At 63.5% G+C, this 57671-nt stretch carries 52 protein-coding genes and 3 pseudogenes (2 of these 55 cut by a window edge); 35 read left to right on the top strand and 20 right to left on the bottom strand.

The features are described 5' to 3' along the window. The 4 genes from rplS to V1278_RS03995 form a co-directional block, all read left to right on the top strand. On the top strand, positions 1 to 64 hold the 3' portion of the coding sequence (gene rplS / locus V1278_RS04010; RefSeq protein WP_028348467.1) for a 50S ribosomal protein L19. Its footprint begins 317 nt before the window's first position; 64 of the gene's 381 nt are visible here — the last part of the coding sequence; its start codon lies off the left edge, out of view; it ends in the stop codon at positions 62 to 64. A 233-nt stretch (positions 65 to 297) separates the two neighbouring features. Continuing rightward, positions 298 to 432 carry a hypothetical protein gene (locus V1278_RS04005; RefSeq protein WP_256470161.1) on the top strand — a complete coding sequence of 45 codons (135 nt, stop codon included), beginning with the start codon at positions 298 to 300 and terminating at the stop codon, positions 430 to 432. A gap of 75 nt (positions 433 to 507) precedes the next feature. Beyond that, entirely contained in the window at positions 508 to 1914 is a 1407-nt protein-coding gene (gene leuC, locus V1278_RS04000) for a 3-isopropylmalate dehydratase large subunit (RefSeq protein ID WP_334379772.1), read from the top strand. A gap of 103 nt (positions 1915 to 2017) precedes the next feature. Beyond that, complete coding sequence (locus tag V1278_RS03995) at positions 2018 to 2230, top strand: hypothetical protein (protein ID WP_334379771.1); 213 nt, start codon at positions 2018 to 2020, stop codon at positions 2228 to 2230. A gap of 79 nt (positions 2231 to 2309) precedes the next feature. Here the strand turns inward: V1278_RS03995 and V1278_RS03990 are convergent, their stop codons facing one another. Both V1278_RS03990 and V1278_RS03985 read right to left on the bottom strand, forming a co-directional pair. Beyond that, positions 2310 to 2939: a hypothetical protein gene (locus V1278_RS03990; protein ID WP_334379770.1), complete on the bottom strand. Its 630-nt coding sequence runs from the start codon at positions 2937 to 2939 to the stop codon at positions 2310 to 2312. Between the two features lie 189 nt (positions 2940 to 3128). Then, the gene (locus tag V1278_RS03985) at positions 3129 to 3437 is read right to left on the bottom strand and encodes a hypothetical protein (protein ID WP_334379769.1); all 309 of its coding nucleotides are present in this window, start codon (positions 3435 to 3437) and stop codon (positions 3129 to 3131) included. Positions 3438 to 3584: 147 nt separating this feature from the next. Here V1278_RS03985 and V1278_RS03980 point away from each other — a divergent pair, with 147 nt between their 5' ends. Next, positions 3585 to 3794 (top strand): hypothetical protein, encoded by a 210-nt coding sequence (locus V1278_RS03980; protein WP_334379768.1) that lies wholly within the window; start codon positions 3585 to 3587, stop codon positions 3792 to 3794. Positions 3795 to 4131: 337 nt separating this feature from the next. On the opposite strand, the gene V1278_RS03975 is transcribed toward V1278_RS03980, so the two are convergent. Beyond that, on the bottom strand, positions 4132 to 4461 hold the full coding sequence (locus V1278_RS03975) for a hypothetical protein (protein WP_334365627.1): 330 nt from the start codon (positions 4459 to 4461) through the stop codon (positions 4132 to 4134). Between the two features lie 107 nt (positions 4462 to 4568). Here V1278_RS03975 and V1278_RS03970 point away from each other — a divergent pair, with 107 nt between their 5' ends. From V1278_RS03970 to V1278_RS03960, 3 genes are all read left to right on the top strand, one after another. Next, the gene (locus V1278_RS03970; protein ID WP_334384090.1) at positions 4569 to 4967 is read left to right on the top strand and encodes a metallopeptidase family protein; all 399 of its coding nucleotides are present in this window, start codon (positions 4569 to 4571) and stop codon (positions 4965 to 4967) included. A gap of 110 nt (positions 4968 to 5077) precedes the next feature. Further along, positions 5078 to 5683, top strand: coding sequence for a 3-isopropylmalate dehydratase small subunit (gene leuD / locus V1278_RS03965; RefSeq protein ID WP_057842551.1), 606 nt, complete (start codon positions 5078 to 5080; stop codon positions 5681 to 5683). Positions 5684 to 5741: 58 nt separating this feature from the next. Next, positions 5742 to 6569 carry a hypothetical protein gene (locus tag V1278_RS03960; RefSeq protein WP_334379767.1) on the top strand — a complete coding sequence of 276 codons (828 nt, stop codon included), beginning with the start codon at positions 5742 to 5744 and terminating at the stop codon, positions 6567 to 6569. Between the two features lie 127 nt (positions 6570 to 6696). On the opposite strand, the gene V1278_RS03955 is transcribed toward V1278_RS03960, so the two are convergent. Beyond that, complete coding sequence (locus V1278_RS03955; RefSeq protein WP_334379766.1) at positions 6697 to 7575, bottom strand: HpcH/HpaI aldolase/citrate lyase family protein; 879 nt, start codon at positions 7573 to 7575, stop codon at positions 6697 to 6699. 101 nt (positions 7576 to 7676) lie between these two features. Between V1278_RS03955 and V1278_RS03950 the strand changes: the two genes are divergently transcribed. Then, the gene (locus V1278_RS03950) at positions 7677 to 8321 is read left to right on the top strand and encodes a carbonic anhydrase (RefSeq protein ID WP_334379765.1); all 645 of its coding nucleotides are present in this window, start codon (positions 7677 to 7679) and stop codon (positions 8319 to 8321) included. 63 nt (positions 8322 to 8384) lie between these two features. Here the strand turns inward: V1278_RS03950 and V1278_RS03945 are convergent, their stop codons facing one another. Next, on the bottom strand, positions 8385 to 9419 hold the full coding sequence (locus tag V1278_RS03945) for an aspartate-semialdehyde dehydrogenase (RefSeq protein WP_334369078.1): 1035 nt from the start codon (positions 9417 to 9419) through the stop codon (positions 8385 to 8387). A gap of 189 nt (positions 9420 to 9608) precedes the next feature. Here V1278_RS03945 and V1278_RS03940 point away from each other — a divergent pair, with 189 nt between their 5' ends. Together V1278_RS03940 and V1278_RS03935 are read left to right on the top strand one after the other, a co-directional pair. Then, on the top strand, positions 9609 to 10340 hold the full coding sequence (locus V1278_RS03940) for a hypothetical protein (protein WP_334379764.1): 732 nt from the start codon (positions 9609 to 9611) through the stop codon (positions 10338 to 10340). A gap of 219 nt (positions 10341 to 10559) precedes the next feature. Then, positions 10560 to 10940, top strand: a complete 381-nt coding sequence (locus V1278_RS03935) for a hypothetical protein (protein ID WP_334379763.1) — start codon at positions 10560 to 10562, stop codon at positions 10938 to 10940. 186 nt (positions 10941 to 11126) lie between these two features. Here the strand turns inward: V1278_RS03935 and leuB are convergent, their stop codons facing one another. Continuing rightward, positions 11127 to 12239: a 3-isopropylmalate dehydrogenase gene (leuB, locus tag V1278_RS03930; protein WP_334365634.1), complete on the bottom strand. Its 1113-nt coding sequence runs from the start codon at positions 12237 to 12239 to the stop codon at positions 11127 to 11129. Positions 12240 to 12469: 230 nt separating this feature from the next. On the opposite strand from leuB, the gene V1278_RS03925 reads away from it, so the two are divergent. From V1278_RS03925 to V1278_RS03900, 6 genes are all read left to right on the top strand, one after another. Further along, positions 12470 to 13666 (top strand): YbfB/YjiJ family MFS transporter, encoded by a 1197-nt coding sequence (locus V1278_RS03925; protein ID WP_334379762.1) that lies wholly within the window; start codon positions 12470 to 12472, stop codon positions 13664 to 13666. Positions 13667 to 13901: 235 nt separating this feature from the next. Continuing rightward, complete coding sequence (locus V1278_RS03920) at positions 13902 to 15071, top strand: saccharopine dehydrogenase family protein (RefSeq protein WP_334379761.1); 1170 nt, start codon at positions 13902 to 13904, stop codon at positions 15069 to 15071. Positions 15072 to 15162: 91 nt separating this feature from the next. Next, positions 15163 to 17001 carry a Rieske (2Fe-2S) protein gene (locus tag V1278_RS03915; RefSeq protein WP_334379760.1) on the top strand — a complete coding sequence of 613 codons (1839 nt, stop codon included), beginning with the start codon at positions 15163 to 15165 and terminating at the stop codon, positions 16999 to 17001. Positions 17002 to 17638: 637 nt separating this feature from the next. Next, positions 17639 to 18712, top strand: a complete 1074-nt coding sequence (locus V1278_RS03910) for a TRAP transporter substrate-binding protein (RefSeq protein ID WP_334365638.1) — start codon at positions 17639 to 17641, stop codon at positions 18710 to 18712. Positions 18713 to 18845: 133 nt separating this feature from the next. Beyond that, entirely contained in the window at positions 18846 to 19406 is a 561-nt protein-coding gene (locus V1278_RS03905) for a TRAP transporter small permease subunit (RefSeq protein WP_334365639.1), read from the top strand. Between the two features lie 19 nt (positions 19407 to 19425). Then, positions 19426 to 20808, top strand: coding sequence for a TRAP transporter large permease (locus V1278_RS03900; RefSeq protein WP_334379759.1), 1383 nt, complete (start codon positions 19426 to 19428; stop codon positions 20806 to 20808). Between the two features lie 109 nt (positions 20809 to 20917). On the opposite strand, the gene V1278_RS03895 is transcribed toward V1278_RS03900, so the two are convergent. From V1278_RS03895 to V1278_RS03880, 4 genes are all read right to left on the bottom strand, one after another. Next, entirely contained in the window at positions 20918 to 21703 is a 786-nt protein-coding gene (locus tag V1278_RS03895; protein WP_334365641.1) for a molybdopterin-dependent oxidoreductase, read from the bottom strand. 17 nt (positions 21704 to 21720) lie between these two features. Then, the gene (locus V1278_RS03890; RefSeq protein WP_334365642.1) at positions 21721 to 22350 is read right to left on the bottom strand and encodes a cytochrome b/b6 domain-containing protein; all 630 of its coding nucleotides are present in this window, start codon (positions 22348 to 22350) and stop codon (positions 21721 to 21723) included. A gap of 180 nt (positions 22351 to 22530) precedes the next feature. After that, complete coding sequence (locus V1278_RS03885) at positions 22531 to 23085, bottom strand: fasciclin domain-containing protein (protein WP_334379758.1); 555 nt, start codon at positions 23083 to 23085, stop codon at positions 22531 to 22533. A gap of 330 nt (positions 23086 to 23415) precedes the next feature. Then, positions 23416 to 24180: an SDR family oxidoreductase gene (locus V1278_RS03880; RefSeq protein WP_334379757.1), complete on the bottom strand. Its 765-nt coding sequence runs from the start codon at positions 24178 to 24180 to the stop codon at positions 23416 to 23418. An 89-nt stretch (positions 24181 to 24269) separates the two neighbouring features. Here V1278_RS03880 and V1278_RS03875 point away from each other — a divergent pair, with 89 nt between their 5' ends. The 11 genes and pseudogenes from V1278_RS03875 (at position 24270) to V1278_RS03825 (ending at position 38323) form a co-directional block, all read left to right on the top strand. Further along, positions 24270 to 25796 carry a malonate--CoA ligase gene (locus V1278_RS03875; RefSeq protein ID WP_334379756.1) on the top strand — a complete coding sequence of 509 codons (1527 nt, stop codon included), beginning with the start codon at positions 24270 to 24272 and terminating at the stop codon, positions 25794 to 25796. A 543-nt stretch (positions 25797 to 26339) separates the two neighbouring features. Beyond that, positions 26340 to 26738: a succinate dehydrogenase, cytochrome b556 subunit gene (gene sdhC / locus V1278_RS03870; RefSeq protein WP_334379755.1), complete on the top strand. Its 399-nt coding sequence runs from the start codon at positions 26340 to 26342 to the stop codon at positions 26736 to 26738. A 14-nt stretch (positions 26739 to 26752) separates the two neighbouring features. Continuing rightward, on the top strand, positions 26753 to 27127 hold the full coding sequence (sdhD, locus tag V1278_RS03865; protein ID WP_334369080.1) for a succinate dehydrogenase, hydrophobic membrane anchor protein: 375 nt from the start codon (positions 26753 to 26755) through the stop codon (positions 27125 to 27127). Between the two features lie 3 nt (positions 27128 to 27130). Next, positions 27131 to 28987 carry a succinate dehydrogenase flavoprotein subunit gene (sdhA, locus tag V1278_RS03860; RefSeq protein ID WP_334365648.1) on the top strand — a complete coding sequence of 619 codons (1857 nt, stop codon included), beginning with the start codon at positions 27131 to 27133 and terminating at the stop codon, positions 28985 to 28987. Between the two features lie 24 nt (positions 28988 to 29011). Then, a complete protein-coding gene (locus tag V1278_RS03855) occupies positions 29012 to 29797 on the top strand; it encodes a succinate dehydrogenase iron-sulfur subunit (protein WP_334379754.1) in 786 nt (261 codons plus the stop codon). Between the two features lie 154 nt (positions 29798 to 29951). Continuing rightward, a pseudogene (locus V1278_RS03850) lies at positions 29952 to 32104 on the top strand (ATP-binding protein). 118 nt (positions 32105 to 32222) lie between these two features. Next, positions 32223 to 34217 carry an ABC transporter ATP-binding protein/permease gene (locus V1278_RS03845; protein ID WP_334379753.1) on the top strand — a complete coding sequence of 665 codons (1995 nt, stop codon included), beginning with the start codon at positions 32223 to 32225 and terminating at the stop codon, positions 34215 to 34217. Positions 34218 to 34469: 252 nt separating this feature from the next. Continuing rightward, positions 34470 to 35297, top strand: coding sequence for an FkbM family methyltransferase (locus tag V1278_RS03840; protein WP_334379752.1), 828 nt, complete (start codon positions 34470 to 34472; stop codon positions 35295 to 35297). A 42-nt stretch (positions 35298 to 35339) separates the two neighbouring features. Beyond that, on the top strand, positions 35340 to 35726 hold the full coding sequence (locus V1278_RS03835; RefSeq protein WP_334365653.1) for a VOC family protein: 387 nt from the start codon (positions 35340 to 35342) through the stop codon (positions 35724 to 35726). Between the two features lie 83 nt (positions 35727 to 35809). After that, entirely contained in the window at positions 35810 to 36040 is a 231-nt protein-coding gene (locus tag V1278_RS03830; protein ID WP_083754615.1) for a hypothetical protein, read from the top strand. Positions 36041 to 36265: 225 nt separating this feature from the next. Further along, positions 36266 to 38323 carry an OmpA family protein gene (locus V1278_RS03825; RefSeq protein ID WP_334379751.1) on the top strand — a complete coding sequence of 686 codons (2058 nt, stop codon included), beginning with the start codon at positions 36266 to 36268 and terminating at the stop codon, positions 38321 to 38323. A gap of 56 nt (positions 38324 to 38379) precedes the next feature. On the opposite strand, the gene V1278_RS03820 is transcribed toward V1278_RS03825, so the two are convergent. Further along, complete coding sequence (locus V1278_RS03820) at positions 38380 to 39336, bottom strand: homocysteine S-methyltransferase family protein (RefSeq protein WP_334379750.1); 957 nt, start codon at positions 39334 to 39336, stop codon at positions 38380 to 38382. Between the two features lie 199 nt (positions 39337 to 39535). Here V1278_RS03820 and V1278_RS03815 point away from each other — a divergent pair, with 199 nt between their 5' ends. After that, a complete protein-coding gene (locus tag V1278_RS03815; RefSeq protein WP_334379749.1) occupies positions 39536 to 40171 on the top strand; it encodes a TetR/AcrR family transcriptional regulator in 636 nt (211 codons plus the stop codon). A gap of 176 nt (positions 40172 to 40347) precedes the next feature. Next, entirely contained in the window at positions 40348 to 41775 is a 1428-nt protein-coding gene (locus V1278_RS03810) for an IS1182 family transposase (RefSeq protein WP_334379748.1), read from the top strand. A gap of 76 nt (positions 41776 to 41851) precedes the next feature. On the opposite strand, the gene V1278_RS03805 is transcribed toward V1278_RS03810, so the two are convergent. The 7 genes and pseudogenes from V1278_RS03805 to V1278_RS03775 all read right to left on the bottom strand — a co-directional run bounded on the left by V1278_RS03805 (position 41852) and on the right by V1278_RS03775 (position 50042). Continuing rightward, positions 41852 to 43606 (bottom strand): alkaline phosphatase, encoded by a 1755-nt coding sequence (locus tag V1278_RS03805; RefSeq protein ID WP_334379747.1) that lies wholly within the window; start codon positions 43604 to 43606, stop codon positions 41852 to 41854. 267 nt (positions 43607 to 43873) lie between these two features. Beyond that, positions 43874 to 45211, bottom strand: a complete 1338-nt coding sequence (argG, locus tag V1278_RS03800; RefSeq protein WP_334379746.1) for an argininosuccinate synthase — start codon at positions 45209 to 45211, stop codon at positions 43874 to 43876. A gap of 211 nt (positions 45212 to 45422) precedes the next feature. Next, positions 45423 to 46184, bottom strand: a complete 762-nt coding sequence (locus tag V1278_RS03795; protein WP_334379745.1) for a phosphatase PAP2 family protein — start codon at positions 46182 to 46184, stop codon at positions 45423 to 45425. Between the two features lie 271 nt (positions 46185 to 46455). After that, positions 46456 to 46947 carry a hypothetical protein gene (locus V1278_RS03790; RefSeq protein ID WP_334379744.1) on the bottom strand — a complete coding sequence of 164 codons (492 nt, stop codon included), beginning with the start codon at positions 46945 to 46947 and terminating at the stop codon, positions 46456 to 46458. Positions 46948 to 46976: 29 nt separating this feature from the next. Next, positions 46977 to 48204 (bottom strand): annotated as a pseudogene (gene rlmN, locus V1278_RS03785) (23S rRNA (adenine(2503)-C(2))-methyltransferase RlmN). Positions 48205 to 48389: 185 nt separating this feature from the next. Further along, the gene (locus tag V1278_RS03780) at positions 48390 to 49037 is read right to left on the bottom strand and encodes an invasion associated locus B family protein (RefSeq protein ID WP_334379743.1); all 648 of its coding nucleotides are present in this window, start codon (positions 49035 to 49037) and stop codon (positions 48390 to 48392) included. 165 nt (positions 49038 to 49202) lie between these two features. Beyond that, on the bottom strand, positions 49203 to 50042 hold the full coding sequence (locus V1278_RS03775; RefSeq protein WP_334379742.1) for an SDR family oxidoreductase: 840 nt from the start codon (positions 50040 to 50042) through the stop codon (positions 49203 to 49205). 112 nt (positions 50043 to 50154) lie between these two features. On the opposite strand from V1278_RS03775, the gene V1278_RS03770 reads away from it, so the two are divergent. The 3 genes from V1278_RS03770 (at position 50155) to V1278_RS03760 (ending at position 53895) form a co-directional block, all read left to right on the top strand. Continuing rightward, complete coding sequence (locus V1278_RS03770) at positions 50155 to 51129, top strand: NADPH:quinone oxidoreductase family protein (protein WP_334379741.1); 975 nt, start codon at positions 50155 to 50157, stop codon at positions 51127 to 51129. 155 nt (positions 51130 to 51284) lie between these two features. Continuing rightward, positions 51285 to 52586 (top strand): hypothetical protein, encoded by a 1302-nt coding sequence (locus V1278_RS03765; RefSeq protein WP_334379740.1) that lies wholly within the window; start codon positions 51285 to 51287, stop codon positions 52584 to 52586. 145 nt (positions 52587 to 52731) lie between these two features. After that, on the top strand, positions 52732 to 53895 hold the full coding sequence (locus V1278_RS03760; RefSeq protein WP_334365665.1) for a TAXI family TRAP transporter solute-binding subunit: 1164 nt from the start codon (positions 52732 to 52734) through the stop codon (positions 53893 to 53895). A 211-nt stretch (positions 53896 to 54106) separates the two neighbouring features. Here V1278_RS03760 and V1278_RS03755 read toward each other — a convergent pair whose 3' ends face one another. Beyond that, positions 54107 to 54493: a YkvA family protein gene (locus V1278_RS03755; protein ID WP_334379739.1), complete on the bottom strand. Its 387-nt coding sequence runs from the start codon at positions 54491 to 54493 to the stop codon at positions 54107 to 54109. Positions 54494 to 54598: 105 nt separating this feature from the next. Next, a pseudogene (locus tag V1278_RS03750) lies at positions 54599 to 54903 on the bottom strand (4a-hydroxytetrahydrobiopterin dehydratase). Between the two features lie 245 nt (positions 54904 to 55148). On the opposite strand from V1278_RS03750, the gene V1278_RS03745 reads away from it, so the two are divergent. Both V1278_RS03745 and V1278_RS03740 read left to right on the top strand, forming a co-directional pair. Then, positions 55149 to 56579 (top strand): TAXI family TRAP transporter solute-binding subunit, encoded by a 1431-nt coding sequence (locus V1278_RS03745; RefSeq protein ID WP_334365667.1) that lies wholly within the window; start codon positions 55149 to 55151, stop codon positions 56577 to 56579. A gap of 89 nt (positions 56580 to 56668) precedes the next feature. Further along, positions 56669 to 57671, top strand: the 5' portion of a protein-coding gene (locus tag V1278_RS03740) for an alkaline phosphatase D family protein (protein ID WP_334379738.1). Its footprint extends 572 nt past the window's final position; 1003 of the gene's 1575 nt are visible here — the first part of the coding sequence; its start codon is at positions 56669 to 56671; its stop codon lies off the right edge, out of view.

Here is a 57671-nt window from a genome sequence, read left to right as displayed (position 1 = left end):
CCTGCGCGGCAAGTCGGCCCGCATCGTCGAGAAGCAGGACCGCGCCGCCGCCGTCGGCGAGTAACTTTTCCCGAACGGGATGCGACAAAAGCGCGGGGTTTTGCCCCGCGCTTTTTTGTTGCGCCTCCACGTCATTGCGAGCGCAGCGAAGCAATCCATCTATCCCCGTTCCGAGAAATGGATTGCTTCGCTCCGCTCGCAATGACGGGGAGAGACCAAGGCCGGACCCAATCCTCGCAATGACGGTGGCAACAAACGCATATCGCACTTAGATGTGCCATGTGATATGAAGCTGGAATGGTTCTAGATCGCACCAGCGCCGCCTTCGGCACCGCTCAACTCGTCGTCATCGACGACCGCTCGCGGCTGCCTGGCCGCTTCTTCGGGCGGTTCGCGACGTCGGCCACGTCCGAGCTTACGCGCGCAGCCTGATGCTGCGCTGACGTCTGTTGCTTGCGCCTTTCGCGCTTAACCGCTCACACAGAATTTCCTTTGGAGCTTACGCTCATGTCCAAACCGACCACGCTGTACGACAAGATCTGGAATGACCATCTGGTGCACGAAGCCGAAGACGGCACCTGTCTGCTCTATATCGACCGCCATCTGGTGCATGAAGTGACTTCGCCGCAGGCGTTCGAAGGCCTGCGCGCGACGGGGCGCAAGGTTCGCGCGCCGGAGAAGACGCTCGCCGTGGTCGACCACAACGTGCCGACGACCGATCGCACAAAGCCCAATCCCGACCCTGAGAGCGCCGAGCAGATCAAGGCGCTGGCGGAGAACGCCAAGGAATTCGGCATCGAATATTACAACGAGTTCGACAAGCGCCAGGGCATCGTGCACGTGATCGGACCCGAGCAGGGCTTTACCCTGCCCGGCACTACCATCGTCTGCGGTGACAGCCACACCTCCACCCACGGCGCGTTCGGCGCGCTGGCGCATGGCATCGGTACGTCCGAAGTCGAGCACGTGCTGGCGACGCAGACGCTGATCCAGAAGAAGGCGAAGAACATGCGCGCGGTGGTCGACGGCAAGTTGCCCGACGGCGTCACCGGCAAGGACATCATCCTCGCGATCATCGGCGAGATCGGCACCGCGGGCGGCACCGGCTACGTGCTGGAATATGCCGGCGATGCGATCCGTGCGCTGACGATGGAAGGCCGCATGACGGTCTGCAACATGTCGATCGAAGGCGGCGCCCGCGCCGGCCTGGTCGCGCCGGACGAAAAGGCGTTCGAATTCCTGAAAGGCCGCGCGAAATCGCCGAAGGGCGCCGATTGGGACGCCGCGATGCGCTATTGGGAAAAGCTGCGCTCCGACGAGGGCGCCCATTTCGATCACGAGATCCGGCTGGATGCGGCAAAGCTGCCGCCGATCGTGACCTGGGGCACCTCACCCGAGGACGTAGTGTCGATCTCGGGCTTCGTGCCCGACCCCGACAAGATCGAGGACGAGGCCAAGCGGCTCTCAAAGCACCGCGCGCTGAAGTATATGGGCCTGACGGCGGGAACGAAGATCACCGACATCAAGCTCGATCGCGTCTTCATCGGCTCCTGCACCAACGGCCGCATCGAGGATCTGCGCGCCGCCGCAAAGATCGCCGAGGGCAAGACCGTCAGCGCCAACGTCAATGCGATGATCGTGCCGGGCTCAGGCATCGTGAAGGAGCAGGCGGAAGCCGAAGGCCTCGACAAGATCTTCATCAAGGCCGGCTTCGAGTGGCGCGAGCCGGGCTGCTCGATGTGCCTTGCGATGAACCCGGACAAGCTGAGGCCGGAAGAGCGCTGCGCCTCGACCTCGAACCGCAATTTCGAGGGCCGCCAGGGTTTCAAGGGCCGCACCCACCTGGTGTCGCCCGCGATGGCTGCGGCGGCGGCGATCGCCGGACACTTCGTCGACGTGCGGGACTGGCGCTAACGCTTTCCTTTGTCTCGATAGCGAGACATTCCGGAAACGGCCCGTTAACAGGCAAAGCGCACACTGGTCCCTTGCGGAGCGCTTTCGCGAGGGACTTTTGGCCGTGACCGACAAGTCTGAGTTTGTCGATATGATCAGCGAGGCGACGCGGCAGGTGCGGCGGCGCACGACGCCGCGCATCGTCGACTTGCAGCCTGTCGCGACCAAGGAAGCCTCGCGCCTCAGCCACTGGCCACCGGAGCACTGGCAGCAATGGCGGATGGGGACGCTGACGCCTTGGAAGCTCAAGCCGTGGCGGGGCAAGGATTGGGATTGAGCCAGTAGTGTTACCTGAAAACAGGAGCGTTACCTGAAAACAGGCGCCCTTTCGGGCGCCTGTTTCATTTCAACCTGTCTCACCAATAGGCGTAGTAGCGGTGGCGCCACCACCAGGGCGGCCTGCAGATCCTGCGCGGCCCATAATAGGTCCAGATCACGCGGCAGCGCCGCGGATAATAGTAGGCCGGGTACGCATAATAGGCCGGCGCGAAGTAGAAGCGGCTGTGGAAGTGACGCCGGTGGTGGAAGTGTGGGCGATGAAAGGCGTGACGATGTACGAAGCGGTGTCCGCCGCCATGGAAGACGGGTGCCGGACGAAAGCCGCCACGGTGGATCGCCAACCCACCGCCTCTGAACCCGCCGCCATGAAAGGCCGCGCCGCCACCGCGGAAGCCGCCGCCATGAAAGGCCGCTCCGCCGCCGCGGAAGCCGCCGCCATGGAAACCGCCGCCGCCACCACCGCGAAAGCCGCCGCCGGCGAAACCGCCACCGCCGCCGCCGCGGAAGCCACCGCCGATCGTCGGGCTGCGGTGTTGAATCTCGGTCGTCAGTCCGTCGGTTGCATATTTCGCTGACGGCGCCGTTCCGGGGGTTGCTAGCGAAAGCGCCTCGGCGCGCTGTTGTGATGCCGCTGCGAGCGCGAATACTGCCGCAGCCGTAACGCCCAGACGGCGGACCAGGCCGCGTCCGGGTTCGGATGTTGTCATGGATTATCCTCCCTAACCGGCGACGCGCGCTGCTCTGCGGCTGCTCGCGTCGCGTCCTCTGCGATCGCTCCCAACGTGACGTTAGAGACAGACACGTGAACGCGCCATGAATGCGCCGACCTCAGCGATGAATGCGCAGGAAAGTGCGTTGAAGAGATTTCTGCGGCTGACAGAAGTTATGCACGCTCACTACCAGAACGGTCCAAACCCGATGCCGAAGGTGAACGGCGCGGGCGCGTAATAGGGATACGGCCGATAGTAGACCGGCCGCGCGTAATAATAGGGCCGGTAGTAATAAGGGCGATAATACGGACGGTAGTACGGACGATAATAGCCATAGTGACGATAGTAGCGCCGTTGCGCGCTCAAATCGGTGGCGTCGGATGTGCCGGCGCTTTGCGCCTTCGCCTGCGGCGCCGCGGCGGCCCTATCAATCGCCGCCGGCCCGGCGATCGCGAGCGCGCCGACGACAAGGGCCGCAGAGATCAAGCTCCTCATGATGGACTCCTCTTGCTGAAGCTGATGTCAGAGATAACGGGCGGTAATCTCGCCAGTTTCAAGGCGATCGCTGAAATCGAAACAGGCCCGCGATGAAGCGGGCCTGTTGGCATCTGCGCCAAGTTGCCGCAATCACCAGCGGTGCCAGTGACGATGATGATGGTGGTGATGGCGATGATGGTGGTGGTGCCAGCGATGCCACCGATGATGATGGTGATGGTAGCCGTGATGGTAGCCGTGATGTCGCCAATGCACTTCCGTCGTCGCCAACCTGGCATCCTCCTGAACCGCCGCGGCGGCGCCGGGATTGCTGAGCGACAGCGCATTGGCACGCTCGGCCGGAGCGGCAAACGCTAGCAAGGCGCCAACGGCCGCAAGCCCAAAAACCTTCACTACCTGCATATCCAGTCTCCTCGGGTCGTCGGATGCACGTCTGCGCCGAATGGCTTGCATCAACTAACGGCATCGCCGCGACACGTGCGCAGACTGAAGCAAGCGACTTGAATGAGGTGTGAATGAGTGCGCCATGAACATGAAGAATGCGCCACGAACATGAACGGATGCTGCTTGCCGCGATCTCGCGCGCACGGTTTGCGCAGACCGCCGTCAGTAACATCAACAGCGTTTGCCCACAGGGCCCTACTCGGCGCCTGTCGGAAAAATGCTCGACAGAAAAATAGAGAGGGGGAAGAATCTAGCCCGGCCGCCACCAGCAGTTCATGCGCGGGGTGATTACCGTGCCGCTCGGCCGGTACTCCTGCACGTAATGTGCGGTGCAATCGCGCACGGCGTTCGGCCCTGGGTTGTAGCGCGGATAGACACTGGGAGCCCACGGCTCGCTGCGATAGATCGGCACGCGCCGCAGCGGGCGCCGGCGCTGGGCGGAAACATCCGTGACGATCGGCTGCGGCGCCTGCGCGGTCCGCAGCACTGATGACGCCGTCTGCGCCTGCGCAGCCGCCACGTCAGGGAGCAAAAGCCCGGCCAAGGCAGCCGATATGGCGACCGTCACAATCCGCTTCATTGAAGTCCACCCAAAACTGATCCCCGGTACGGTCACCGATTGGCGCGTCAAAATCAACTCGCAAAACTAGTATGCGCCTGGGCATAACACACGCTAAATACGACGTGATGTGGACCGAAGCAAAAGCGCCCTCGCTCGCCGAAATGGAAGCCATGGCGCATGAGGTGTTCGAGCGCCTGCCCAAGGGATTTCGTACCCTGTGCGAGGGCGTGATCATCCGCGTGGACGATTTCCCGACCGACGAGGTCCTGGACGAGATGCAGGCGCAGAGCGAGTTCGACCTGCTCGGCCTGTTCCAGGGCATCGGCCTGCCGCAGCAGAGCAACCAGGACATAGCCCGCCTTCCCAACATGATTTGGCTCTACCGCCGCCCTATCCTCGACTACTGGGCCGAGCACGACGAAACGCTGGGCCATATTGTCCGCCACGTCCTGATCCACGAAATCGGGCATCATTTCGGGCTGTCGGACGCCGATATGGAGGCGATCGAGGCCGCCGCAGACTAGGCCGGTTCGCGCCAAAACAGGCGGCCTATGCGCAAATTGGCCTTTTGCCGTGGCCATATTCGCGATAAATCACTGACCCGTCCCACCTTTTCAACCGGGAAGTGCGATTGATGGAAAAGTTCACCACACTGGAAGGCGTCGCGGCGCCCTTGAAGATCATCAATGTCGACACCGACATGATCATTCCGAAGCAGTATCTGAAGACCATCAAGCGCACCGGCCTTGGCAAGGGTCTTTTCTCCGAACAGCGCTACAGGGACGACGGCAGCGAAAACCCGGATTTCGTCCTCAACCAGCCGGCCTATCGCAACGCCAAGGTGCTAGTCGCCGGCGACAATTTCGGCTGCGGCTCGAGCCGCGAGCACGCGCCGTGGGCGCTGCTCGATTTCGGCATCCGCTGCGTGATCTCGACCTCATTCGGCGACATCTTTTACAACAACTGCTTCAAGAACGGCATTCTGCCGATCCGCGTCTCACAGGAAGACCTCGACAAACTGTTCGACGACGCCGAGCGCGGGGCGAATGCAACGCTGACCATCGATCTCGCCAACCAGGAGATCCGCGGCCCCGACGGCGGCAAGGTCAAGTTCGAGATCGATCCGTTCCGCAAGCACTGCCTGATGAACGGCCTCGACGACATCGGCCTGACCATGGAAAAGAAATCCTCGATCGACGATTACGAGGCCAAGCTTAAGAAAGAGCGCGCCTGGGCCTGATTGTGCTACGAGAGCCCCGGCGAAAATCGGGGCTCTTTTGTTTAAGGAGGCGGCGCGGATGCGGCCTGACGTCGTCACCTTCTGGCACGGCCGCCTCGACGGGCTGCGACTGACCTGCCTCAGATCGCAGGTTGCCGCCGGCCACAAGGTCACCGTCTACAGTTTCGATCCACTGCCCGGCCTGCCCGACGGCATCGGCAACGCCGAAGCCGAAGCGATCCTGCCGCATTCCTTTTCCGAGCGGCTGCGCCCGCCCGAGGCTGATGGAAGCTGGCGCGACTGGACCATCCTGCAGTTCAGCGATTTCTTCCGCATGCGGCTGATGGCAGAAAACGCCGGACTGTGGCTCGACGCCGACGTGCTGCTGCTCAAACCGATCGAGATCGATCCGGCAAAGCCTTACTTCGCGTGGGAGCGCCGGCGCCAACTCGGCAATTCGGTGTTGTACCTGCCAGCAAACGATCCGATCGTACGGGCGTTCGAGGATCTGATGGAGCAGGAGGACCTGACGCCGGACTGGCTGGCGCTGCGTCATCGCCTCACCTTCATGCTGCGCCAGTTGCGTCGCCGATCGAGCCGTCTCTCCGACATCCGCGTCGCGATCTACGGCCCCGCCGCGCTCACCGCGCTGGCGCGCCGCGCGAACGAATTGCAGCACGCGCTGCCGAAGCAGTCGTTCTATGCGGTGCACGCCGAGCCAAAGCTGTTCTTCGAGCCTTCGGATTTTTCAGGCCTGCTTGCCGATCCGCAACTCATCGGCCTGCACATCTCGCCCAAAGGCCGCGGCGGTGAAAAGCCGATCCCCGGCAGCCTCTATGCCTGGGCGGCGGAGAGGTTCGGCTCCGCACTCCACCCTCCCCTGGAGGGGGAGGGTCGGCTCGCATGAGCGCAGCGAGTGCGAGACGGGGTGGGGTGATCTCTCCGCTCGGGCACTGCTGGATGTGGAGAGACCGTCACCCCACCCCGCCGCTCATTTCATGAGCGGCGCCCTCCCCCTCCAGGGGAGGGTAAGATCAATGCCCCATCGCCGCGATCGCATCCGCAAGCGCGATCGTCCGCCGCGCCATGTCGGCGTGCAGCCGTTCCACCATCCGCCCGTCGAGCTGGATCGCCCCGCGCGAGGCGTTTTCCGGCTTTTCGAAAGCAGCAATGATCTTGCGCGCCTGCTCGACCTCCTCGGCCGGCGGCGTGAAGATCGCGTTGCAGGCCTCGATGTGGCTCGGATGGATCAGCGTCTTGCCGTCGAAACCGAGATCGCGGCCTTGCGCGCATTCGGTCGCAAAGCCATCGATGTTGCTGATGTCGCTGTAGGGACCGTCGAGAATTTCCAGCCCGTGCGCGCGCGTCGCCAGGATGCAGTGCGTGATCATCGGAATCATCGTGGCGCGGCCCGGCTGCATGCGGATCCGCGTTTCCCGCGAAATGTCGTTCGGCCCGAACACGAATCCCGCAAGCCTGGTTTCGGAATCCCGCGATGCCGCGGCGAGCTTGTCGGCGTCCAGCACCGCGCGCGCGGTTTCGATCATGGCCCAGACCCGGATCGAGGTGGGCGCGTTGATGTCGCTGAGGCGATTGGCGATCGCGTTGAGATCGCCGACGGTGGAGATCTTGGGAACCAGAATGCCGTCGGGCCGCGCCTTGCCGGCCATCGTGACGTCCTCGACCCACCAGGGCGTATCGAGGCTGTTGACCCGGATCAGCACCTCGCGTTTGCCGAACCCGCCCGCCGCGATCGCCTTGGCGATCTGGTCGCGGGCCATTGCCTTGGCGTCCGGCGCCACCGAATCCTCGAGGTCGAGGATGATCCCGTCGGCCGGCAGGTTGCGCGCCTTTTCCAGCGCCCGCGCGTTGGATCCGGGCATGAACAACAGGCTGCGGCGCGGACGGATCACGGGCTGGTTTCCTTGGTGACCTTGAGGCCTCCGCGATATCATCTCGCGCGGCGGCCTGAAAGCCTTGTTCCCGTCATCGGCATATGGTTAGGCATGGCACCATGACCTCTTTCCCGCAACATCTGCTCGACGGTTACAGGTCCTTCACCTCGCAACGGCTGCCGACCGAACAGACGCGCTACCGGGAACTCTCCGAGCGCGGCCAGTCGCCCGCCGTGATGGTGATCGGCTGCTGCGATTCCCGCGTCTCGCCGGAGGTGATTTTCGACGCCGGCCCTGGCGAGTTGTTCGTGGTGCGCAACGTCGCCAACCTGGTACCGGTCTACCAGCCGGACGGCGGCGCCCACGGCGTCTCCGCGGCGTTGGAATATGCGGTCAACGTGCTGCGCGTCAAACACATCGTCGTGCTCGGCCATGCCCAGTGCGGCGGCATTCGCGCCTTCATCGACAAGATCGACCCGCTGTCGCCGGGCGACTTCATCGGCCGCTGGATGGCTATGTTCATCAAGCCGGGCGAGGTCGTCGAACAGCGCGAGCGCGAGACGATGCAGGAGTTCACGATCAGGATCGAGAAGGCCGCGATCTTCCGCTCACTGGAAAATCTGATGACGTTCCCGTTCGTGCGCGCCCGCGTCGAGCGCGGCGAGATGGAGTTGCACGGCGCCTATTTCGGCGTCGCCGAGGGCTCGCTGTTCGTGCTCGATCAGAAGGCGAAGGAATTTCGCAGCGTGCAGGAGGGCGAATAGCGAATGGCGAGTAGCGAATAGAATGAATTCCATTCGCCATTCGCTACTCCCCATTCGCCAGGCTCACGCCGCCTTCTTCTTCGCGGTGATCAGCTTGCGGTTGATCAGGGATTCGGCGATCTGCACCGCGTTCAGGGCGGCGCCCTTGCGCAGATTGTCGGAGACGCACCACAGGACGAGGCCGTTCTCCACCGTCGCGTCCTCGCGGATGCGGCTGATATAGGTGGCGTCCTCGCCGGCTGCTTCGTAGGGCGTGACGTAGCCGCCGGGCTCGTGCTTGTCGATCACGAGGCAGCCCGGCGCGTTGCGCAGGATATTGCGCGCTTCATCGGCCGTGATCGGATTCTCGAATTCGATGTTGACGGCCTCCGAATGGCCGACGAACACCGGCACCCGCACGCAGGTGGCGGAAAGCTTGATCTTGGGATCAAGAATCTTCTTGGTCTCCGCCATCATCTTCCATTCTTCCTTGGTGTAGCCGTCCTCCATGAACACGTCGATCTCGGGGATGACGTTGAAGGCGATACGCTTGGGGAATTTCTTGTTGATCAGCTCGTCATTGGTGTAGACGGCCTTGGTCTGCGAGAACAGTTCGTCCATCGCATCCTTGCCGGCGCCCGAGACCGATTGATAGGTCGCGACCACGACCCGCTTGATGGTGGCCTTGTCGTGCAGCGGCTTCAGCGCCACCACGAGCTGCGCGGTCGAGCAGTTCGGGTTGGCGATGATGTTCTTCTTGGCAAAGCCCGCGGCCGCATCGGCGTTCACTTCCGGCACAATCAGCGGCACGTCCGGGTCCATCCGCCAAGCTGACGAATTGTCGATCACGACCGCACCCGCCGCGCCGATCTTGGGCGACCATTCCTTCGACACCGCACCGCCTGCCGACATCAGGCAGATGTCGACGTCGGAGAAGTCGTAGTGCTCGAGCGCTTTGACCTTCAGGGTGCGGTCGCCATAGGACACTTCGACGCCGACGCTGCGGCGCGAGGCCAGCACCACGACCTCGTCGGCGGGGAATTTGCGCTCGTCGAGAATATTGAGCATTTCGCGCCCGACATTGCCGGTCGCACCGACGACAGCGACTTTGTAACCCATCATTCACTCTCCGAGGAAAAATGCCGCCCTGCCGCGTCAAGCGGAAAGGGAGAAGGCAGCGCTTCTATGCGAGAAACGCCGATATGACAACGTTTGGCGGTTGCGTTTGGGCGTTTGATGCATTCGTTTCCGGCCGGTTCGGCCGATTCCCATCATAGGACGACAATTCACCCGGCGCTGGTAAGCTTCGTGGACGAGGTCTACGGCACGCTGGCACGGCTCTGCGCCTATCTGATGACGCTGGCGCTGATGGCCATTGGCGGTATCGCGCTATGGCAGCATTTGCCCGATATCACGGCGATGGAGGCGCCGCCGAAGGCCTGGAGCCAGGCCGGAGGCATGGCTCCGGCGTTCGCCGTAAGCCAGTTCATTTTTCCAGGCAAGATAGAGACTTACGAGGTTTTTCGGCATCCCGAGGGGGGCCGCAAGGACGTGTTCCGCTGGAGCGGGCCCGGCGGCACGCCGGTCGCCGAACTCGAAATCTATCGTCCGGGCGAAGAAATCGATCAGGTCGGCTCGGCGGCCGGCTACCTTGCCGCAAGGATGGACCCGGCTGGCCCGCGCGAGCTGGAGGCTGCCGGGATCATCGACAGCAAGTTCGGCCCCGTGAGGCTGTTTCGCCGGATCGGCGGCACGGAGGCCGCGAGCGCATGCCTCCGATTTTTCAAACACATCGATGAGCCGAAATTCCGTCTCTCGGGCTGGTCATGCCTGGCCGAGGGTGTCCCGGCCCGCCGCGCCGCGATCGGCTGCATGCTGAACCGGCTGATCCTGCTTTCGGCCGGCAACGATACGAAACTTACGGAATTGTTCGCCCGCGACGAAGTCGGGCGCAGCGATTGCGCGGCGTCAGGCGCGCCGGCGCTGTCTGCCGATTGGGTGATGGACGCCGATAACCCGCGACTGCGCGGCACCCTTTAGGCCCCGCGTTGGCGGCGTCAAATTCCGCCGCACCTCACGATTGTGGCAACAAGCGGCCAAGACACTTGTTTTCATGAAACTTTTTCGCTTCGCACCGCATTATTCGGGCGCGGTGTGGCGCAATTGACCTAGCGACGACGATCCCACCCCGGCTAGAATACACGCAACCAGATTTGGCGATCCGCCAGCCCGTCACGGGCGGACAATGACGAGGATGCAATGACCCGAAAATTCCCCGCTGCGAGCAAGCTCGCGACGCTGCTTACCGCGGCCGCCCTCGTCGCGGTCGGCGCGACCGCCGCCAGCGCCCAGACCAAGCAGCGGTATGACCGGGACGGTCGCCCTTATTACGGCGCAAACGGTCCCAACCGGGTGTACCAACAGGGCCCGCGCACCCGCGTCTACGTCACCACGCGCTCCTGGCTCGATGCCGGCACCGAAGTCTTGCCCGGCGACCGCAAGTTCATGGACTACGCCTTCCCGTCGCCGTACGGGTACCCAACGTTCGCGCGCGAAAACCTCAACCGGCCGATCGACCGCCAGCCGCTCAACCCGCCTTCAGATTTGGGCGGCGAGCCGACCAGGTTCCCGCTGTATTGATAGCGATCGAATAACCGAGCCGCGTCGTCCCTGCGAAAAGCAGAGACCCCAAGCGTGAGCGCGTGCGCTCATCGCTACGCGGTGGCTTCTCGATTCAAGAATGCTGGTCGACAGCTTTCGCTTCACGACCAACGGCTGTGGCTATGGGTCCCTGCGTTCGCAGGGACGACACCGAATTTGTTGCACCTACGCGTGCAGCTTCTGCAATTCCTTCAAAATCGCTTCGCCCATCTGCGTGGTTGAGGCTGCCGTCGTGCCCTCGGACTTGATATCCGCCGTACGCAATCCACTCGCCAGCACCGCTGCGATCGCCGCGTCGACCTTGTCGGCCAGCGCGCCCAAATCGAAGGAATAGCGCAGCGCCATCCCGAACGACGAAATCATCGCGATCGGATTGGCCAGCCCCTTGCCGGCAATATCGGGCGCCGAACCGTGCACCGGCTCGAACAGCGAGCGGCGCTTTTTGGTCTTGGCGTCGATCTCGCCGAGCGAAGCCGAGGGCAGCATGCCGAGCGATCCCGTGAGCATCGCCGCGATATCGGACAGCATGTCGCCGAACAGATTGTCGGTCACGATGACGTCGAACTGCTTCGGCGCCTTCACCAGCATCATGCCGCCGGAATCGGCGAGCTGATGCTCCAGCGTCACGTCGTTGTATTCGCGCGCATGGACGGCCGTCATGACCTCGTTCCAGAGCACGCCCGACTTCATGACGTTGCGCTTTTCCATCGACGTCACCTTGTTGCGGCGCTTGCGCGCCAAATCGAAGGCGACGCGGCCGATGCGCTCGATCTCATAGGTGTCGTAGACCTGGGTATCGATGGCGCGCTTCTGGCCGTTGCCGAGATCGGTGATGGTTTTCGGCTCGCCGAAATAGACGCCGCCGGTCAGTTCGCGCACGATCATGATGTCGAGGCCTTCGACCGCCTCGCGCTTCAGGCTGGAAGCATCGGCGAGCGCCGGGTAGCACACGGCGGGGCGCAGATTGGCGAACAGGCCGAGATCCTTGCGCAGGCGCAGGAGACCTGCCTCAGGGCGCACCTCGTAGGGCACGCTGTCCCACTTGGGACCACCGACCGCGCCGAAGATGATGGCATCGGCCGACTTGGCTTTGTCCATGTCGCCTTCCGAGATCGACACCTTGTGCGCGTCATAGGCGGAGCCGCCGACCAGCCCCTGCTCGGTCTCGAATGACGCGATGCCTGCCGCGTTCAGCCAGTCGATCAGGCGCTGCACCTCCCCCATCACTTCGGGGCCGATACCGTCGCCGGGGAGAAGCAGCAGTTTATGGGTCGCCATGTCGTTTACCTCCGGTTCGTCATGGCCGGGCTTGTCCCGGCCATCCACGTCTTTTGTGCGTTGGCAGCAAGACGTGGATGCCCGGCACAAGGCCGGGCATGACGGAAAATGAGAAATCCGGGCGGAGTGCTAGAGCGGCATTGCGCGATTGGCAAGACACCATTGCGGCCGCAGAGCCTGTGCATCCCCCTGCCGGCCTGCCACAATGCCGTTCCGCCGGAGCAAATTCCTTGCACGCCCCCGACCGTCCCGCGAGTTACGCGCATCCCGCACGGCTGATCCTCATTCTGTCGCTGGCGCCGACCGTCGGTCTCGGCATCGGCCGCTTTGCCTATGCGCTGGTGCTGCCTGACATGCGCGACACCCTGGCCTGGAGCTATTCCGCGGCCGGTTTCATGAACACCATCAACGCCGCCGACTATCTCGTAGGTGCCCTGCTCGCCTCGCGCATGATCCGGCGTTTTGGACTGACCGCTTCGGTTCGATGGGGCACGCTGGCCTGCGTGCTGTCGCTGGCGCTCTGCGCCACCACCGGCAATTTCTACGTCCTGAGTTTCGCGCGGCTTCTGGCGGGCATCGGCGCCGCGGCCGGATTCGTCGGCGGCGGCGCGCTGGCGGCGACGATTGCGCAGTCGCGCCCCGAGCGGGCGAATTTTCTGCTCAGCCTGTTCTATGCCGGCCCCGGGATTGGCATCCTGGCGTCGGGACTGGTGGCGCCGTTCGTGCTGCAGGGCTTTGGGCCGGGCTCGTGGTGGATGGTCTGGTGGGCGATGACCGCGCTGGCGGTCGTCATGACGATCCCGGTCCTGCTCGCACCGTTTCATGCCGGTGCAGCCCTGACCGAAACGACGGCAGCCAAATTCGCCGTCGCGCCGGTCGTGGTCTATCTCGCCGGCTACTTTCTGTTTGGCGCCGGCTACATCGCCTACATGACCTTCATGATCGCCTATATCCGCGACGCCGGTGGTAGTGCCGCGGCGCAGAGCGCGTTCTGGAGCCTGATCGGTGTCAGCGCTTTCATCACGCCCTGGGTATGGCGCCGCGTACTGGCGCTCGACCGCGGCGGCCTCACCACCACGATCATTCTCGGTGTCAATGCCATCGGCGCGGCGATGCCGATCTTCGGACACTCGGTGTGGCTATTGGCGATATCCGCGCTGGTGTTCGGCGTGGCCTTCTTCGCCGTGGTCGGATCCACCACTGCCTTCGTCCGCTTCAACTACCCGCCGCAAGCCTGGCCCACCGCGATCGCGGCGTTGACGATTTCATTCGGCATCGGTCAGACGCTAGGTCCGATCGTGGTCGGCGCGATCACGGATGCGCTGGGCAGCCTGTCGTTTGCGCTGAATGTTTCCGCGGCGATGCTGGCGCTGGGAGCGGTGCTTTCGGCCTTTCAGAGGAAGGTGATGCAGAAACCCTCGACGTGATGGTTCTCCATCCGCGGGTCGTCCTGCGAACGCAGGGACCCATAACCACAGGATTTCGTGGTTATGGGAAGCTGTTCCTCCAGCCTTTTTCCAATATTCAGATCCCGCGGTATGGGTCCCTGCGTTCGCATGCGTTCGCAGGGACGACGGGAGTGTGGCAGTTTGCGGCATAAAGTGACGTCGCCTGATGGTAAGGTGTCTGCTCGGCAGCGGGAACTCGAGGAGGACCAACGTCGTGAAGCGGGACTTCGACCTCATCGTCTATGGCGCGACGGGTTACACCGGCCGTCTCATCGCCGAATATCTGGCGACGTCCTATCGCGGCGACGATGCTCCGTCCTGGGCGATCGCGGGACGCTCGACCGACAAGCTCCAGAAGGTGCGTGTCGACATCGGCGCACCGGATGATTTGCCATTGATCAAGGCGGATGCCGACGAGCCGGCCAGCCTGCGTTCGATGTGCGAGCGTGCGGCCGTGATCATCACGACTGTCGGGCCCTATCAGCGCCACGGCCCCGGGCTGGTGGCGGCCTGCGCGGCCACGGGAACGGCCTATGTTGATCTCTGCGGCGAACCGGTTTGGATGCGGCGCATGATCGACGCCTACAACGAAGAGGCGAAACGGACCGGCGCGCGCATCGTCTTCTCCTGCGGCTTCGATTCCATCCCGTTCGACCTCGGCGTGCTCACGCTGCAAGAGAAGGCGCGCGAGAAATTCGGACGCCCGGCGCGGCGGGTCAAAGCCCGCCTGCGCAAGGTGAAAGGCGGCATGTCTGGCGGCACCGCGGCGAGCGCCCAGGCGACGTTGGCCGCCGCCGCGCGCGACCCGGCCCTGATCGGGCTGCTGACCGACCCCTTCGCGTTGACGCCGGGGTTCACCGGGCCGTCTCAGCCGTCGGGCCTCATCCCCGAATACGACCCGCACATGAACGCATGGCTCGTGCCGTTCCCCATGGCGCCGGTCAACACCAAGAACGTGCACCGCACGAATTTCCTGTTGAGTCATCTCTACGGCAGGGATTTCGTCTACGACGAGATGATGGTCGCGCCGGGATTGGGGGAAATCGCCGGCGTGACGACGGAGACGTTTGCCACGGTGTTTTCCTTGTTCAGGACCGGCGGTCTCAAACCCGGCGCAGGCCCGTCCCGGGAAGAGCGCGAGAAGGGCTTCTACGACATCCTTTTCCTGGGCGAGTTGCCAGATGGCAGACGGGTCGAGACGGTCGTCAAGGGCGACCGCGATCCGGGCTACGGCTCGACCAGCAAGATGATCGCCGAGAGCGCTCTCTGCCTCGTGCGCGACGTGCAGGGCGAGGGCGGCATATGGACGCCGGGCGCGCTGATGGGTCCGGCGTTGCGCAAGCGTCTGACGGAGCGCGCCGGCCTCACCTTCAGTGCGCGTTGAGGTAACGCTCAGAACGGCAGCGGCGTGATCCAGTGCGGTTACTTTCGCGCAGCCCCAACACCACCGCATCCTCTCGCCTTTGCGCGAGAGGATGCCTATGTTGCGGAGTACCTGCAGCGCCCCCAAAGCGACAATGGGAGGTATGCTCATGGACGCGCCGAGCAAGGAATTTGCGCTGGCGGGCAGCCTTGAGGAGCTGAAGCTCAAGGGGCGGCTCGTTGTGCGCGGTGACCATCGTCCGATCCTTGTCATCTACGACCGCGGACGTGCCTTCGCCCTCGACAATCGGTGCCCGCATATGGGCTTCCCGCTCGATCGCGGCAGCGTCGAGGACGGTATCCTGACCTGTCACTGGCACCACGCGCGCTTCGATCTCGAAAGCGGCTGCACCTTCGACCTGTGGGCGGACGACGTGCCGATCTGCCCGGTCGAGGTACGCAATGGTGACGTCTGGGTGAAGACCACGTTCACGCATGCCGATCTCGCCGCGCACTGGCATCAGCGGCTTGCGAACGGCCTCGCCCACGACCTCGGCCTCGTCATTGCCAAGGCCATACACGGTCAGCTCGCGGCCGGCATACCGCAGACCGAAATCGTACGGGAGGTGGCGCTGTTCGGGGCGCAAAATCGCGACGGCTGGAGCGTCGGTCTTACGATCCTTACGGCACTCGCCAATATCCTGCCTTTGCTACCGGAGGATGAAGCCTATCTCGCTCTATTCCACGGCGCGCGCCGCGTGGCGGCGGACTGCGACGGCGAGGCGCCGCGGCGGGAACGCGCGCCGCTTGGAAGCCGACCGAATCCGGCCGCGCTCAAGCGTTGGCTGCGGCGTTGGACAAACGTGCGCCATCGCGAGGCGGCCGAGCGCACCCTGCTCACGGCGATTGCGGCCGGCTTCTCCCCGGCTGAACTCGCCGATGTTCTGTTCACCGCCGAGACCGAGCGAGCGTTCGCCGACACCGGGCATTCGCTCGACTTCATCAACAAGGCATTTGAGTGCCTCGACCTGATCGGTTGGCAACACGCGGCGGCTCTGCTGCCGACTGTCGTCGGTCAGATGGTAGCGGCCCGTGGCGCCGAGGAATCGACTGCCTGGCGCCAGCCCGTTGACCTTGTTGCGTTGTGTGAGAAATCAACCAGCGAACTCGCGGACCTGTTCGCTGCCGGACGCGGCTCGCGCGACTGGTCGGGCCACGCCGCACTGGCTCAAGAGCTGCTCGGTGACGATCCGGCCAGGATCGTTGACGCGCTCAAGGGGGCGATCCGCGCCGGTGCCGCTCCTGCTGACCTTGGCCAATCCCTCGCCTACGCGGCAGCGCTCCGGGTGGCGCGCTTCGGCAATGCCAACGAGCACGCCGACTGGGAGACGGCGCATCACGTTTTCACCTACGCCAACGCAGTCCACCAGATGCTGATCCGCATCGGGACTGCCAACATCGACACTCACGTCACTGCCGTGCGCGGCGTATTGCACGGAGCGATGGCGCTCTACCTTGCTCGCTATCTCAATGTGCCGCCGGCGCGCATCCCGGGCGATGGCGGCGAGCAGCTCGATGATCTGCCCGCGGATCCAGAGACGATCGGCGCCGCCTTGCTCGACGCCTTCGATCGGCAGAGACAGGTCGATCTCGCCGCACGCCTGGTGGCACGACATCTCACGCTCGGCCATTCGCCGCAGGCGCTGATCGCTACGCTCGCGCATGCGGTGCTGCGGGAAGATGCAGGCTTCCATGCGTATCAGATGCTGGAGGCGGGAGTCCGGCAGTTCGGCACGTGGGGCGACACAGACGAGGGCCGACACATCCTCATCGCGGTTGCCCGCTATCTGGCGGCCCATTCACCGACAGAACGCGCTTCTCTGCAGACAGCCGACATCGCCCGCCGCTTGATGCGGGGTGGCGAGCTGCATCAAGAGGCTGGATCGTCCTGAGGTCACGCGCTGAGGGCGCACTAAGGGCGATCTGAAGTGACAAAGGCCTGCGCGCCTCAAGGGCGCGACCTCGCGCAAGCGCTGGCGGAGATTCCGATCGAGCCATCCTGCTTCTGCCGACGAATGGGCATGGCAGCCGCGTAGTCGTTCTCGGCTCCAGTTTGGATTGGGCCTTTGGCCGAAACCAGCCTGTCGTCGCATCGGTTGTCTGCGGCAGAGCGAAGATCGGTCCGCGCTCTCTTCTCGGCTGCTTTTGGACCCGAGTCGGACATCGGGCACTGGCTTGTACTAGTTGTTTGTGCGGCACCCTGGCCAATGTGAGCTCTTTTGGATGGGCGTGGGATCGTGTAGTCTTGTTTAGAGCTGCTCTTCGAGACGGGACGTGCCGACGTCTTCGTTCGAGGCGAATTGGCAGCGGGGAATGCCGTCGGCAGGCATCGCACTCTCAATAGAACCGACAGTCCTTTTGTGCCGGTATCGAGCACTCGCCGTGCCGCACGGGCACGCGAAATGCTTGCTTTGACTGCGACGAGGGAGCGGCACGCAACCACCTTAACGAACGTACCGTCGAGCAACCATTGCGGCCGTGTGGGCTGCGGGAGTGGGCATTGCGCGCAACGAAGGGAGGAGCTGCAACATGATGAAATCCACACTGTTAATGGGACTCGCGGGGCTATCCGCCTTGGCGCTCACCGCGGTGTCTACAGATGCAAACGCGCAGGAAAAAGTCCGCTGGAAGATGCAGAGCGCGTTTGGCAGCCAACTGCCACACCTGGGGCCCCCGGGCGTGCGCTTCTCGAAGAATGTCGAACGGTTGTCGGGCGGAAAATTGGAGATCAAGTTCTACGAGCCCGGCGCGCTGATCCCGCCGCTGGAGTGCTTCGACGCGGTATCGAAGGGCTCGATCGAAGCGTGCTGGACGACGCCGGGCTACCACACGGGCAAGTACCCCGCGCTCGCCTTCTTCACCACCGTGCCGTTCGGTCCGCCCGTCGGCGAGTTCTTTGGCTGGAAGTGGTTCGGCGGCGGCAACCAGTTGCGCGATGAGATCTACGCCAAGCACGGCCTGATTGCGATCGACTCCAGCGCCATCGCACCCGAGACCTCCGGCTGGTTCCGCAGAGAGATCAAGTCGGTCGAGGAGTTGAAGGGGCTGAAGATGCGGTTCTTCGGCCTTGGCGCACAGGTGATGCAGAAGCTCGGCGTCTCCACTCAGTTGTTGGCAGCGGCTGACATCTATCCTGCGCTGGAGCGCGGCGTGATCGAGGCGACCGAGTTCTCAATGCCGACGATGGACACCAAGTTGGGCTTCCATCAGATCGCCAAGTTCAACTATTTCCCGGGCTGGCACCAGCAGGTCTCGGTGGGCGAGCTTCTGATGAACAAGGCGGCGTGGGATGCGCTGTCGGATCAGAACAAGGCGATCATCGAGATCGCCCTCGGCGAAAACATCATGCGCAACTACGCCGAGAGCGACCACGCCCAGTTCGCGGCGATGGCCGAGATGCGCGACAAGTATAATGTTCAGGTCAAGCGCTGGAGCGACCAGGACCTGGCCACGCTGGAGAAGGCCTGGCTGGAAGTGCTGGCGGAGGAATCGGCCAAGGACCCGCTTTTCAAGAAGGTCGCCGACCACTACCTGGACTACCGCAAGAAGTTCAAGGTTTGGGGCGACTCGCAGACGATGAAAGCCACCTACCTGAAGGATTGAGCGGAGGCAGCCGGTGCAGCGCGCGGCTGCGCCGGCTCCCGCCGGGGAGGTTTGCCTCGCCGGCCGGTGATGAGATCTGCCGGTTGCGCACGGCGCGCTGCCGCGGGATGCGCCACAGCAGGACTTTGTCGCGATGACTGCATTGCTGAAGCTGTCCGAGAACATACGGCGGGCGCTCGAGTTTGTTGCCCTGGCGTCCGGTTGGCTGCTGGTCATCATGGCGTGCGTGACCACGTTCGATGTCGTCGCGCGGAAGTTTGGCTTGCAGCTGCCGTACACCAAGCTGCAAGAGCTGGAATGGCACTTCCACGCCGCGATCTTCTCGCTCTGGATGGGCTACTGCTACACGATCAACGCGCATCCCCGGGTCGACACGTTCACCGACAAGATGTCGTATCGCAACAGGGCATGGATCGAACTCGCCGGCTGCCTTGTGTTGGCGCTGCCCTACATGGCGCTGGTCGCCTACTACAGCCTAGATTTCGTTACGCAGTCCTATCGGCTCGGCGAGCAATCCGACAGCACGGTCGGGTTGACCCACCGATGGATCATCAAGGGCGTCTACGCTGCCGGCCTGTGGATGGTGGTGCTCGGCATCCTCAGTGTACTGCTCCGCGTGATCGTCTTCCTGTTCGGTGAAAAGTCGGAGCGGGAGGTCAATCTGCAAATCGGACACGTGATTACGGACGTCTAGTCCAACGGAGGACTCCAACGTGCTCGACTGGCTGGCCGACAATCTCGCTCTGATCATGTTCGTGTCGATGTTTTTCTTCATTTTCATCGGCTACCCGGTCGCCTTCATCATGGGCGGGCTGGCGCTCGTCTTTGCTGTCCTGGGCGCTTGGCTCGGCACGTTCAACCTGATGGGCTTATCCGATATCGTACTGCGCATGTGGGGCGGGGTCGCCAACGATCCGGTCCTGGCGTCGGTCCCCATGTTCATCTTCATGGGCGCAATCCTCGAGCGATCGGGCTCCGCGAAGGACATGCTGGACGCAGCCGAGGTCCTGCTCAAGCGGTGCCCAGGCGCGCTGGCGGTCTCCGTGATGGTGATGGGCACGATCCTGGCGGCGCCGATTGGCGTGGTCGGCGCGGCTGTCATCACGCTGTCGGTGATCGCCCTGCCGCAGATGCTGGCCGCGGGTTACGACAAGCGGCTTGCCATTGGCACCATCGCCTCGGCCGGAACGCTCGGCATCCTGATTCCGCCGGCGATCATGCTGGTGGTAATGGCGGATATGCTGGCGATCTCGGCAGGCAATTTGTTTCTCGCCGCAATCATGCCAGGCTTCCTGCTCTCTGGCCTCTACCTCGTCTATATATTGCTGGTCGCCATCTTCAGGCCGGGCGCCGCGCCCAAGCTGCCGCCCGGCTACGGGCCGCAGACCCGCCGTGCGTTCTGGTACGCCGTCTGGCGGGGGCTGTTCCCCATGACGGCGCTGCTGGTGATCGTGCTCGGCTCGATCTTCGCCGGCTGGGCCACACCCACGGAGAGCGGTGCTGTCGGCGTGCTCGGCTCCATGTTCATCGCCGCGCTGAACAGGCGCCTGACGTTCAAGGTGATGAACGAGGCGATCTATTCCTCCTGCCGCGCCAACGGCCTGGTGTTCCTGGTCTTCCTCGGTGCCACCGGCTTCTCCTACGTGTTCCGAGTGCTCGGCGGCGACGACGTGATGATCTCGACGCTTACCCATTTCGGCATCGACACCAAGTGGGAAATGCTCACCTTCATCATGGTTCTGATCTTCCTGCTCGGCTTCCCGTTCGAGTGGATCGAGATCTGCCTGATCGTCCTGCCGGTGTTCGCGCCGATACTGTTGAAGTACGACTTCTCCGACCACATCGGCAGCAACGCTGCCCTGATGACCTGGTTCGGCACGCTGGTTGCGGTCAATCTGCAGACCGCATTCATGACGCCGCCGTTCGGGGCGACGCTGTTCTACATGAAGGGCACGGCGCCGCCGGGCATCACCATGAGCGACGTGTTTACGGCCATGTATCCGTTCGTTGCGCTGCAGGTGCTCGGCTTGATGCTGTGCATTTATTTCCCAGCCATCAGTCTGTGGCTGCCGAGACTGGCCGGCTTCGTCGAATAGTCGCCATTCGTGGAAATTCGGCTTCGGCAATGGCCCGAAGCGGACTTGCGGGACATGTTCGCTTCGCGCCGATTTCGGACGACATCAAACGCGGCTGATCCGAACGTCTCTAACTCCCGCTAAACGAATTATACCCCTGGTCTTCCCAGAAGCCGCCCTTGTAGTCGTTGGTGACTTCCATCGACATCACGTATTTCGGGTTCTTGAAACCGAGCTTGGTCGGCACCCTGATCTTCATCGGGAATCCGTAAGCGCGCGGCAGGATTTCGTCGCCGAATTTGAACGTCATTTGGGTCTGCGCATGCAGTGCGCTCGGCATGTCGAGCGGCGAATTGTAGCCGTCCTTGTCGGCGCACTGGAACCAGACATATTTCGCCCGCGTATCCGCGCCGACCAGTTTGAGGAAATCGCGCAACGGCGTGCCGGTCCAGCTTCCGATCGCGCTCCAGCCTTCGACGCAGATATGGCGCGTCACTTGCTTGACCTGCGGCAGTTGATAGAGCTCGTCCAGCGTCCAGGACTTCTTGTTCTCGACCAGGCCACGCACTTCGAGTTTCCAGGTCTTGCCGTCGACTTCCGGCGCCTCGTCGAGGTCGTAATAGGCGTTGAACGGGAACGGCTTTGTAATTGCGCTTTCCGGGAACGTCGGCGCCATCGCATTGGGATTGAACATCAATGCTTGCACGCCGTCATTGAATTTCGAGACCTGCTTCAGCATCTCCTCGGCCGAGAAACTGTCCGTCACATCGCAGCCGGTCAGAAGCGTCAGCGCGCCGAGGCTGGCGCCGCCCGAGATGAAGCGCCGGCGGGTGAGATCCGGCATGGACTTGACGGCGTCTCTGACGAGAAGCGTCTTGTCGACGCCGGGGATCAGAAGCTTGCGCATGCGGCCCATGGTCGCTCTCCCTTGAACTAGCGGCCGATGATCATGGCGCGCAGGCTCTTCGGTACCAGAAGGGCGAGCGCGACATGAACCACCATGAAGGCGACGATCGCCGCCATGCAGAAGAAATGGACGTAACGGGCGCCCTCGTAGCCGCCGAACAACGCCGCCAGGTATTGCAGTTGCACTGGCTTCCAGAGCGCCAGTCCCGACAGCACAATGAGGATGCCGACGACGATGATGCCGGCATAGAGCAACTTCTGCACATAATTGTATCTGCTGAGGTCGTCGTGCGACAGCTTACCAGTCAGCGCAGCTTTCGTATCTGAAATCACGCCCTCCGGCGTGATCGGCAGCAGCTTCTTGCGGAAGCGGCCGGTGACAAAGCCCATCACCAGGTAGATCAGGCCGTTGACCATCAACAGCCACATCGCGGCGAAATGCCAGAGCAGCCCTCCGGCGAGCCAGCCGCCCAGCGTGACCGAACGGGGAAACGTAAAGCCGAATAACGGCGAGGCGTTATAGATCTGCCATCCCGACATGATCATCAGGACCATCGCGAAGGCGTTGGTCCAATGCAGCGCCCGCACCCAGGCCGGCTGAATGACCTTTGCCTTGGTTGACGCGGCGTGCTCGTCGCTGGCTGTTACGGCCGACATGGCTCATCCCCGCTTGCAATTCGTATCGAATATACGCCCGGAACCGTGGTTTCGTTACTGCCATGATTCTATCAGAACGATGCATGGCGCGTATCGACTTTCACGAAAAAGCGAGCCGGGTTGCCCCGGCCCGCCAATCCACACGCCCCTGTTGGGACCAGTTCAGGGACGCGCGGGAGCTCAGGACGCCGGCATCAGCACGGTGTCAACCACATGGATCACGCCGTTCGACTGATTGACGTTCGAGATCGTAACCATCGAGGTTCCGCCCTTGGCGTCGACAATCCAGGTCTTGCCGTCCTGGAGCTTGACGGACAGTTGTTCGCCTTCGGCAGTCTTGAGCTTCATGCCGTCCTTCAGGTCGGACGCGGCGAGCTTGCCGGGCACGACATGGTAGGTGAGGATCTTGGTCAGGGTCGCCTTGTTCTCAGGCTTCACCAGCGTCTCGACCGTGCCGGCCGGCAGCTTGCTGAAGGCGGTGTTGGTCGGTGCGAACACGGTGAACGGACCCTTGCCTTCCAGCGTCGCGACCAGGCCGGCGGCCTTCACGGCGGCGACCAGCGTGGTGTGGTCCTTCGAATTGACGGCGTTCTGAATGATGTTCTTAGACGGGAACATCGCCGCACCTCCGACCATCACGGTCTTTTCTTCTGCGCTAACTGGCGCGGTGATGGTGGCGGTGAAAGCCAGCGCGCTGAAGACGGCGGCGGACAGAAGTGCAATACGTTTCGACATGGAATCTTCTCCCGAGGATTGCTGTGCCCGGCGGGTATCGCCGGTGATGAAAACAACGACGCTGGTCGACGGACCGGTTGATTTCGTCGTCGTTGGCCTGAGCTACGGGAGGTTTTTGGGCCGGTTTCGGCGAATAATTTATCGTGATGCTTGAAACTTTTGGGGACGTCGTCCGTGCGGCGACACGCCCCGTCGCCCCTGCGAAAGCAGGGGCCCATAACCACAGGCGTGCGTGATTGCGAGCGCTGTGGCCACCGCTGTGCGCAACCACGACCGCCGGTGGTTATGGGTCCCTGCGTTCGCAGGGACGACAATTGGAGAGAGCTCGCTTTAATCCCGGCTATTCGGCGTTTGGATGAAGCCGCGATTATGCGTCGGGCTGATCAGTATCTCGTTGACGCAGACCCGCGGCGGCAGGCTGGCGACGAAGGCGATGGTGCGGCCGCAATCTTCCGGCTGCAGCATTTTCGCCTGCTCCTCTTCCGACGGCACGACCGGGCGCGATTTCAGGATCGGGGTCGCGACCTCGCCCGGCGAGAGGCAGCAGGCGCGCAGGCCGTTGACGCATTCGTCCATGTTGAAGGAATGGGTCAGCGCCAGCACCGCATGTTTTGTCGTGGTGTAGGCCGGGCCCGGCATCTTTGACACATGACGGCCGGCCCAGGACGCGACGTTGATGATGCAGCCGTCCTTTTGCTTGCGCATCGCCGGCAGCACCGCGCGCATGCAGTAGAGCACGCCGTTGAGGTTGATATCGACGACCTTGTCCCAGCCCTCCAGTTCCATGTCGGCCCAGCTTCGCTTGGGCACGTTGATGCCGGCGCTGTTGACCAAGAGGTCGATCCGGCCGTGTCGGCTGAGGATCTGCTCCGCCGCCTTGTCGACATCGGCCTTGTTGCTGACATCGAGCGCGATCGGCTCGGCCTTGCCGCCCTTTTGGGTGATATTGGCCACGACCCTGTCGAGGGCATCTTTCCGCCGCCCCGAAACCACCACCGTCCAGCCATCGGCTGCCAGCGCCTCGGCGCCGGCCTCGCCGATCCCGCTGCCGCCGCCCGTCACCCAGGCCACGCGTTTCCCGCTATTTGTTGTCATGCAAACTGTCTCCGTTGCTTTTTGAAGGGCGTTCTTGCTATTCCAGCCGGCGAAATTCCCTAAGGCCAGCGCCCTTCAAGGAATGTTGCATGAACACGACCGCCAACGCCAACCTGTTTTCCCGCCTGTTCGACACGCTCGACGATCCGAACCGGCTCGCGATCGAGATGCTCGATGGCACGCGCATCAGCTATGGCGAGTTGATCGCCCGCGCCGGCCAGATGGCGAACGTGCTGGTCTCGCGCGGCGTCAAGCCCGGCGACCGCGTCGCAGCCCAGACCGAAAAGTCCGTGCCGGCGCTGGTGCTCTATCTCGCAACCGTACGCGCAGGCGCGGTCTATTTGCCGCTCAACACCGCCTATACGCTGAACGAGCTCGACTACTTCATCTCCGACGCCGAGCCCGCGCTGGTCGTCTGCGATCCGTCCAAGGCCGAGGGCATCGGCGCCATCGCGGCGAAGGTGAAGGCAAAGGTCGAAACGCTTGGACCCGACGGCAAGGGGTCACTGACGGACGCCGCCGCCAAGGCCGATGCCGCCTTCGCAACGGTCGCCCGCGGCAACGACGATCTGGCTGCCATTCTCTACACCTCAGGCACCACCGGCCGCTCCAAGGGCGCGATGCTGACGCACGACAATCTGGCGTCGAACTCTTACAGCCTGGTCGACTACTGGCGCTTCACCGACAAGGATGTGCTGATCCACGCGCTGCCGATCTATCACACCCACGGCCTGTTCGTGGCGAGCAACGTGACGCTGTTCGCCCGCGCCTCGATGATCTTCCTGCCGAAATTCGACCCTGAAATGATCATCAAGCTGATGGCGCGCGCCACCGTGCTGATGGGCGTTCCGACCTTCTACACGCGGCTGTTGCAGAGCCCGGCGCTGTCGAAGGAATCGACCAGCCACATGCGGCTGTTCATTTCGGGCTCGGCGCCGCTGCTCGCCGATACCCATCGCGAATGGGCCGCGCGCACCGGCCACGCCGTGCTGGAACGCTACGGCATGACCGAAACCAACATGAACACCTCCAACCCTTATGATGGCGAGCGCGTCCCCGGTGCCGTCGGCCATCCCCTGCCCGGCGTTTCCGTCCGCGTCACCGATCCCGAGACCGGCAAGGAGCTTGCGCGCGACGAGATCGGCATGATCGAGGTGAAAGGGCCCAACGTGTTCAAGGGCTACTGGCGCATGCCGGAGAAGACGAAGTCCGAATTTCGCGACGACGGCTTCTTCATCACCGGCGATCTCGGCAAGATCGACGCCAAGGGCTATGTGCACATCCTGGGCCGCGGCAAGGATCTGGTGATTTCAGGCGGCTTCAACGTCTACCCCAAGGAAATCGAGAGCGAGATCGACGCCATGCCGGGCGTGATCGAATCCGCCGTGATCGGCGTGCCGCATGCCGATTTCGGCGAAGGCGTCACCGCGGTGCTGGTCTGCAACAAGGACGCAGACGTCACCGAAGCGGGCGTGCTGAAGGCGCTCGACGGAAGACTTGCCAAATTCAAGATGCCGAAGCGCGTCTTCGTCGTTGACGAATTGCCGCGCAACGCCATGGGAAAAGTGCAGAAGAACATTTTGCGGGATACGTACGCCAAGATCTACGCCAAGTAATTCGATGTCGTCCCTGCGAACGCAGGGGGCTCATACGCCGCGGCGGGAAATGCCGAACGCCATCTCCAGCGCGCGCTTGGACATAGGCACTGTCGCGCGGACGCATCTGGCGGCGCTGAATGGGGCTTCGCCGGCGGCAGCAAAGCGGTCCGCAAAGACCGCATATCCGGTCGGCTCTGGATGAATAGCCTCGATGCGGCACGGCCGCGAAGGGGGCGCCGGCATCGCGCGCGCCGTCGTGGCAGGCCGAGCGGATCTGGCCCGCCTGCCACCTAGTGCGGTTACTCCGCCTATTACGAGCCGGTGCCCGCTCCCGCTGCGCTCCTCAATGAACGGAATATTCATTCAGTTCTTCAGCTAGGTCAACACCCGTGGTATACCAAGCCGCTGAACAACCGCGTTTCGTAGCTCTATAGCGATGAACGATGATTCCGCTCCAAGCGATTTGGGCGTTGCGCGGACTGACTCGACTCCGTAAATAGAATTTATCTACCGCGTTCCCCGATGGGCCGGCCGCGGTCCCATAAAACATGAAGCCGCCGAATGACCGCCAGGATCGAACGACCGCTATCGCCCCATTTGCAGACCTATCGCGTCACCCTGACGATGGCGCTTTCCGTCGTCCACCGCGCCACCGGGATTGCGCTCTATTTCGGTACGCTACTGCTCGCCTGGTGGCTGATCGCAGCGGCGTCCGGCCCCGGAGCCTACGCCAACGTCCAGGCCTTCACCGGCAGCATCATCGGCAAGCTGATCGTGTTCGGCTACACTTGGGCACTGCTCCACCATCTGGTCAGCGGTATCCGCTATTTCTTCTGGGACCTCGGCTACGGCTTCAAGGCCAACGAGCGCGAAGCCCTCACCTGGGGCGCGCTGATCGCGGGCATTTCGCTGACCGTCCTGGTCTGGATCATCGCCTACACGGTCGGAGGCGGACGATGAGCCGCCCCTCCTCGATGCGCACGCCGCTCGGCCGCGTCCGCAATCTCGGTTCCTCGCATTCCGGCACCACCGATTTCTGGCGCCAGCGCCTCACAGCGGTGGCGATGACGCTGCTGATCGTGCCCGTCATCGTGATCGTGCTGATGCTGATCGGCCGCAATCAGGCTGGCGCAGCGCAAATCCTCGGCTCGCTTCCGATCGCCATCATCCTGGTCCTCTTCATCATCGCCAGCGCCTGGCACATGAAGATCGGCATGCAGATCATCATCGAGGACTATGTGCACAACGAGACGGTGAAGCTCGTGAGCGTGATGGCCAATAATTTCTTCTGTATCGCGGTCGCCTTGGCGTCGATCTACGCGATCGTCAAATTGTCATCGGGAGTGTAACCCATGGCTGCTCAAGGTTCGCCCGCCGAAGGTAACGGCAAAGCCACCAGGGCCAGTGGCCCGGCCAGCAACGGAAAAGCCTATCCGATCGAGGACCACACCTACGACGTCGTGGTCGTCGGCGCCGGCGGCGCCGGCCTGCGCGCCGTGGTCGGCTGCAGCGAGGCTGGCCTGCGTACCGCCTGCATTACAAAAGTGTTCCCGACACGCTCGCATACGGTCGCGGCCCAAGGCGGCATTTCGGCTTCGCTCGGCAACATGCATCAGGACGACTGGCGCTGGCATATGTACGACACCGTCAAGGGGTCGGACTGGCTCGGCGACCAGGACGCGATCGAATACATGGTGCGCAACGCGCCGGAAGCCGTCTACGAGCTGGAGCATTGGGGCGTGCCGTTCTCGCGCACCGAGGACGGCAAGATCTACCAGCGTCCGTTCGGCGGCATGACGATGGACTACGGCAAGGGCCAGGCGCAGCGCACTTGCGCCGCCGCCGACCGCACCGGTCACGCCATGCTGCACACGATGTACGGCCAGGCGCTGCGCCATTCGGCCGAGTTCTACATCGAATTCTTCGCCATCGACCTGATCATGGACGACCAGGGCGTCTGCCGCGGCGTCATCGCGCTCAAGCTCGACGACGGCACGTTGCACCGCTTCCGTGCCCAGACCACGATTCTCGCCACCGGCGGCTATGGCCGCGCCTACGCCTCCTGCACTTCGGCGCATACCTGCACCGGCGACGGCGGCGGCATGGTGCTGCGCGCCGGCCTGCCGCTGCAGGACATGGAGTTCGTCCAGTTCCACCCGACCGGGATTTACGGTGCCGGCTGTCTCGTCACCGAGGGCGCGCGCGGCGAAGGCGGCTATCTCGTCAATTCCGAGGGCGAGCGCTTCATGGAACGCTATGCGCCCTCCGCCAAGGACCTCGCTTCGCGCGACGTGGTCTCGCGCTCGATGACCATCGAGATCCGCGAAGGCCGCGGCGTCGGCAAGAAGAAGGACCACATCTATCTGCACCTCGATCATCTCGATCCGAAGGTGCTGCAGGAACGGCTGCCCGGCATTTCCGAATCGGCGAAGATCTTCGCCAATGTCGACGTCACCCGGGAGCCGATTCCGATCGTGCCGACCGTGCACTACAACATGGGCGGCATTCCCACCAATTATCACGCCGAAGTCCTGACCAAGAAGGACGGCGACGACAATGCCGTGGTGCCGGGCCTGATGGCGATCGGCGAAGCAGCCTGCGTGTCCGTGCACGGCGCCAACCGGCTCGGCTCCAACTCGCTGATCGACCTCGTCGTGTTCGGCCGCGCCGCCGCGCTGCGGCTGGCGGAAAAGCTGACGCCGAACGGCAAGCAGCCCGAACTGCCGAAGGATTCCGCCGACATGGCACTCGGACGGCTCGATCATTACCGCCATGCCTCTGGCGGCACGCCGACCGCGAAGCTGCGGGACAGCATGCAGCACGTGATGCAGAACAATTGCGCGGTGTTCCGCACCGGCGAAATCCTTCACGAGGGCCAGAACCTGATTCACAAGGTGCATGGCGGCATCGGCGACATCGCGACCACCGACCGCTCGCTGGTGTGGAATTCCGACCTGATCGAGACGCTCGAATTCGATAATCTGATCGTGCAGGCGGTGGTTACCATGGATTCGGCGGCGAACCGCACCGAAAGCCGCGGCGCCCATGCGCGCGAGGACTTTGCCGAGCGCGACGACAAGAACTGGATGAAGCACACGCTGGCCTGGATCGATCCGAACGGCAAGACCGTGATCGATTACCGCCCGGTGCACGACTACACGATGACGAACGACGTCCAGTACATCCCGCCGAAGGCGCGGGTGTATTGATGACGACAGCGAAGGCTTGCAAGCATGGCTGAATTCACGCTTCCGAAAAATTCGAAGATCACCGGCGGCAAGGCCTGGCCGAAGCCGGCAGGCGCGACCGAGACGCGCGAGTTCCGGGTCTATCGCTGGAATCCGGACGACGGCAAGAACCCGAGCGTCGACACCTATCATGTCGACATCAACGATTGCGGGCCGATGGTGCTCGACGGCCTGATCTGGATCAAGAACAACATCGACCCGACGCTGACCTTCCGCCGCTCCTGCCGCGAAGGCGTCTGCGGCTCCTGCGCCATGAACATCGACGGCCAGAACACGCTGGCTTGCACCAAGTCGATGCACGACGTGGCCGCAGGTGGCGCGGTCAAAGTCAATCCGCTGCCGCATCAGCCTGTCGTGAAGGACCTGGTGCCCGACCTCACGAACTTCTACGCGCAATATGCCTCGATCGAGCCGTGGCTGCAGACCACGACGCCGACGCCGCAGAAGGAATGGAAGCAAAGCCACGAGGACCGTGAAAAGCTCGACGGCCTTTACGAGTGCATCCTGTGCGCCTGCTGCTCGACTTCCTGCCCGAGCTACTGGTGGAACAGCGAACGCTTCCTCGGGCCCGCCGCGCTGCTGCAGGCGACGCGCTGGGTGAAGGATTCCCGCGATGAAGCGACCGGCGAACGGCTCGACAACCTCGAAGACCCGTTCCGGCTCTACCGCTGCCACACCATCATGAACTGCGCCAAGGCCTGCCCGAAGGGCCTGAACCCGTCGGAAGCCATTGCCGAACTCAAGCTGAAGATGGTCGAGCGCCAGATCTAGCCGTGATGCCGTAGATTTGGGGAACGCGAACGGCCGGATTTGAATCTATTATGATCAATCCGGCTTGACCGCCCCGAAGCGCAAGTTCCCTTCGCCGCTCCGCTTTATTCCTCGCACGACTTTGCGTTAAGCTTGGCACGAAGCCGGAGCGAGCGTGCAGACCGCGCAACCTAATTCGCTGAGACTGCTGCAATGGATGATGGTCGCCTCATTGGCGCTTCCGTTGGCGCTCTTTGTATTTGCATCGGCTGTCTCCTGGGTCTCGATCCGCGAAACGGCCGACCGTGAAATCGAGCGCACGCTGGATGTCGCGCACGAGCATGCGCTGAAAGTATTCGAGACCATCGACCGCAGCCTGTCGGAGATCGCCGAGATCATCCGCGACCTTCCCGACGCTGACATCGTTGCCCGCGAACAAGCGCTGCATTTGCGGCTGAAGCAGTTGGTCGCCTCCCTGCCGCAGGTGAAGTCGGCCTGGATCTTCGACGCCAAGGGCCACGCGCTCGTCAACAGCCTCGTCGTCCCGGCGCCCGAGATCGATTTTTCCGACCGGGACTATTTCAAAGCCCACGTCGCCGGCGATATCGGAACCTATATTGGCGAGGCGCTCACGCCACGGCCGCCCTATCAGGGCGCGGCATTCTTCGGCGTCGGCAGACGGCGCCCGAGCGAGGACGGCAGCTTCGCAGGTGTGATCCAGACCTCCGTGCTGCCGGAATATTTCGAAAATTACTACGCCCGGATCGGCCGCGAGCCGGGCAGTTTCTTCGCGGTCGGTCGCGCGGACGGCGCCGTGCTAGCTCGCTTTCCCGCCGCAGGCCGCGAGGTCCGTCTCGACCGCAACAGCCCGATAGGAAAACTGCTCGCGGCCGATCCCAAGTCCGATCCCAAGGCCGGCCTCGTCACCGTGACCTCATCGACCGACGGCATCGAACGGCGCCTCGGATATCAGCGGCTGGCCGAATACCCGATCTATGTCAGCGCCGGCCTCGAGACGTCGGTGATCCGGGCGCGCTGGCTGTCCACCATGAGCCAGCACCTGATTTTCGGTGCGCCGGCCACCGCGCTGCTGTTTGCCCTTCTGGGGCTGGCCTTGCGCCGAACGCGCCACCTTTATTTCGAGGCCGAGAAGCGCCGGGTGGCCGAGGAAGCGTTGAAGCACGGTCAGCGGCTGGAGGCGCTGGGCCAGTTGACCGGCGGCGTTGCGCACGACTTTAATAATCTGCTGACGGTGATCCGCGCTTCCGTGGACTGTTGCGGCGGCCCGACCTGCCGGAACAGCGGCGGCTGCGCTATATCGATGCGATCTCGGATACGGTGACCCGCGCCGCCAAGCTGACCGGGCAATTGCTGGCCTTCGCGCGGCGGCAGACGTTGAAGCCGGAGGTGTTCGACGTCGGGCGGACCGTGCAGATGCTGAGTGAAATGATCGGCACCCTGATCGGTTCGCGCATCGAAATTGTCATCCTTGGGCCGGAAGAACCATGCTTGGTCAACGCCGACGCCGGCCAGTTCGAAACCGCCATCATCAACATGGCCGTGAACGCGCGGGACGCTATGGAAAGCCGCGGACGGCTGACGATTGCGGTCGGAATGGCGGCCAGCCTGCCCAATGCCGCCCCGCAGCCGCAGCATCCATATGGTTATGTGACCGTATCCGTCGCCGATACCGGCAGCGGTATTCCGCCGGACCAGGTCGAACGCATTTTCGAACCCTTCTTCACGACCAAGCAGGCCGGCCATGGCACCGGGCTCGGCCTGTCGCAGGTATTCGGCTTCGCCAAGCAATCCGACGGCGAAGTGGCTGTGTCCAGCGAAGTGGGCAAGGGCAGCATTTTCACGCTGTATCTGCCGCGCACCGCCGGCAGCGGCAAATCGCGACAAACGCCGGCAGCAGATGCCGCGGCGATCGACGGAAGCGGGATGTCGGTGCTCGTGGTCGAGGACAATGCCGAGGTCGGACGCTTCGCCACCGACGCGCTGGCCGAACTCGGCTACGCCACCAGGCTCGTCGGCAACGCCGTGCATGCACTCGAAGAACTGGCGGCCGGCGCCGAGCATTTCGATGCCGTGTTCACCGACGTCGTGATGCCCGGCATGACCGGCATTGAACTCGCCCAGGAAGTCCGCCGCCGCCATCCCGACCTGCCGGTGGTGCTGACCAGCGGCTACAGTCACGTGCTGTCGGAGCACGGCAGCTACGGTTTCGAGCTGCTGCAAAAGCCCTACTCGATCGAGCAGCTCTCCCATGTGCTGCACCGGGTTGGCCGGCGGAAGGTAGAGCCGAGCGCGGAAACGCGAGCGTGATCCAGGCGCCGTAAGTGCCAATGATTGGCTTCCGCGTTTTCCACGTCATTGCAATGACGGCGGAGGGATACTCGGACAACCAGCGGGAACCATCTGATTTCCCTTACGTTATCGCGGCATGGCCAGACCCGATGTGAAGCCCAAGCCATCTGTCAGGAAATCCTCAGCCAAGAAATCCCCTGAGAAACAAGAAGATTCGGAGTTCGTGGACGTCACGGCGGAAGGCGGTGAACGTGTCGAACCGCCGCCGCCGGAGGTCGTCGAGCCCGATCCGGAAATGTCTCCGGAGGAGGCCGAGCAGGCCCGCAAAAATTATCTGCTGACGCGGTTCTGGATCAGCGCGCGCGGCTATTGGGGCGGCGGCGGCGACCGGCTGGCGTGGCTGCTATCGATCGGCCTGCTGCTCCTGATCGTCACCAATGTCGGATTTCAGTACGGCATCAATGTCTGGCATCGCGCAATCTTCGACGCCATCGAAAGGCGCGACGCCGCGACCGTCTATTTTCTCACCGCGGTGTTCTTTCCGCTGGCCATCGGCAGCGCGTTGCTCGGCGTGGCTCAGGTGTTCGCCCGCATGGGCATTCAACGGCGCTGGCGCGCATGGCTCACAAATGCGGTGATCTCGCGCTGGCTGGCCAATGGCCGCTACTATCAACTCAACCTGGTCGGCGGCGATCATCAGAATCCCGAATACCGCATCGCCGAGGATTTGCGGATCGCGACCGATTCGCCGGTGGATTTCGTCGCCGGCGTCACATCGGCGTTTCTGTCAGCCGCCACCTTCATCGTCGTGCTCTGGACCATCGGCGGCGCTCTCACGATCACGCTGGTCGACTCGACGGTCACCATCCCCGGCTTCCTCGTGATCGCCGCGATCGTCTACGCTGCGATCGCTTCGGGCTCGATCACGGCGATCGGACGAAGCTTCGTGCAGGTGTCCGAAAACAAGAACCAGGCCGAGGCCGAATACCGCTATGTCCTGACCCGCGTGCGCGAGAACGGCGAGAGCATCGCGCTGCTCGGCGGCGAAGAGGAAGAGCGCGACGGCATCAACAAGACATTCTCAAAAGTGCTGCAGCAATGGGCGCGGCTCGCCGGCCAGCACATGCGCACCACGCTGGTGTCGCAGGGATCGCACCTCATCGCTCCGGTGGTTCCGATATTATTGTGCGCGCCAAAATTTCTCGAGGGCAGCATGACGCTGGGCCAGGTGATGCAGGCGGCATCCGCCTTCACCATCGTGCAAACCGCGTTCGGCTGGCTGGTCGATAATTATCCGCGGCTGGCCGACTGGAACGCCTGCGCGCGCCGCATCGCTTCGCTGATGATGTCGCTCGACGGCCTGGAGCGTGCCGAGCAGGGCGACGGCATCGGCCGCATCCAGCGTGGGAAGACGGAGGGCGGCGCCATGCTGAGCCTCAACGATCTCTCGGTGACGCTGGACGACGGCACCGCCGTCGTCGGCGAGACCGAAGTCGTGATCGACCCCGGCGAGCGATTGCTGGTGGCCGGCGAGTCCGGCACCGGCAAGAGCACGCTGGTCCGCGCGCTCGCCGGGCTGTGGCCCTGGGGCGGCGGCAGCGTCAATTTCCATCCCGACCGCCGGCTCTTCATGCTGCCGCAAAAACCCTACATCCCCTCCGGCACGCTGCGGCGCGCGATCGCCTATCCCGGCGCGGCCGACGACTGGCTCGCCGAGCAGATCTGCGACGCGCTGCACAAGGTCGGCCTCGACCATCTCAAAGAGAAGATCGAGGAAGAGGGACCATGGGACCAGACGCTGTCCGGCGGCGAGAAGCAGCGGCTGGCGTTTGCGCGCCTCCTGCTGCACAACCCCGATATCGTGGTGCTGGACGAGGCGACGTCCGCACTCGACGAAGGGAGCCAGGACAAGATGATGGAGCTCGTCATCAAGGAATTGCCGAACGCCACCATCGTCAGCGTCGCCCATCGCGCCGAGCTGGAGGCATTCCATAGCCGCAAGATCGTGCTGGAACGACGCAAGGGCGGCGCCAAGTTGGTCAGTGACGTCGACCTGATTCCGCGCAAGGACAGACAGCGCCTGCTCGGCCGTTTCCTGCGCCATCGGAAAGCTGCGAAGAAGGCGGCGTAGGTCTCTTTCTCGCCGAGTGGCGCGCACGATCCATCCAGCCCGTTATTGCGAGCGCAGCGAAGCAATCCAGCTCTTCACTCGCCGCGCTATGGATTGCTTCGCTGCGCTCGCAATGACGCAGATAGGCCGCAACGTACCGGTGCCCCGCCTTTGCAAGGACATAGCAGACCGATCGATCGCGACAGAAATTGAACCTGTTTCGCTGCCGTAAAACCGGCTATGCATGCGCCGCTTCTGCCTGAGGACCACCGTTTGACGCCCGATAACGACCCTTCGCCCGCGCCGTTCGGCGCGTTCGCCCCGAATGCCGCCCAGGCCGCCATTATCGCGCTGGCCCATGGCTCGCGGCTGAAGCGCGGTGCGTTCCGGCCGATGCTGTCGCGGCTGGTGAACCTGTTGCGGACAGGGCCTGTCGACGTGCAATACCAGGGCGCTTCGTTCCGCTTCTATCATCAGGCCAGCGCCACCGAGCGCGGCGCGCTGTTCAATCCCGACTACAATCTCGAAGAACTGAATTTTCTCCGCGCGCATGTGCCTGCCGACGGCGTATTCGTCGATGTCGGCGCCAATGTCGGCACCTATGCGCTTGCGCTGGCGCGCCATGTCGGCGCCGACGGCAAGGTGATCGCGATCGAGCCGCACCCGGTCACGCATGCGCGGCTTGCCTTCAACAACGCCGCCTCCGGCTACAGGCAGGTGCGGCTGGTCGCGGCCGCCGCTGGTCCCGCCGATGGCGAGTTGATGATCGAAACCGATGGCGACAATCTCGGCGCCAGCCACATCGTAACAAGCGAGGCCTCCGGCAAGGCGATCAAGGTGCCGTCGCTGCGGCTGCAGCGCATCCTGGAGGAGGCTGGTGTCTCGCATGTCGACGCGCTCAAGATCGACGTTGAAGGATTTGAGGATCGCGTGTTGACCGGCTTCTTCGCCGACGCACCGCAGGCCTTGTGGCCCCGCGCGATCGTGATCGAGCATCTGTCGAAGGACGAATGGCAGCAAGACTGCATCGCCGACATGCGCTCGCGGGGTTATGCCGAGACCGGCAAGACCCGCAGCAACACGCTGTTCGCGCGAGGCTGAATTTCCGTTGCGAACCCATCACTCAAATCGCAGGAGAGCTTGATGATCGACCACATCGGATTTCCGGTTTCGGACTATGAGCGCTCGAAGGCCTTCTATCTGAAAGCCCTGGCGCCGCTCGACTACACCCTCGTGATGGAAGTCAAGCAGGACCGCCCAGGCGAGCAGCCCGCCGCAGGTTTCGGCGCCAATGGCAAGCCCGATTTCTGGATCGGCGGCGAGGGCGGAATGGACAAGCCGCTGCATGTCGCGATCGCGGCGAAGAACCGCGCCACGGTTGACGCCTTCTACAAGGCGGCAATGGCCGCGGGCGGGCGCGATAACGGTCCGCCCGGGATCCGCGCGATCTATCATCCGAACTATTACGGCGCGTTCGTGCTCGATCCCGACGGGCACAACATCGAGGCTGTCTGCCACGCACCCGAGTAGCTCGGTTCCATTATTGGATCATGCGGGAACTTGACGCCCGCGTCGCCGTTATCGCTCCCGGAACTTGTAGTCCGGGAGATGCGATGCCGATTGAACCGCCGGAGGTACCGCCGGCGACACCGGGACAACCGACGGAGCCGCCGCGCGAGGAGCCACCGGGCCGTCCTCGTCCGGAGGTGCCGCCACCGGTGCATGAACCGGGCCGGCCGCCCCAGCCGCGGGAATTGCCGGGCGAGATGCCAGACGAGCTACCAGTGCGGGGGCCGAATGGCCCGCGAACACCTAACCCAGCCACCGATCCGGGGACCGAATGATACAAACTTTGAAACAAACTTTGAAAGCACCGTCTGAACGCGCAATGAACGAGGGCCATGCAACCCTTTGCTTTCATGAAATAAAAAGCTACGGGCGATTTGTAAGCCGCCATAATCCGGCCTAATGATTAGCTGCTGATCGACCAACTGATACGTCAACACGGCACTTCCGTTACTGCCGGGCCTTTTCCACTGCCAGGCCTTTTCCGGGGACCAAAGGACATCATGACAAACCTTCGCATCGTGCTGCTTGCCACAACTGCCCTGTCGGTAACGCAGCTAGCGAGCTCCGCATCGCATGCGCAGACCGCTCCGCTTGTCCTGGCGCAAGCCAAGGAAGAGGATGGCAAAGCCAAGGGGCAGCAGCCGCCGCCGAAGGGAGCGCCGCCACCGGCGGCCGCCCCCACTCGACCGGCGCCTACTCCGCCGCCTCCGGCCGCGGCGCCGCCTCCACGTCCGGCGCCTGCCCCACCGCCGCCGGCGGCTGCCCCACCGCCACGCCAGGCACCGACGCCCCCACCACCGGCGGCTGCACCGCCGCCACGTCCAACACCGGCGCCGCCTCCTCCGGCAGCCGCACCGCCGCGTCCAACACCGCCTCCGCCGCCGCCTCCTGCGGCCGCGCCTGCGCGTCCGACTCCGACACCGCCACCTCCCGCGGCGGCGCCCGCGCGTCCGACTCCACCGCCGCCTCCGCCACCAGCGGCAGCTCCCACTGCGCCGAAGCAGCCGGCGGCACCGACGCCGACACCTACGCCGCCTTCCGCTCAGAAGGGGACTCCGTCTCCCGTGCCGCCACCCCCAGCGGCCGGCGCGAGACCTTCGCCGACGCCGGCTCCAGCCGCGTCGCCGACGACCGCTCCATCGCCCGGCACGGCCGCACCGCCGGCGCGTCCCGGCGCGCCGCCCGCGACGCCACCAGCCGCGGGTACTCCGACGACACCACCGGCTGCGGGCGCTCCGACGACCGCGCCAACGACACCGCAGGGACGCCCCGGCACACCGCCTCCAGCCGCGGGTGCGCCAACGCCGGCGCCAACACCACCGACGGGCCGCCCCGGCGCGCCGACTCCCGGCGCCCCCGCTGGAACGGCGCCGGCCGCGACACCCGCGCCGACGGCACCCCCGGCTGCTGGAACTCCGGCGGCTCCGGGCACCACGACCGCTCCCGCGGCGCCAACCGCCGTGCCCGGTGCCCCGGCCGCCACGCCGCCGGCAGGCCGGGTCCAGAACGCGCCGCCAACGGTCGCGCCGGCCTTCCAGCGTGCGCCGCAGGTCACGGCACCACTGCCGGCGCCTCCTCCGACCCAAGAGGGGCTCAGGGTGATCGCCCCGGGCACTCGGCCTGCAGGGCCGCAGCGCCTCGACGACTTCCGCGGCCAGCGTCGCGAAGTTCAGGAAGGCGGCCGTACGGTCATCACCGAACCCGGCCGGATCATCGTTCGCGATCCCGGCGGACAGGCCTATGTCCGTCACAACGAGGTCGAGCGCTTCCGCTATGGCGCACGCGACATCCAGACCCAGACTGTCGGCGGCGAGACCCGTACTGTCGTCATCAGACCCGATGGCAGCCAGGTCATCACCGTGATGGGCCGCGACGGCCAGTTGCTGCGGCGTATCCGCCGCGACGAGCGCGGCCGCGAGATCATCATCATCGACAACAGCTACCGCGATCCACGGGCGACCGGCGGCTTCTTCGTCGCGCTGCCGCCGCCGACGATACGCATCCCGTATAACCGCTACATCGTCGATGCCGAGGAGGCGGAGCCGGAGGTGATCTACGACACCTTGATGGCGCCGCCGGTGGAACGGATCGAACGGCGTTATTCGCTGGACGAAATCCGTTACAGCCCGACAGTGCGCCAGCGCATGCCGAGCATCGACGTCAACACCATCAACTTCGAAACCGGATCGTGGGAAATCCCGCCCGATCAGGCGGCGAAACTGCAGGTGATCGCCGACGGCCTCAACCGCGCAATCCAGCAAAATCCGCGCGCGGTATTCCTGATCGAGGGCCACACCGACGCGGTCGGCAACGACGTCGATAATCTGTCGCTGTCGGACCGCCGTGCCGAATCGGCGGCCACCTTGCTGACGCAGCAGTTCAACGTGCCGGCGGAAAACCTGACATCGCAGGGCTATGGCGAGCAGTACCTGAAGGAGCAGACCGACGGGCCGAGCCCGATCAACCGGCGCGTCACCATCCGCAACATCACGCCGCTGCTCACTGGCGGTCAGGCATCGCTGCCGCCGCCCCCGCCCGGCACCGCGCCGCCGCGCTGAGCTGGCAGTCGATCAAAATGAAAATGGCCGGGAACAATCCCGGCCATTTTTTTGGATCACGCGCTGAGGGCCCGCGGTGGCACGCACGCCTCGCAAATGGCGGCGGCGTGCCGGTGATCGGTGCCGCAGCAGCCGCCAAGAATGCGCATCGTCGGAAACGCGTTCCTGAGCGCAACATAACGCCGCCCGAGATCGGCCGGGTCACCCGCATCGAGCGTTTCGGATTCGTCGAGTTCGGCATGGCTCTTTGTCGAGGCGTTGGCCCTGATGCCATGGATACGTTCGGTCCAGGCTTCGCCCGCCTTCAACGCGTCTTCGAAATGCGTGGGGTGCGCACAGTTGATCAGGAAGTATTCGGGCGCACCATCGGTCTCGCGATCCACGGTCTCGATCGCCTCACGCAACGTTTCTCCTTTCACCAGGCGGCCATTGGTCTCCACAGTGAACGAGATGGCCGCCGGAATCCCTTGCGACCGCGCGGCGCGCGCGATGCCGATCGCTTCATTGATGTTGGTAAGGGTATAGGCGGTGACCATGTCAGCGCCGCCTTCGACGAAGGCCGCAATCTGCGCCCGATGATAGGCCTCGGCTTCGTCAGCCTGCATGTTGCCTGCCTTGTAGCCGTCGCCGCGCGGGCCGATGGCGCCGCTGATGACGCAGGGTGCGCCTGGCCGCTCCCAGCCGGTGCGCAGCTCCTCGAGGAATGCAATCGAACGGACGTTGATGCCAGCGAGCGCGGACGCGTCATAGCCGAGCTTGGTGCCCCAATCCGGATTGGCACGCCATGTCGGGCTGTCGAGCACGAAGCCCGTGTCATGGTCGCGCGCGACCGCGAGATAGGCGGCATAATACTGCTTCAGCTTTTCCCGTCCTTCGGCGCTATCCAGCAGCACAAAGGCAGCGAAATGCGGCAGCTCCACGCCTTCGTGGAAGATCAGCGTGGTTTCCATGCCGCCATCGGTGAGGAAAACGCCACCGCGGCGCTGCGGCAGGGCGTGTCGGTATTTGGCCATTTCAACATCTCCGCGAATTCGAGGACCTCGACACGTCTCGCGCATCGGCTAGGTCCGGCGATGTTGGTGCCTCATAGTGTCGCGGCCGCCTAGGCGGCTCGTGGTGCGGATGAACCTTGAGCTGCAAAATGATACGAAATCAAATGGTTGCCAGCAGGACGCAAGCTCCTGCGGCTTTCGGCCGTGGAGAAACCGTACCATGAGTGCAGTTTTGGAGGCCCCGAAGGGCAAGGGCGAAGCCACCCGCGAGCGCATTCTCGAGATCGCGGAGGCAGCCGTGCTCGCCAAAGGCTTCGGCGCCACCTCGATCGAGGAAGTGATCGCCGAGGCCGGCCTGACCAAGAGCGGCTTCTTCTACCACTTCAAGGACAAGAACGCGCTCGCCCGCGAAATGGTCCGGCGATATGTCGCAACCAATGATCGCCTGTTCGATGAAATCTTCGGGCGCGGCCAACAGCTATCGGACGATCCGCTGCAGGCGTTCCTGATTTCACTGAAGCTGCTTGCGGAAACGATGGCCGATCTGCCGAACGGACATCCCGGCTGCCTGATCGCCAGCATCTGCTATCAGGAACGGCTGTTCGACCGTGAGATACGCGATCTCACCGCGCAGTCCGTGCGGGACTGGAATGCGCGCTTCCGCACGATCCTCGACGGCATCGCGGCGGTCTATCCGCCGAGAGAGCCGGTCGACCTCGACGATGTCGCCGACATGCTGTCCTGCATCGTCGACGGCGCCATCATCATGTCCAAGACGCTGAACGATCCCGGCCGACTGGAGCGGCAGATCATGATCTTTCGAAGCTGCGTCAAACTGATGTTTGCACCAAACTAGGCCGTCGCCTCGGCGAACGCCGGGGCCCATAACCACAAATGGCGGTTGTTGAGAGAAAGCCATCGACCAGTGGTTCAACAATATCCGCCGCGGAGTATGGGTCCCGGCTTTCCAGGCCGTGCAAAAACCACGCTCTGGTGCTGGATATTGGGGGCAGAGATTGATTCGGGGGCAGGATGGCACATGTGGAGGGCCAGTCGCGGTATCAGGCGACGCTGTATCCGGAGACGTTGGACGAGGTGATCGCGGCAGACAGCGCGGTGCGGGTTATCGACGGCTTTGTGGACAGCTTGGACCTTGCCGGGCTGGGTTTTTCGAAGGTTGAGGCGGAGGCGGCGGGGCGGCCGCCTTACGATCCGCGGGATCTGTTGAAGCTTTATATCTACGGGTATGTGAACCAGATGCGTTCGAGCCGACGGCTCGAACGTGAGGCGCGGCGCAATGTGGAAGTATTTTGGCTGATCAACCGGGTGAGCCCGGTGTTCAAGACCATCGCGGATTTTCGCAAGGATCATCCGGAGGCGATTGCCGGGGTATGCCAGGCCTTTATAAAGTTCTGCCGCGAGCAATCGGCATTTGGAGGCGAAGTCCTGGCGATCGATGGGAGCAAGATTGCTGCGGTTGCAAGCCGCAAGCAGGTGATCACGCAGAAGAAGCTTGCAGAGCGGGATGCGGCGATCGAGCGCAAGATCGCCGAGTATCTGGCGGCGATGGATGAGGCCGATGCCGAGGAGACGCCGGTTGAACCGGCAAAGACCGACGTGGCCGCGGCCCTTGCGGCGTTGAAGGCCCAGCGCGCGGAACTGCAGCAGCAGGCGGAACAGCTGGTTCGGGAAGGGCTCAAGCAGAAGGTTTTGACCGAGCCCGAGGCCAGGCTGATGCGCACGCCGCGCGGCCATCAGGTAGCTTACAATGCACAGATCGCAGTCGATGCCCAGCATGACCTGATCGTCGCTTTCGATCTGACCAACGAGGGCAACGATCTGCAGCAACTCCATCCGATGGCCCGGCAGGGCAAGGCGGCCGTCGGAAGCGATCAGGTGATCGCCGTGGCCGACACCGGCTACTCCAACGGCGCACACGGCAGGCAATGTGAACAGGACGGCATCAAGGCGATCGTACCGCATGCCGAGCGGGTCAACCCGAAGGGAAAGCAATACTTCAGCCGCGATCAGTTCAGCTACGACCGAGAGAGCGACAGCTGGAGCTGCCCGGCAGGTGAGGTCCTCAAGCTCTTCAAGACCTCCCAGACGAAGCAGAAGAAGGAATATAGCACGCGAGCCTGTCCCAGCTGTCCGCTGAAGTCGCAATGCACCAAATCGCCGCGGCGGATCATCGTGCGCAGTTTCCATGAGGACGATCGCGAGGCCATGCACCAGCGGGCTCAGGCCGATCCGAGCTGGATGAAGCTCCGTCGGGAAGTCGCTGAGCACCCCTTCGGGACCATCAAATGGCTGATGGGTATCCCGCGCTTCCTCGTACGAGGATTGCTGAAAGCCAAAGCCGAACTTGCGCTCAGCATCACCGGCTATAACCTCAAGAGGTTGATCGCCATCAAGGGCACACCCGCGCTGCTCAAAGCGCTCAAGCCCTGTGCAGCCTGAGGGCACTTCCTCGTCCACCCGCTTTCCGCGCCTCGCAGACCTTCTTGCACGGCCTGGTTCGCCGGGACGACAGGGACTACCGTCCCGCCGCGGCAAGGCCGAGCGCCTCCGCCATCACGCGAAAGACTTCGGTATTGTCCATCGAGCCTCGCACCCGTTCGCTGCCAGGCCCGGCCGCGGTCAGGATGACGTCCTCGCCGGAATGCACGCTCGCGCCGATCATCGCCGGCAGGTTGCCCGGCCGCAGCACCGCGCCGGGAACGTCCTTGTATTTTTCATTGGCCTTGAAGGTTGCGGGATCGTCGCCCTTCACGGTCGGCTGGTTCGGATCGTCGAGCTTGGGACGGAAGGTCTCGTAGTGGTCGGGAAGGCTGGCCGAGAAGATGGCAAGCCGCCGGCTGACGTCGACGCGCGACGGATAGCCCTCCGCATCAGGCGCCGGATAGTTGGGGAAGCCGGCCTTGTCATAGACGCCGACGCGCTCGCGGAACGGCACGTTCGGCGTCGTGCTCATATCGTCATTGATGGTGCCGACCAGGCTGTTGGGATGGCTGTGGTCCGCCACGACCAGGATCAGGGTGTCGTCCCCGCGCTTGTTGGCCCAGTCGCGGGCAAGGCGCACGGCGTTGTCGAGCATGATGGTGTCATAGACCGCGCGCTCCATGTCGAGCAGATGGGCGTATTTGTCGATCATTCCGGATTCCACCATCAGGAAGAAGCCGGCTTCGTTTCTCGACAGCACGTTCAAGGCGGCCTGAACCTGCTCGGTCAGGTCCGGCTGCTCGGGAAACTTCTTCACGCCGCCACCCTTGAGGAATTTGCGGTCGAGCGCGCCGTCCATGTTTCCGGAGGCAAACAGGCCGAGCAACCGGCGCGTCTCGGGCTTTGCCGAGAGCGCGTTGAGCTCGCTTGCGGTGGTCGCCACGGGATAGCCGGCCTCGCGGAAACGCGCGATGTAATCGACATCGTCCTTGCGCTTTCCGGACGCCGCCTTTGGCAGGAAATTGGCGCTGCCGCCGCCCAAGAGCACGTCGGGCTTCGCCGCGAAAAACTGCTCGACGATAGGATCATACTCGGCACGGCGACGGGTATGGGCCACCATCGCTGCCGGCGTTGCATCCTCGATCTCGGTGTTGCTGACGATGCCGATGCCCAAATTGAGCCGGCGCTTGGCGAGGCTTGCGATAGTCTCGACCTTGGGATCGTCGAGCGGGTCCTTGGTGCGGTCGGCATAGACGCCCATTGCATTGACGGCGCTCTTGTGGCCGGTTGCGTAAGCACTAGCCGAATTTGCGGAGTCGGTGATGATCGAATCGGAGCCCGCGGTCGCCACCAGCGCCATATGCGGCATGTCGTCCATCGCAAGCTTGCCGAGGCTTTTCCCTTCGGCGATGCCCTTGGAAAGCAACCGCGCCCCGACGCGATGGGATAGCGACATGCCGTCGCCGATGAACAGGATGACGTTCTTCGCCCTGCGCGGGCCGGTGTCGTAAACGGTCCATGTCACCTTGCGGCTGCGCGTGCCGTCTCCGGCTTCAACAACGACAGGGCCGGGCGCGGTCACCGCGACGTCGCGGAGCATCAGCGCCGACTGGTCCTTGCCGTCCTCACGCTCGACGAACGTTCCGGCGCGGCCGAAGGCAACGGCATAGTCCTGACCGTTGACCGTCACCTTCAGCTTGGCCGGATCGACCTTGTCGGGAAATTCGACCTTGAAGTCGAACTGCGCACCGGAAAGGATTTCGGCGCGGTCGATGGGATAAATCGTCTGGGCATCGGCCGCCGATGCCGAAAGCAGGAGGCCGAGGGCGATGGTGACAGGCTTGATCATGATCGAGGCTCCGGTCGGACACGCGGAACGGGCAGCGTGCGCGGCTGTTCCCGCGAGAATTCAGGCGGGTAAAATCTATCTGTCCCGGATGACGTATCCATAACGGCGACCAACCCGCGTGGCTCTCGTGCCCCGGACGCAGCGCAGCACGCAGTGCTGCGCTGCTGAGCCGGGGCCCAAAAAGTGCGTATCGGTTGTGTGGTCTTGGGTCCCGGCTTTGCGCCGCACCGCTAACGCGCTGCGTCGCGTCCGGGACACGAGAATTTCTCAGCCTTTATCGCTCTCGAGCTTGAATATCTCCGAGCCTTCGCTGCCGGACAGCAAGCCCGTGTCCGAATAAAGCTTCAGCTTGGCGCGGGTATCGGCGATGTCGAGGTTGCGCATGGTGAGCTGGCCGATGCGGTCCGCCGGCGAGAACGCGGCGTCCTCGACCTTCTCCATGCTCAGCCGCTCCGGCTGATAGGTCAGGTTCGGGCTCTCGGTGTTCAGGATCGAGTAGTCGTTGCCACGGCGCAGTTCGAGCGTGACCTCGCCGGTGACCGCGCGCGCCACCCAACGCTGGGCGGTTTCGCGCAGCATGAGGGCCTGGGAATCGAACCACCGCCCCTGGTACAGCAGTCGGCCAAGGCGCATGCCGCTGATCCGGTACTGCTCGATGGTGTCTTCGTTGTGAATGCCGGTGACCAGGCGTTCGTAGGCGATGTGCAGCAGCGCCATGCCGGGCGCTTCGTAGATGCCGCGGCTCTTGGCCTCGATGATCCGGTTCTCGATCTGGTCGCTCATGCCAAGGCCATGCCGGCCGCCGATGGCGTTGGCCTCGAGGAACAAGGCGACCGGATCGGTGAATGTCTGGCCGTTCAGCGCGACGGGCTGGCCCTCCTCAAAACGCACGGTGACCTGTTCGGGCTTGACGGCGCAGTCGTCGCGCCAGAACGGCACGCCCATGATCGGATTGACGATCTTGATGCCGCTGTCGAGACGTTCGAGATCCTTGGCCTCGTGGGTGGCGCCGAGGATATTGCTGTCGGTCGAGTACGCCTTTTCGGCGCTCATCTTGTAGGCGAATCCGTTGGCGGTCATGAATGCCGACATTTCCGCGCGCCCGCCCAATTCGTCGATGAACTGCTGGTCGAGCCAGGGCTTGTAGATCCGCAAGTTCGGATTGGTCAGCAGGCCGTAGCGGTAGAACCGCTCGATATCGTTGCCCTTGAAGGTGGAGCCGTCGCCCCAGATGTTGACGCCGTCCTCCTTCATCGCCGAGACCAGCATCGTGCCGGTCACCGCGCGCCCGAGCGGCGTGGTGTTGAAGTATGCGATGCCGCCGGTAGAGACGTGGAAGGCGCCCGATTGGATGGCGGCAATACCTTCGTGGACCAGTTGCGTGCGGCAATCCACCAGCCGGGCTTTTTCGCCGCCGAACTCCAGCGCTTTACGCGGAATCTCGTCGTAGTCGGCCTCGTCAGGCTGGCCGAGATTCGCGGTATAGGCAAAAACGCGCGCGCCCTTTTGCTTCATCCAGAGCAGCGCCGCGCTGGTGTCGAGACCGCCCGAGAAAGCGATGCCGACTTTTTCCCCCTTGGGCAGGCTTTTCAGGATCGTACTCATCGAGCTTCCAATCGGTCGAAATGGCGCATGTCGTTATAGCGTTTTCGAGCGAAGTGGATACCGGTTCGCGTGAAGAAAACGCGTCAAAACAATAATTTAGAGTTTCGGTTCTGATTCAATCAGAACCGAAACTCTGGCGGCTTGAGGCGGCGAATAACAAATTTCGCCGCAATGGGCACGCGTTTAATGGCGCCTGGCTGCTGAGGACGGACTATCCTGCCTCGCGCCCGCGCCAGCGCTGCCACAGGCGGTAGCCGGGCCAGCCCCAGCGCGCCAGCGCGGCTTCGATTTGCGCATCGGTGAGCCTGGTCGACGGCCAGCGGTAGATCCAGGCATAGGCCAGCCAGATCACGAAAAAGCTGACGAGACCGGCGGCTGCGACATCGGTGAAGAAATGTCCGCCGAACGCCATCCGTAGCACGCTGGTCGCGATACCGAACAGGGTCGCCGCCGTATAGGCCAACGGCCGCCACGGCGGCGGCGTCAGCGCCGCGGGCGCGTAGGTCCAGAATGCGGTGGCGCCCTCGCCCGAGAAGAACGAGCAATTACGCCCGCAGGCCCCGCGCGGATCCCACCACGGCACGAATTCCCAGGGACCGTTGAACTCCATCACCACCACCGGCCTTGGCCGTCCCCAATGGCTCTTGAAGGTCAGATTGGTCAGCACGACCGCGGAGAGCAGGATGGTGACCAGGAGGAACACTGCCGCGCGTCCCGGAACCAGCATCGGCCGATCCGGCCGCAGCAGCTTCGCGACAATGGCGATCAGGGCAGGCAGCGCCAGCGCCCAGGCGATCCACATCGCGGCATCGCGCGCGAAAGCGTAAAGCCCGTTCTGTTTCGATGGAAACGAGGTGCTCGCGGGATCGTAGAACAATGCCGCCAGCTTCAGGTCGAGTTCGGGAAAGATTCCAAACAGCAGTCCGAAAACGAGCGACAGGCCCAATGCGATGACAAGTCCGGTCCGGTTCATGGCGCGGGGTTTAGCCGAGGCGATTGGGGATGAAAAGGCCCGTCATTGCGAGCCACCCGGTCGGCGCGAGGCGCCGCCGGATGACAGGCTCCGCGAAGCAATCCATTTTCTCATTCGCGGACAGAATGGATTGCTTCCGCCTTCGCGCAAAGCGCTTCGGCGGACTCCCGGCCCTGCGAAGCTTGCGCAGCAAGCGGAGAAGGGTCGTCGCTGTCGCTCCCTTGCGCAAACGCTTCGCGTTTGTCGCTGGCAATGACGGCCGTACTCTGCATCATGACAGCGGCCGTGACTGCGATGGCAGCGGCGGCGGCGGCTTTATCGGGGGCGGCGGTTCGCGCCAGGCGCCGGCGGTGCGGCCTGCGATCAACCAGTAGACGAGGCCGGCGACGATGCCTGCACCGGTCATGATTTCGAGATGACGGCGCACGATACCATCAAAAGTCAACGTCTCGGGGTCGAAGGGAACGAGGCCGAGATAGCAGGCCGCGCCAACAATCCCGCCGCCGACCGCGTAAGCGAGCACGCTGCGGATGTAGAACGCTTCGGTGATGAGCACGACCACCAGCGCAGGCAGCAGCGCAAAGCCGGACAGGAAGATGAAGCCGAAGCCGAGCACGACATTCAGCGCGCCCTGGTCGATCGGTCCGCCGCCGAGATCGCTGAATTCGGGATACAGCACCGCGCCGACCACGATCATTCCCGCCACGAAGCAGGCGGCGAGGAAGGCGAACAGGATGACGAAGAAGCGGCCGACTAGTGCCATGGTTCATGCACCGTCATTGCGAGGATCGCTCAATCCGTCATCGCCATGGCGCGGAGCGCCTGGCGCTCGCGCGCGGACAGTTTTTCGGTCTCCGACTTCAACTGACCGCAGGCGGCGAGGATGTCGCGGCCGCGCGGCGTGCGGACCGGCGAGGAATAGCCGGCGTTGAAGATGTATTCGGAGAATTTTTCGATCTGCTCCCAGTCCGAGCACTCGTAGCGCGAGCCCGGCCACGGGTTGAACGGGATCAGGTTGATCTTGGCCGGAATGCCCTTGAGCAGCTTGGACCAGCAGCTTGGCGTCGTCGAGCGAATCGTTGACGCCCCTGAGCATCACATATTCGAAGGTGATGCGCCGCGCATTCGACGAGCCCGGGTAGTCGCGGCAGGCCTGCAGCAGTTCGGCAATCGGATATTTTCGGTTCAGCGGCACCAGCTCGTTGCGCAATTCGTCGCGCACGGCATGCAGCGAGATCGCGAGCATGACGCCGATCTCCTCGCCGGTGCGGATGATGTTGGGCACCACGCCTGAGGTCGACAGCGTAATGCGCCGGCGGGAAATGCCGATGCCTTCATTGTCGGCTGTGATCAGCAGCGCATCGCGCACCGCGTCGAAATTATAGAGCGGCTCGCCCATGCCCATCATGACGATATTGGTGACGAGGCGACTGCCGGTCGGCGTCTCGCGATCGGCCCAGTCGTTGAGGCGGTCGCGCGCCACCATGATCTGGCCGACGATTTCGCCCGCGGTGAGGTTGCGCACCAGCCGTTGCGTGCCGGTATGGCAGAACGAGCAATTCAGCGTACAGCCGACCTGCGAGGAAACGCAGAGCGTGCCGCGATCGGTTTCGGGGATGTAGACGCACTCGACTTCATGCGCCTTCTGGAACGCGTCGCCGCTTGGCAGGCGCAACAGCCATTTGCGGGTGCCGTCGTTGGAAATCTGCTCGGCCACCACTTCGGGACGATCGACGGTAAAATGCTGCTCGAGCTGCGCGCGCATGTCCTTGGAGACGCTGGTCATCTCCGCAAAGGATTTGGCGCCGCGAAAGTACATCCAGTGCCAGAGCTGTTGCGTGCGCATCTTGCGCTGCGCAGGCGCAACGCCGATCTCGCCGAGCCGGTCGGCGATCTCGGCGCGCGACAGCCCGATCAGCGAGGGCTTTGCCGGCGGCACATAGGTTTCGAGTGGAACCTTCTCCAGCGGCGCCACGGGAGCTATCGGCGTGGATTTCGTCTCTGTCGAAACTGCGGTCATCGTATTTCTGTTCTGGAGAGGTTTCTCCCCTCATCCTGAGGAGCGCGTCTTCGCCGCGTCTCGAAGGATGAGAGCCGGACCTCTTGGTTCGAGACGGCGCAAGCGCCTCCTCACCATGAGGGGAGACACGTTCAAATAGGCCTTCCAGGGCCCCTAAACAACGCCATTCTGGGCTTAAATGCCGTCTAGCGCTTGCAATCCTGCGCCAGCCGGTCGAGCGCCTGGGACAGCCCCTTGAGCGAGAAGACGTCCGTGGTCTCGGTCCCCTTGGCAGAGACGCCCTTGATGGTGACCTCGGCAGACTTGCGCATGGCCGCGACCATTTGCTCTTCCTCCGCGGCGTTCTTGATCCAGAGCCCATCGCCCTGGGTATACATCGCATAGGACGCGCCGCCGACCTCGAGCGAGGATTCCGAGCCCGGCTTCAGCGCGTAGCCGATCATGATCGAAACTTCGTTGACGACTTTTTCAGCCGGACGCGTCGAGACGAAAGCGTAGGCGGGATCGCGCGGGCGGTTCGGCGGGTTGGTCTTCGACGACGACGGCTTCGCCAACGCGAAGCAAACCTTCTTGCCATTCGGCGCCGCGGTGTAGGCGCCCCAGGTCCCGTACTGACCGATCAAGGTAGGTTCCGCGCCGCCCGCGGCAGCAGCCGCTGCCGGTTCCGGCTTCTTTGCCGCTGGTGCAGGTGCAGGTGCAGGTGCAGGTGCAGGTGCCGCCTTGCCTGAGTCCTTGGCGCCCTTCGCAGCAGGGCTCGGTGTTTGCGCGAGGGCTGTCGTCCCGCACAACGCCGCAATCGCAACCAGAAATGCCAGTATTCGCAACACGGACAACTGGTTCCCTCATTATTGTGACTGGAAGATGGCCCGCGGGCGCATCGCGCCGCCGGGGATGGATAGCCGGGAAATGCTTTTTTGGGAAGGCAGTTACGGTGTTACTCACCGCCGCGGCGACGCTTCGTCCCTGATACCTTCGAATTCAGAGCGCGGGTCTCGACTTCAATCCCTGGAACGGCGCTCGCGCTGCTTCTGCCACTGCGCATCGGTCCATTGCAGCAGATCCTCGGCGCCGGAACTGCGCAAATGCGCGCCGCCATCCTGCACCACCATCTCGCCATTGATGTAACCGGCCTGGTCGGAAATCAGAAAGCTCGCGAGATTCGCAAGTTCGCCGTGCTCGCCGGCGCGGCCAAGCGGATTGCGTTGCGCCCAGCTTTCATCGCGGCCCTCGGGACGGAGCTGACCCGACGCGCCGGGCGTCGGAAACGCGCCGGGCGCGATCGCAACTGTGCGCACACCCTTCGGTCCCCATTCCACCGCAAGGCTTTTGGTCATCGCCAGCACGGCGGATTTCGCCATCGCCGAGGGTACCGTGAAAGCGCGGCCGGTAATCGTCGAGGTCGAGAGTATGCTCAGCACCACGCCCTCGTGCTTGCTGTCGATCCAGCGCCTGCCCGCGGCGAGGGTGCAGTACATCGTGCCGTGCAGCGTCGGCGCCAGGATCGCATCCGCCGCGCGGAACGAAAGATGTTCGGTCTGTGCGATGAAGGTCGCGGCAGCATTGTTGACCAGCACGTCGAGCGGCGCCTCCCGCCAGATCTGGTCCATCATTACATCGACGGCCGCGCCGTCGCGGATATCGCATCGGACTGCAGTAACCTTGCCGCCGAGTTCACCACGCATCTGCGCGGCAGTCGCCTCCAGCAATTCGAGCCGTCGGCCGCAGATGACGAGCTCTGCGCCAAGCTCGACGAAGCGGCGTCCCATCGCCGCTCCAAGCCCCGAGCCGCCACCGGTGACCAGTATCCGTTTTCCGGCCAACAGGTTGTTTTCAAACATCGTTTGAATCCCTTCACCCGCGCGAGTCATGCGTCCGAATCGGATTGTAGCCTGGCTTCAAATCCGGCATGAAGCAGTCAGCTCATCGTTGGTCCGAAAATCAGGTGTGTCCATGAAAGCCATTCTCTGCTCGCAATATTGCCAACCGGACGATCTCGTGCTGGCCGACGTGCCCGATCCGGTGGCCGAACCGGGACAGGCCGTGATCGCGATCAAGGCCGCGGCGCTGAATTTCTTCGACATCCTGATGATCCAGGGCAAGTACCAGATCAAGCCGCCGTTCCCGTTTTCGCCGGCCGCCGAAGTTGCCGGCGTGATCGAAAGCGTCGGCGCCGGCGTGACCGACCTGAAGGTCGGTGACCGCGTGGTGGCGTCCTGCGGCCACAACGGCGCGCGCGAAAAGATCGCGCTGCCGGCAAGCTCGATCGTGAAGATCCCTGACAATCTGGATTTTGACCGCGCCGCCGGGATCATCATCATCTACGGCACGGCACTGCACGCCCTGGAAGATCGTGCCAGCCCGAAGCCCGGCGAGACGCTTGCCGTGCTGGGCGCTGCCGGCGGCACCGGCCTTGCGGCCTGCGAGCTCGGCAAGCTGATGGGCCTGAAGGTGATCGCCTGCGCGTCGTCGGACGAGAAGCTGGAATTTGCCAAGGCGCACGGCGCCGAGCTGACGCTGAACTACAGCAAGGAAGATTTGAAAGAGGGCTTGCGTCGGCTCACCGGGGGCAAGGGCGTCGACATCATCTTCGATCCGGTCGGCGGCCCTTACGCCGAAGCCGCCCTGCGCTCGATCGCCTGGGAAGGCCGCTTCCTGGTGATCGGCTTCGCGGCGGGCGACATTCCGAAGATGCCGCTCAACCTCGCGCTGCTCAAGGGCTGCGATATCCGCGGCGTGTTCTGGGGCGCGTGGACCAGGGTCAATCCCGAGAAGAACCGCGCCAACCTGGAAAAGCTCGTGAAGTGGACGGCGGAAGGCAAGATTTCCTCGCATGTCGACCGCACCTTTCCGCTGGCACAAACCGCCGAAGCGCTGAAGGTGCTTGCCGGCCGCAAAGCTATGGGCAAGGTGATCCTGCATCCCTGAGGTGCGGGATCATCTGTCGAACTTAGTCGCCCACTCGGAAGAAGAGAGGAAGAAGAGGGAGAGCGGTCCGTGCGATGCAAGGACTAGCGACGCACATTTTTTCGCGTCTGCGGCATGAATTTCATCTCACCGATATAGTTTCTCGGTAACAATGCGTGTTTTCAAACGGCAGGATGTCGCTTGTTTGCCTCAATCATACCAAAATATCTCCTCATTCACACCCGCCGCCGCCGTTTTTTGAGCCCAATCCGTGTGCGATTTTAACCATCAGTCAAGGGGCTCCTGTACGTCAACAAAAGCAAGAAGTAGGTGCAGGGGAACGCCCGTCGTTGCGTTCAGTAGTGGGGAGCATCATCATGGCGGAGAACGCCAAGCCGATCCAGGCGAGAGATCCGTTCGACAGATTCGACGAAGCCATCAGCGATCCTCGGTTGTACGAGGCCGATCAGCCTCGGTACGAGCAGCTTCGATACGAGCAACCCCGATACGAACAGCCTCAGTACGAACAGCCCCGATATGAGCAGCCTCAATACGAGCAGCCGCAGTACGCTCAGTCTTTTGCGCCATCGTTTGAGCGGACAGATGTGTTGCCGGAGGAGCTCCCGCCACACGAGCCGGTGCCGCTTTTCCTCTCCAACTACGAGGAAGAGTCACATCAGCAGCTTTCCGAATATACGTTCGGCAGCGGAAGGTTCGGCAGCGGCGGCCTGAAGAAGGCGCGCGCCGGGCGCATCGTAACCGGCGTCGTGATCGTGTCGGCGATAGCGGCCGTTCTCGCGCTGTTTTCGATCGATTCGACCCGGGCCGTCATCTTCAACGCCTCGCTCGGCGGCGGTGGTGGCGGCAGCGCGCCGCCAGCCGCCCAACTCGCCGCAGCGGTGCCGGAGCCCGCACCGCCGCAGCGCGTTGCGGCGCCGCCACTGGCCGCCGAGCCATCCGGTGCGGAGATGGCAGCCGCTCGCCGCTCGCCGCCCACCGCGCTGGCATCCGCATCGCCCACGCGCGACGAAATTGCCGCCGCCTATCAGAGCGCACTCAAGGGCAAGGTCGCGGTGCCGGAGCCGGTGGCGCGCGAAGCAGCCAACGACGTCGTCGCTGCGATCAATCCGGCGGCCCCGGTTGCTGCGGCCGCACCGGCGGCACATGAGCCCGCGCGCGAGGCGGCTCCGGCACGTCGCATCGATCCGGACGAACTTGCGGCGTTGCTAAAGCGAGCGAAGGGCCTGCTCGCGATCGGCGACATTACTTCCGCCCGTCTGTTGCTTGAGCGCGCGGCGGACGCGCAGGAGGCGGAGGCGGCATTGATGCTGGCCGGAACGTATGATCCGCAAGTGCTGGGCAGCCAGGATTTGCGGAGCGTCACGCCCGATCCGGCAGCGGCGCGGCTCTGGTACCAGAAGGCCGCCCAGCTCGGGTCGCCTGATGCGAAGCGGCGGCTCGGCCAGTTGCAGAACTAGAGCATGATCCGGAAAAGTGGGAACCGGTTTTCCGAAAGAATCATGCTCAAATCAAAGACATAGAGCGAGATGACGATTCGAAAAAAGTCATGTCGCTCTACGCAATTACTCAAGAAAATTACTCAAGACCAGCGCAGAGGAACCCATGCGGCACTTAATGGGAATGGCATTGCTTGCCATCACGGTGGCATGCAGCAATACGGCGGCCAAGGCCGCTGAGACGGAATACGATCCGGCCAAAGTCAGCGAAAGCCTGAAGGCCATTTTCCAGTTCGGTTCGGTCGCCACCAAGCAGGCGCTGAACGCCAACACAGTTACGCTGATCTCAGGAACAATCGGCGGCACCTATGTGCAGTTCGGTGCCGACCTCGCTTCCGTGCTCGACGACGGAAACAAGTTGCGCGTACTTCCGATCGTCGGGCGCGGCTCCGTGCAGAGTGTGGCCGACATCCTGTTCCTGCAGGGCGTCGACCTCGGCATCGTGCGCGCCGACACGCTCGACTATCTCGAGAAGAAGGGCTTTGCGAAGGACATCAAGAAGCAATTTACCTATGTGACGAAGCTCTACAACGAGGAGATGTACGTCCTCGCGTCGAAGTCGGTGACCAACATCAGCCAGCTCAACGGCAAGAAGGTCAGCGTCGACCTTCCCAATGGCGGCACCTTCGTAACCGCCGCGATCGTGTTCGAACGGCTCGGCATCAAACCGAATTTCCTCTATCTCGAGCAGCGCATCGCGATGGAGAGAATGCGGGCTGGCGAGATCGACGCCGTGATTGCCGTCGGCGGCAAACCGTACAAGTCCGTCGCGGCATTCAAGGACGACCGCTTCCATCTGGTTCCGGTCGACTATTCGCGGCCACTGCAGGGCGACTACTTGCCGGCCACCCTGACCTCGAAGGACTATCCCAACCTGATCGCCGAAGGCGCGAAGGTCGATACCATTGCGGTGCCTGCGGTGCTCGCAGCCTACAACTGGGCACCCAACACCGAGCGCTACCGCAAGCTGGCCCAGTTCGTGGACGCGTTCTTCACGAAGTTCCCGACATTCCAGAACCCGCCGTTCCACCCGAAGTGGAAGGAGGTCTCGCTGTCGGCGCCGCTCCCTGATTGGCAGCGTCTGCCGGTTGCCGAGCAATGGCTCAAGACTCACAATGTCGAGGCCGTGTCACGCGCCAGGTTCGATGAGTTCCTGAAGCAGAGCCCGACGACGGCGGCCAGCGTCAAGACCGACGCGGACAAGGAAGCGCTCTTCAAGCAGTTCCAGGCGTGGGAAGCGGAGCGAGGCGCCAGGGCGCAGACCCGCTAGAGCGTTTTCCAGCGGAGTGGACACCGGTTCGCGTTAAGAAAACGCGTCAAAACAAAAACCTAGAGCCCGGTTCTGATACAATCAGAACCGGGCTCTAGGCGTCTTCCGGCGGAAGCCGGCGTCGGATTTGGTCCGGGACGGCTGCCGGTTCATCAAGGCCAGAAAATCAAAAGCCCGTTCCGATTCAAGCGGAGCGGGCTTTTGGCATCCGCTATTCCGTCGCTTCATCAGCGTCGATCCCGCGCTTCAGCGCAGCGCGGGCGGCATCGCGATGCTCCTGCGTGATGTGACTTGCGACCAAGCGGATGGCGGTGGCAAGCACAGCCGCATCGTCGGTGAATCCGAGCAGCGGCATCACGTCCGGCATGAAATCGAGCGGCAGGATGAAATAGGCGACGGCGCCGATCAGCGCAGCCTGTACGTGACGCGGCGTCTCTTTGTCGAATGCACAATAGTACGCCGCGAGCAGATCCTCGGCCAACGGAAGCTGCGCCATCACCCGCTTGAACTTGATCCAGAAGCGCCGGCGCACGCTCTCGCGGTCCTGCGCCAGCCGATCGGCCGGCTCAAAACCCGCGGAGTGATCGGACGATGCCATCGCGGCGCTCCCCTTGCATCCGGCGCGGCAGATCGCCGCGGCCAACATGTACAAATGAAGAATTGGGGATGTCCGCCCCACCTCGCAAGATCGCGAGAGGTGACCTCAGGCGACGCCCAATTGCCCGGCGATGGCGTTCATGGCCTTGGCCAGATCGATATCGCGCCTGGTGACGCCGCCGGCGTCATGGGTCGCCAGCACCACTTCCACCGTCTTGTAGACGTTCTTCCATTCCGGGTGGTGGTCGGTCTTTTCGGCCACGAGGGCGGCGCGGGACATGAAACCGAACGCCTCGTTGAAGTCCCTGAAAGTGAAGGTGCGGGTAATCGCCTCGCGGCCGGCCTTTCCGACCAGCCGGTCAGTTCCGCCAGCGCCGATTTTCGCGCTTCTGCCGACAGCCGTTCCGCCATGATCGCCTCCGCGCTTGAATCAGCCTGTTACCTAACACCCAGGCCTAACACCCAAGCCTAACACCCAAGGCCGCTTCGGGGATCCCCCATGCCCAAAATAGGCATGCAGGGCGCGTCCAATGGCGGTCCCGGACGCCGGTAACCATGACAGAGATGTAACAAAGGTTCCGCGGGAAAATTTGCTAGAATGTTAAGCGAAGCGTGCCGGCTGCGTGAAAATTCCACCCTCAAACCTACGGGGATTGATGACCGACGGCCCCCATTCTGCGGAAACGCCGGCCGCCCCCTCGCCCCGCTCTGCGAAACGACGGCTGACATTCGTGACGCTGGCCGGCGTACTGGCCGTCGTCGGGGCGCTGGCGGCCGGCTATTACTTTGCGATGCGGCCGGTGACGCTGCGGATCGCGGTTGGCCCCGCCAACAGCGACGATCTCAAGGTGGTTCAGAACCTGGCGCAGGCCTTCAATAATCCTCGAAACAGCCAGGTCCGGCTGCGTCCGGTGCAAACCGACGGCGCGCTCGCGAGCGCCAATCTGCTCGGCGAAGGCAAAGCTGATCTCGCCATCATCCGCGGCGACCTCGATGTGCCGAAGAACGCGCAGGCCGTGGCAACGCTGCGCAAGAACGTCGCGGTGTTATGGGTGCCGTCGGCCGGCAAGGCCAAGGCTGCCAGGGGCAGGAAGGCCGCGCCCGAAATCAAGAACATTACGCAACTCGCCGGCCGTCGCATCGGCGTGGTCGGCCGCACCCAGGCCAATGTCAATTTGCTCAAGGTGATCCTGCGGCAATACGGCGTCGATTCCGGCAAGGTCGAGATCGTTCAGTTTCCGGCCAACGAGGCCGCGGAAGCCATTCGCAGCCAGAAAGCGGATGCCTATCTCGCGGCCGGCCCGGTCAACAGCAAAATCACTTCGGACGCGATCGCGGCTTCGACGCGCGACGGCGGCACGCCGAAATTCCTGGCGATCGATTCGGCGGAGGCGATTGCGCAGAACCACCCCGCCTACGAGGCTTCCGAAATTCCCGCTGGGACCTTTGGCGGCGCGCCGGACAAGCCCGAGGCAGAGGTCAAGACCATCAGTTTCGCGCATCACATCGTGGCGCGCAGAGGCATTTCGGAAGCGACCATCGCCGCCTTTACCCGCCAACTATTCGCCATCCGGCAAAACCTGAAGAACGAATTTCCGCTCGCCGCAAAGATCGAGACGCCCGACACCGACAAGGACGCCACGATTCCCGTGCATCCCGGCGCCGCCGCCTTTGTCGACGGCGAGGAAAAAACCTTTCTCGACCGTTACAGCGATTACATCTGGTGGACGTTGATGGCGATGTCGGCGATGGGCTCCGCCGGCGCGTGGTTTGCGGGCTACCTCAAGAAGGACGAGCGCAACGTCAACGTCTCGCAGCGCGACCGGCTTCTCGACATGCTCAGCGCCGCCCGCCAGTGCGATTCGATGGACGAGCTCGACCAGATGCAGGCGGAAGCGGACGACATCTTGCGCCACACGCTGCTGTGCTACGAACACGGCACGATCGAGGAAGGCACGTTGACCGCTTTCAACATCGCGATCGAGCAATTCCACAACGCGGTCGCCGACCGCAAGGCGCTGTTGCTGAGCATGCCGCAAAACCTGCAACGCGCCAGCGCGCAGTTCCGCGCGGCCGGCAATGCCTGATCTGCCAACCCGGTAATCGGGCTGTCATCAATTCTTTCTAGATCTGACGGTGCTACGCTGCACCCGCGCCAGATCCGAAAGAGGCCCGCATGAGGTTCAGGATTTCCCGCTACCGCCTTCCTGGAATTTCGCGGCGTCATTTCCTCGCCACCGCCGGAGCAGGCGCCATCGGCGTCATTGCAACGCCTTATCTCAGCCGCGCCGCGGACCGGCCCGTGGTCACCTCCGGCGTGCAGTCGGGCGATGTCGGCGCTGACGGCGGCGTGGTATGGGCGCGCGCCGACCGGCCCTCGCAAATGCTGGTCGAGGTCGCGACGAATGAATCCTTTGCCAGCGCACGGGCTTTGCCGCCGATCGCAACGCTGCCCGAAAGCGACTTTGCCGCAAAAATGCTGCTGGAGAATCTTCCAGCCGGACAGGAGATCTTCTATCGCATCCGGTTTCGCGACCTCGCCCATACCGGCATCGAAAGCGAGCCGGTGGTCGGGCGGTTTCGCACCGCACCTGGCGACCGCCGTAACGTCAGTTTCGTTTGGGGCGGCGACGTTGCCGGACAGGGCTGGGGCATCAACCCGGATGACGGCGGCATGCTCACCTTCGCCACCATGCGCAAGCATCGCCCGGATTTCCTGCTGCACTCGGGCGACACCATCTATGCCGACGGCCCGATCAAGAGCGAGGTGACGCTTCCCGACGGCAAGGTCTGGAAGAACGTGACGACCCCCGAGAAAGCAAAGGTCGCCGAAACGCTCGACGAATTTCGCGCCGCGCACAAGTACAACTTCATGGACGAGCATCTGCGCGCGTTCAATGCCGAGGTACCGGTCTTCGTGCAGTGGGACGACCACGAGGTCGTCAACAACTGGTCGTCGTCCAAGGAACTGCCTGCCGCCTACAAGGAGCGCAACCTCGCCCTGCTCGCGGCCCGCTCAGCACGCGCCTTCCACGAGATGTATCCGATCCGCGCGAACATCACGGAGCCGGGACGGCTCTACCGCACGCTCCGTTATGGCCCGCATCTCGACGTGTTCATGCTGGACGAGCGCAGCTATCGCGGACCGAATGGCTCGAACCAGGAGACCGCTTACGGGC

This window comes from Bradyrhizobium sp. AZCC 1577 (genome assembly GCF_036924575.1).
GTDB lineage: Bacteria > Pseudomonadota > Alphaproteobacteria > Rhizobiales > Xanthobacteraceae > Bradyrhizobium.
This window is presented reverse-complemented; position numbering and strand designations above follow the sequence as displayed.

Coding starts and splice junctions, on each gene's coding strand:
- V1278_RS04005 (WP_256470161.1), top strand. CDS start 298: ATGGTTCTAGATCGCACCAGCGCCGCCTTCGGCACCGCTCAACTCGTC.
- leuC (WP_334379772.1), top strand. CDS start 508: ATGTCCAAACCGACCACGCTGTACGACAAGATCTGGAATGACCATCTG.
- V1278_RS03990 (WP_334379770.1), bottom strand. CDS start 2,939: ATGACAACATCCGAACCCGGACGCGGCCTGGTCCGCCGTCTGGGCGTT.
- V1278_RS03985 (WP_334379769.1), bottom strand. CDS start 3,437: ATGAGGAGCTTGATCTCTGCGGCCCTTGTCGTCGGCGCGCTCGCGATC.
- V1278_RS03975 (WP_334365627.1), bottom strand. CDS start 4,461: ATGAAGCGGATTGTGACGGTCGCCATATCGGCTGCCTTGGCCGGGCTT.
- V1278_RS03970 (WP_334384090.1), top strand. CDS start 4,569: ATGTGGACCGAAGCAAAAGCGCCCTCGCTCGCCGAAATGGAAGCCATG.
- leuD (WP_057842551.1), top strand. CDS start 5,078: ATGGAAAAGTTCACCACACTGGAAGGCGTCGCGGCGCCCTTGAAGATC.
- V1278_RS03960 (WP_334379767.1), top strand. CDS start 5,742: ATGCGGCCTGACGTCGTCACCTTCTGGCACGGCCGCCTCGACGGGCTG.
- V1278_RS03950 (WP_334379765.1), top strand. CDS start 7,677: ATGACCTCTTTCCCGCAACATCTGCTCGACGGTTACAGGTCCTTCACC.
- V1278_RS03945 (WP_334369078.1), bottom strand. CDS start 9,419: ATGGGTTACAAAGTCGCTGTCGTCGGTGCGACCGGCAATGTCGGGCGC.
- V1278_RS03935 (WP_334379763.1), top strand. CDS start 10,560: ATGACCCGAAAATTCCCCGCTGCGAGCAAGCTCGCGACGCTGCTTACC.
- leuB (WP_334365634.1), bottom strand. CDS start 12,239: ATGGCGACCCATAAACTGCTGCTTCTCCCCGGCGACGGTATCGGCCCC.
- V1278_RS03915 (WP_334379760.1), top strand. CDS start 15,163: ATGCCTATGTTGCGGAGTACCTGCAGCGCCCCCAAAGCGACAATGGGA.
- V1278_RS03910 (WP_334365638.1), top strand. CDS start 17,639: ATGATGAAATCCACACTGTTAATGGGACTCGCGGGGCTATCCGCCTTG.
- V1278_RS03905 (WP_334365639.1), top strand. CDS start 18,846: ATGACTGCATTGCTGAAGCTGTCCGAGAACATACGGCGGGCGCTCGAG.
- V1278_RS03895 (WP_334365641.1), bottom strand. CDS start 21,703: ATGGGCCGCATGCGCAAGCTTCTGATCCCCGGCGTCGACAAGACGCTT.
- V1278_RS03890 (WP_334365642.1), bottom strand. CDS start 22,350: ATGTCGGCCGTAACAGCCAGCGACGAGCACGCCGCGTCAACCAAGGCA.
- V1278_RS03885 (WP_334379758.1), bottom strand. CDS start 23,085: ATGTCGAAACGTATTGCACTTCTGTCCGCCGCCGTCTTCAGCGCGCTG.
- V1278_RS03880 (WP_334379757.1), bottom strand. CDS start 24,180: ATGACAACAAATAGCGGGAAACGCGTGGCCTGGGTGACGGGCGGCGGC.
- V1278_RS03875 (WP_334379756.1), top strand. CDS start 24,270: ATGAACACGACCGCCAACGCCAACCTGTTTTCCCGCCTGTTCGACACG.
- sdhC (WP_334379755.1), top strand. CDS start 26,340: ATGACCGCCAGGATCGAACGACCGCTATCGCCCCATTTGCAGACCTAT.
- sdhD (WP_334369080.1), top strand. CDS start 26,753: ATGCGCACGCCGCTCGGCCGCGTCCGCAATCTCGGTTCCTCGCATTCC.
- sdhA (WP_334365648.1), top strand. CDS start 27,131: ATGGCTGCTCAAGGTTCGCCCGCCGAAGGTAACGGCAAAGCCACCAGG.
- V1278_RS03855 (WP_334379754.1), top strand. CDS start 29,012: ATGGCTGAATTCACGCTTCCGAAAAATTCGAAGATCACCGGCGGCAAG.
- V1278_RS03845 (WP_334379753.1), top strand. CDS start 32,223: ATGGCCAGACCCGATGTGAAGCCCAAGCCATCTGTCAGGAAATCCTCA.
- V1278_RS03835 (WP_334365653.1), top strand. CDS start 35,340: ATGATCGACCACATCGGATTTCCGGTTTCGGACTATGAGCGCTCGAAG.
- V1278_RS03830 (WP_083754615.1), top strand. CDS start 35,810: ATGCCGATTGAACCGCCGGAGGTACCGCCGGCGACACCGGGACAACCG.
- V1278_RS03825 (WP_334379751.1), top strand. CDS start 36,266: ATGACAAACCTTCGCATCGTGCTGCTTGCCACAACTGCCCTGTCGGTA.
- V1278_RS03820 (WP_334379750.1), bottom strand. CDS start 39,336: ATGGCCAAATACCGACACGCCCTGCCGCAGCGCCGCGGTGGCGTTTTC.
- V1278_RS03815 (WP_334379749.1), top strand. CDS start 39,536: ATGAGTGCAGTTTTGGAGGCCCCGAAGGGCAAGGGCGAAGCCACCCGC.
- V1278_RS03810 (WP_334379748.1), top strand. CDS start 40,348: ATGGCACATGTGGAGGGCCAGTCGCGGTATCAGGCGACGCTGTATCCG.
- V1278_RS03805 (WP_334379747.1), bottom strand. CDS start 43,606: ATGATCAAGCCTGTCACCATCGCCCTCGGCCTCCTGCTTTCGGCATCG.
- argG (WP_334379746.1), bottom strand. CDS start 45,211: ATGAGTACGATCCTGAAAAGCCTGCCCAAGGGGGAAAAAGTCGGCATC.
- V1278_RS03795 (WP_334379745.1), bottom strand. CDS start 46,184: ATGAACCGGACCGGACTTGTCATCGCATTGGGCCTGTCGCTCGTTTTC.
- V1278_RS03790 (WP_334379744.1), bottom strand. CDS start 46,947: ATGGCACTAGTCGGCCGCTTCTTCGTCATCCTGTTCGCCTTCCTCGCC.
- V1278_RS03775 (WP_334379742.1), bottom strand. CDS start 50,042: ATGTTTGAAAACAACCTGTTGGCCGGAAAACGGATACTGGTCACCGGT.
- V1278_RS03770 (WP_334379741.1), top strand. CDS start 50,155: ATGAAAGCCATTCTCTGCTCGCAATATTGCCAACCGGACGATCTCGTG.
- V1278_RS03760 (WP_334365665.1), top strand. CDS start 52,732: ATGCGGCACTTAATGGGAATGGCATTGCTTGCCATCACGGTGGCATGC.
- V1278_RS03755 (WP_334379739.1), bottom strand. CDS start 54,493: ATGGCATCGTCCGATCACTCCGCGGGTTTTGAGCCGGCCGATCGGCTG.
- V1278_RS03745 (WP_334365667.1), top strand. CDS start 55,149: ATGACCGACGGCCCCCATTCTGCGGAAACGCCGGCCGCCCCCTCGCCC.